This window comes from Neorhizobium sp. 05N33 (assembly GCF_056397445.1).
On record NZ_JBFTNK010000001.1, the window covers coordinates 681,507 to 738,831 of the forward strand.

A 57,325-nucleotide genomic window follows, 5' to 3' on the forward strand; every position below is an offset into this window, starting at 1 on the left:
CCGCGCGTCGGGCAAATGGCCGAAACATCTGATCGAGCGGGTAACCAAAGCTAATCGTGAAGGCGTCGCATTGATCAATGCCGCGCAGGTGGAGCCCCGCGTCGGTTCGCCTTCGCACGGCACGCCACCGGAAACCGTGGCCCGCAGGGTCGGCAACGAATGGCGGATCACCGGCCACAAGACCTATGCGACCGGCATTCCGCTGCTGCGCTGGGTCTCCGTGCTCGCCATCACTGACGAGCCGGAGCCGCGCCTCGGTTCATTCCTGGTGCCGACCAGTGCCGATGGCATCCGAGTGGAAAAGACCTGGAACGCCACCGGCATGCGCGCCACCAACAGCGACGACCTGATCCTCGACGATGTGACGATCCCTCTGGAGGATGTGCTCGACATCGCGCCGGCCAGTGAGGGCATCAAACGTGACGAACGCCTGGGCGCCTGGTATTTCAGCCTCGTCCCGGCGATCTATGACGGGGCCGCCCGAGGCGCCCGCGACTGGCTGATCGAATTCACCACATCAAGGGCGCCGGCAAGCCTTGGCGCTCCCCTCTCGACAGTACCCCGAATTCAGGACGGCCTCGGCCAGATCGAGGTCTGGTTGACGGTGAACCGCCGCCTGCTCCGCTCGATCGCCGAGGATTTCGATGCAGGACGGCCGTTCGGTGCGGATGCGGCGGCGGTCAAACATACCGTCATGGAAAACGCCATCGCCGTCACCACGCTGGCACTGGAACTCGGCGGCAATCCCGGCATCAGCCGCGACAACCCACTGGAGCGGCATCACCGGGATGCGTTGTCCGGCAAGGCACATGCGCCCCAGAACAACCTTATCCGCACCATGCTCGCCAAGGCCACGCTCGGCCGGCACGCCGCTGCACCCGCGGTCGTGCTCGAACCGGTGCCGGTGCGCCCCCACCCGCAACCCCGCCTCGCCGTCGTCGGCCGCGGTTAGGAGCCATCATGTCTTTTCTCTCCTCCGTCTGGTACACGCGCTGCCCGGCGCCGACGCCCCTCTCCATCGCCCACCAGCTCGGCTGGATCGACCGGCAGTTCGAATCCTCCGGGGTCGTTGTCCGCTCGATCCGCGACAGCAAGGATCCCGTCGTTCGTCAGAGCCATTTCACCCATGCGCTCGACTACTCTTTCCGGCAGGGGGGCAACATCCCGCCGATCTGGGCGCGTTCCGGCGGACGCGAGACCCGCGTCATCGGCATCACCAGCACCGACGAATTCCAGGCGATCATCGCGCTCCCCTCCTCCGGCATAAAGACCGGCGCCGACTTGAAGGGCCGTCGCCTCGGCGTGCCGCGCAAGCCGGACGAGAAGATCGTCGATTTCCAGCGAGCCACGGCTCTGAAAGGGATTGTTTCGGCGCTTTCGCTCGATGGCCTGACGCACGATGACGTCAAACTCGTCTATCTCGACAGCACCGAGGCCAACCTGATCGAGCGGGGCAACACCGCCTTTCTCGGCCTGAAGCGCCGTTACCCTTATGGCGACGAACTTCTGGCCCTTGCCCGCGGCGACATCGACGCCTTTTTCGTCAAGGGTGCGGAAGGCATCGTGCTTGCCAACCAGATCGGCGCCGTCGTCGTCTCGGAATTCGGCTTCCATCCCGACGCGAAGATTCGCATTAACAATGGCACGCCGCGGCCCCTGACGGTCGATGCGCGCTTCCTCGACGAGCATTTCGACCTCGTTACCGAGCTTGTCGAAACCATCCGCGGCGTGGCGGCGTGGGCTGAGGCCAATCCGGGAGATGCGGTACGCTTGATCGCCAATGAGATCGGCGTTGGCGAAGATGCGGTCTGGGCGGCAAATGGCCCCAACGTGCACAAGCACTTGACGCTCTCGCTGGATGCAGACCAGATCACCGCTTTCGACCACTTCAAGAATTTCCTGCTCGAATGGGGCTTCATTCCCGCCGACTTCAATGTTTCGACCTGGATCGACAGCAGGCCATTGGAAGCTGCAAACCGGCGGGCCGCCGCATGAGCCGGGTCCTCGTCACAGGCGCGACCGGCAGGCTGGGCCGGCTTATCGTCGAACGGCTCGTCGCGCAGAACCGGCCAGTCAGGATCCTCACCCGCCGACCGGAAACGGCACGCAATCTGTTCGGCGCCATCGTCCAGATCGCCGCCGGCGAATTTGCCGACCGCTACTCGCTCGATGCCGCCCTCCGGGGCGTCGGGCGGCTTCTCCTCCTCTCGCCGATCAGTGAGCGGCTGGCGGCGGACCAGATCGCCGTCGCCAACGCCTCTGAGGCGGCGGGCGTGCAGCGCATCGTCAAGATTTCCGGTTCGGATTGGACAATCGATCCGCCCGGCGTCTCGATTTCCGGTGACGCCCACGCGGCCGTCGAACAACACCTCCGCCGCCTGCCGATCGACTCGATATCCGTTCGTCCGAACGCCTGGATGCAGGTGTCGCTTGCCAACACCATCAAACACGTCCTGGCCGGCAATCCCCTCACCGCCGCGAACCTTGATGCCGGCGTCGGATATATCGATGCCCGCGACATAGCCGATGTCGCCGTCCATCTTCTTCTCGCCGACAGGATCGCCGACGTCGGCGCGCTCAACCTGAGCGGCCCTGATGTGAAGACGCCGCGGCAGATCGCCGGCCTCATCGCGACAGCGCTTGGGCGACGGGTCACGGCGATCGAGAAGCGGCCCGGCATCGGCCCTTCCGATACTGATTTTGAACATCGGGCCGTTGCACAATTCGCCACCCTCATCGCCGCCGGCCGCGCGGCCGTTACGACGGATCTCGTCGCCTCGATCCTGGGGCGACCACCGCTGAGCGTCGAGGCCTTCGTGTCAGATTATCTCGCCGCCGAAGCGGCCCTGGTTGGATAGAACCCATGAGTATTCCCTTCGTCGACATCGCCATCATCGGCGGCGGCCCTGGAGGCCTCGCCCTGGCTCAGGGCCTCAAGAAAAACGGCATCGATACCGCCGTCTTCGAGCGCGATCCGGTCCGCGCCGACTATGTGCAGGGCTTTCGCATGCGTATCCGCCAACGCGGCATCGACGCGCTTCAGGCCAACCTGCCGCCGCATCTGTACGACGCCTTTCTCGATACGCTCGGCCTTGCGCCAACGGAAAATCTTGTACTCGACGAGCAGTTTAATCGGCTGGACGACACGGGGCGTGGCAGCGGGGAGCCGGAAGATACGCATATCGAAAAATCCGTAAGCCGCATCACGCTGCGACAGATCCTGCTTTCCGGCCTCGACGATATCGTTCAAACCGGCAAACGTTTTGAACGATACGCTCTTCAGCCGGATGGCACGGTGATCGCTCATTTTGCCGACGGCTCGGCAGTGCGCGCCAATCTGCTGGTCGGTGCCGACGGGGCGGGATCGGCGGTGCGACGCCAGCTCCTGCCTGATCTCACCAGCATCGATACCGGCGTACGTCGTCTCGCAGGAAAGATCACGCTCAGGGATGCCGAACGCCATGGCATCTCGCCGTTGCTCACCGACTTCAACACCCATATCCGCCCGCGCGACGGCCGCACGCTGATGATCACCAGCCACCGGGTCAATCCGGGGGCTTACGCGCGCCATGGCCTGATTGGCACCGAGGACCCAAGCCATCGGGGTATCCCCGGGTTCCACTTCAACAACACCGCCAGCTATGCCTGGTGGAACACGGCCTACGACACCGGCGAGCTCGGACCGGACGAAGCCTTGGAAAAGCTGGACGGCGCTGCATTGCTCGAGGTGCTTCTCGCGCGTATCGCACATTGGGACGAGCGCATCCTGAAGCTTATCCGGCACACCGATCCCTCGACCGTCGCCTTCCTCAAGGTGAAGAGTTCGACGCCCGGCGCCATTTGGCAGACGGGACCGGTCACCCTGCTTGGCGACGCCATCCACGCCATGACCTATTTTCGCGCGCTGGGCGGCAATACCGCGCTCTACGATACCGGCCTTCTCGTGCCTCAGATCGTCGCCGCCCGCCGCCACGGCAAACCCCAGGCGGCTGCCGTCAACGATTATGAAAATGCCATGCGCGAGCACGGCTACGAGGCCGTGCGCTCCTCTCTTTCGGCAATGTTACGCAATGTCGGTGCCGGCCGGCCGATTTCGGCCGTGGCCGCTCCCCAATAGCTTCAAGAAAATAATCTCATGTCCATCGTCGTCTTCGGCGCCTCCGGAAACATCGGCAGCAATATCCGCAAGGAAGCGTTGTCACGCGGGCATCGCGTCACAGCCGTTACCCGTTCGGCGGATCTCGATCCAGCCGAACGCCTGACTGTCCTCAAGGCGGATATCGCCAATGCCGACGACGTCGCAAAGATTGCCGCCGGCCATGATGCGGTGATCAGTGCCTATAGTCCCGGCCTGCGTCGCCACTCCGCCGAGGACGCGGCCGAACTCATCCGCAAGGCGCATGACGCGCTGTTTGCGGGGATCAAACAAGCAGGCGTCCGCCGCCTTATTATCGTCGGCGGCGTTGGCAGCCTTGAGGCGAGTCCGGGTGTCGATGTGGTCGACAGCGATTTCTACCCGGCCGAACACAAGGCCCATACGCTGCGCAACCGCGAGATCCTGAGGAGCCTCAAGCGCGGTGACCACGATCTCGACTGGACCTATGTCTCGCCGCCGCTTTCGATCAAGGCTGGCGAACGCACCGGCAAGTTCCGGCTCGGCGAAGACCGTCTGCTGCGCGATGAAGCCGGCGAAAGCCGCATCTCGGAGGCCGACTTCGCCATCGCTATTCTTGACGAACTCGACAAGGGCCAGTTCGTCCGCCGGCGCTTCACTGCCGCCTACTGACCGGCCCCGCCCAACCAGGATACCCAGACCCATGGCCAACACCCCGCGCAAGCTCAACCTCAATGTCGGCATCAACACGACCGGTTATCTCGGCAATGCCTGGAAATACCGGACGGGCAACCGGCACGAGATCACCGATCCCGACTATTACCGGCGCCTGACCGAGCTTGCCCACAAGGGCCTGTTCGACGCGGTGTTCTTCTCCGACCATCCGGCGCTGATGACCGATCCGAATGGCCGCCCCTTCCACACAATCGATCCACTGATCCTCTGCACGGCGCTTGCCGCCCAAGTGCCGGATATCGGTTTCGTGGCGACCATGTCCTCGACCTACAATTCGCCCTATAACCTCGCACGCCGCACCCAATCGACGGACATCATTTCGGGCGGCAGACTGATTATCAATATCGTCTCTTCCTTCAATCCGAACGTCGCCGCCAATTTTGGTTCGGAGCCGCTACCGCCGCGCAACCAGCGTTACGCGAAGGCATCGGAATTCCTCGACGTCGCCAAGAAGCTCTGGGCGAGCTGGGACCCCTCTCGCGAAGGCGAAGTGCCGGAAGACCGTTTCTGGGATGCGACCAGCGCCCATGCGATCGATCACCAGGGCACCTATTTTACCGTCAAGGGCCCGCTCAATGTTCCGCGCGGGCCGCAAGGCCACCCGGTCATCGCGCAGGCAGGCGCGTCTGAAGGCGGCATCGACCTCGCCGCGCGCCATGGAGAGATCATCTACTGCAACATCCTCTCGCGTCCCGCCGGCCAAGCCTTCGGTAAGAAGGTCAGGGACCGGGCAATTGCGTTCGGCCGCGACCCCTTGGGCATTCGCATCGTGCCCGGCCTCGTCGTCATTCTCGGCGAGACCCGCGAGGAAGCACTGCRCAAACACGAACTCTTCAGCGGCGCCGGCTCGGAAGACGGCCTGATCGCCCGCTTCGTCAAGGAGAACGGCATTGATCCTGACGGTTTCGATCCGGATGCGGTTCTGGATGCGGAGCGTTTCATTCCCGATCCAAATCGCCTGCAGGCGGTAGGCATGGGACTTGGGCTTGTCGATCTGCTCACCCACGAGAAGCTGACCGCCAGAGAGGTCGTGCGGCGTTCGGAAGGGCATCACCGCCTCCTGCTCGGTACGCCCGAGGAGGTGGCCGACGGGATCATCGATCTTTGGGCGGACGAAACCGTCGACGGCTATACGCTGCAGCCACCCCGCGCGCCGGACGATATCGAGGAATTTGTCGAAAAGGTCGTTCCGATCCTGCAGGATCGCGGCGTCTACCGTACCCGGTACGAGGAAAAGACTGTCCGCGAGCGGTACGGACTGCCCTTTCCCCAAGCAGACGCGGACATCGGCAGAAGCGCCGCCATTTCACGGCTGCGCTGAGCTTCCCTATAATGTCCTGAACCGCCTGTCGCCCGCCTTTGGTTAGGCATTGGTCGAGATAGCGGTTCTAAAATGAGGATTCATCTCGCGTTCCAGCACGGTTCGCACGGCTGTTCTTTCGAGCATCTGGTTTTTGTGCCGGGTGAAATGCCCGAGCGTCTCCATCGGCAAGCCGTTGCTCGTGCCCCAGCCGTAAAAGACGAGCGCATAGGGGTCCACGACCGTATATTGTTCGCCCATGATCCAATGGTGATCGGCAATCAACCTGTCGATTTCTACCATGCTCTCCCAATATCTTGCCGCAGCCTTCGTCCGGATAGCGTCGTGAACCTCTTCCTCATCGGCGAAATGATAGGGCCGGAATTTGGCTTTCTGAAATATATGCGGCGTGTTCGAAAACCACGCCATCTGGGCGATACATTGCATCTGCTCGACAACATCTGTCGGAAACATGCGCAGTTCGGGATTGATGAGGCCGATATAGGCCAGTATCGCGGTGTTTTCCGTGATCACCTGGCCATCCGGCGTCACAAGGGATGGGACTTTCCCCCGGGGATTGATCGCCAGATAATCGGGAGTGAGGTGCTGTTGCTTCCCCAGCAATGTCTCGATCGGTCGAAACGGCCGGCCGGTCTCCTCGAGAGCGATATGGGGAGCAAGCGAACAGGCTCCCGGACTATAGAAGAGGATCGTTTCACCCTTCCGAGCCGAGAGCCCGCCCGATAGCAGCTCAACATTCTCCATATCCCGCTCCTCCCTATTGTTCTCCAAGCCGTCTGCCGGATGCCTAAGCTCTCAAAGCGGCGGTCATGATCCGTTCCCGCGTCATCGGCATGTCGTGGATGCGCATGCCCAACGCATGGGCGACGGCATTGCCAATGGCTGCAGCGGTCGGCCCACCGGCGCATTCGCCCACTCCAAGCGCTTCATGCTGGTCCGCTTCGATAAGTTCGACACGAATTTCCGGTATGTCCGAAAACCGGATGACGGGATAGCTATGCCAATCAACGGTCGAGATCCCTTGCGGGCCGAAGCCAACTTCTTCGATCAGGGCCCAGCTGATGGCCTGAACGATATTGCCTTCGATCTGGTTGACGACGCCATCGGGATTGATGACGAGCCCCGCATCCACGGCGCACCAGATATCGGTGACGCGCACCGCCTCGTCGACCTCGACGGCTGCAACGACCGCGGCATAGGCCGACGCGTTTTTATAGCGGGCGATGCCGATACCCAAGCCCTTCCCGGCGCCGCCAGCGTCACGTGACGACCAGCCGGCCATCGCCGCGGCCTTTTCAAGGGTTCTGCGGGCCCGCGGGTCGGAAAGGCTGGACAGGCGGTATCTCACCGGATCCTCGCCGGCCCGGGCGGCAAGTTCGTCGATCAGGGCTTCGATGGCAAAGACATTCAAAGTCGCCCCGAGCCCGCGCAACGACGAGGTGCGCACCGGCACGTCGTGTATCAGGTGGTAGCTGATCCGCTTGGCGGCCATGTCGTAGAGCGGAATTCCGTTACGCACCGCACCTCCTCCCCGCTCGAGCGGAATGTCGAAGGGCTTGCGTTCGGGCGGTGGCTCCTTCATCGCCTCGGCGGCCAGAAGATAGGCGCCCCCAACTCCGGGACGCTGGCCATGCGTAGCGCTCCATATCTCGGTCGTCCAATCGGCAGGTCGCCCGGCGGCGTCGAGTGCCGCGTGGACGGTGACGGTCATTGCCGAGGAGAGCGGTTCGTAGCCGAACTCCTCTTCCCGCCGCCACATCAGCCGGATGGGTTTACCCGGTAGTGCCAATGCCACAAGAGCGGCATCCAACGCGGCATCATCGGCGCCGTTATGGCCATAACAGCCAGCGCCTTGCACGTGATGGCATGCGACCTTTTCGAGGGGCAGGCCGACCGTTTTTGCAATGTTTTCCCGCAACGGATGCATGCCCTGGCCGTGGGACCAGACGGTCAGCATGCCATCGCGGTAAACTGCGACCGCGCAGGACGGAGCTAGCGAGCCATGAGACAGAAATGGGCGGGAAAAGGTTGCCGATATACAATCGGATAAGGGGTCAGCAGGAGGATCGCCGATCACTCGGTCAATAGAAGGCTGTGCGGCCACCCATTCAGCCGTGGCCTGTTCGGGATGCAGCGTCCGAGCGTTGGTCCAGACGGAATATTCCGCCGCAGCGACGGCCGCCGCGCGAACGGCGGTCTCGTCGGCCCCCACGAACGCCAGGAAGTTGTCGATGCGGATGACGTTGATATCGGCGACGGCCTTGCGCCGCACGGCCGCCTCGTCGAGCAGGGTAAGCGTAGCACCGCGGCCAGGCTGGCGCAGGGTGCGGGCATGCAGCATGCCAGGCAGCGTCATGTCGTGGATGAAGCCCGATCCGGTCAGCTTTGCAGGAAGATCGAGCCGCGAAACGGAAGTGCCGACGAGACGATAGGCATCCACAGGCTTCGGTGAAACCATGCCTGTCGCCTCGGCAGAAAGATCGAGCTCGCCTGCGATTGCCCAATAGTCGATCCCGCTCGGAATGCCGTTTCTGAAGAAGGCACCTTCGACAATAGTGAGCTCATCCGGCGAGGCGTTCAGACGCAGGGCAGCATGCATCAAGGCAAGCGCGCGGACTTCCGCTGCGACGAGGCGAATTGCAGCGCCAGAATGCTCGATCGACCAGCTGGACGCGGTATAACCTTCCCCCGGTCCCTCCACGCTGTTGCCGGACATCATGCTGATCTGGCCGATGCCCAGATCCAGCTCTTCCGCAGCGATTTGGGCGAGCGCCGTCAGAACCCCCTGGCCAAGCTCGACCTTGCCAGTGCCGATCCGTACCGTGCGGTCGCTGAGGAAGCGAAGCCAGCGGTCCAGACGCGGGTTGTCCTTCAGACTGTGGACAAGCCCGGTCATCAAGCAGCCTCATGGCGCAACACGGCTGCTGCCTTGAGCACAGCGCGCAGAATGCGAGGATGCGATCCGCAGCGACAGAGGTTCGCATCAAGCGCCGCAGCGACTTCGGCGCGCGTGGGGTCCGGATTACGATCCAGGAAAGCCTTGGCCGAAATGAGAATACCCGACAGGCAATATCCGCACTGTCCTGCCTGCTCATCGAGAAAAGCTTGCTGAAGCGGATGCAGCGCTTCGGCCGAGCCCAAACCTTCAACGGTGGTGATGCTGCGACCGCCAAGCGTACCGACCTCGCGACTGCAGGAATATTCTGCAGAACCGTCGATCAGCACCATGCACGCGCCGCATTGCTCAAGCCCGCAGCCAAATCGGCTGCCCTTCAGCCCCAGATGATTACGCAGCACGTCCAGCAGTGGCATAGTGGGAGGAACATCCAGGTCGTGATCCCGACCATTGACGGTCAGAGTAAAGGGCTTGCTCATGCAATGCAGTCTCTTCTTTGCCTGCTAACGAGATATCCGGTCGCTGAGGATCGTAGCGGGCGGGACCGCCCGGCCTGCTCTCTAAAAAATGCTGGGCGTTGAACTTCAGCACCCGGCAGTCCCTTTGGCCGCCCGCGTTCAGATCGAAATCAGCTCGGCTGCACGAGGCCCGCCTTAACCAAGGGTTTGAGGGATTCAATCTCGCGCTCGATCGAACCGCGCATTTCGTCTGGCGTATTGACCACGGCCGTCAGACCGAGCGATGCCAGCTTGGCTTTGGCGGCGGGCGTGTCGCTCCACTCCTTGATGGCCTTATGGATGGCACTGACGATCTCGGGAGACATTCCCTTCGGGCCGACCGCGCCAAACCAAAGGGTCTGATTATAGTCCTTGAGCCCCTGCTCGGCGACCGTCTTTACATCTGGCAATTCGCCGATGCGCTGTGCTGACGTCACGGCAACGCCGTGGATTTTCCCATCCTTGATATGCGGCAGGTAATTGGACGGCGCGTCGAGAGCGAAATCGATATGCCCGCCGAGCAAATCGGCGAGCAGAGGTGGCGAGCCCTTGTAAGGGATGTGGTTTATCTCAATGCCGGTCTGCAGGCTGATGATGGCAGCACAGATATGGCCTTTCGTTCCGGCGCCCGGGTTTCCGATATTTATCTTTCCGGGATTGGCTTTCGCGTAGGCAATCAGTTCCTGAAGCGATTTCGCCGGCGCCTTGGCGCTTGCGGTCAGCAGTGCCGGGCTTTCTGCAACCACGGTGATGGGCGTGAAGTCAACCTGAGGATCATAGGCGAGATTGGTCTGCACCACCTTGTTGGCGGCGATCGGTGCGCTGCCGCTGATGAGGATCGTGTAGCCATCCGGCGCCGAGCGGGCGAGCTTTCCGCCTGCGAGTGCACCGGCCGCGCCGGCCAGGTTTTCGATCACGAACTGCTGGCCGAATTTCGCCGTCAGCAGGTCTGCCACGAGACGGGCGATAATGTCGCTCGTGCCGCCCGGAGGGTAAGCCGAGATCACCACCACCGACTTGCTTGGCCAGTTGGCGGCAATTGCTATTCTGCCTGAAGCCAGCGCGACAGCTGATCCTCCCAGCACGATGAATTCTCGTCTGTTCATTCTGTTCCTCCTCCCACTCGTTAAATCGAGTTCCTTGGCTAAAGCCCTACCCTGTCTGCTCTTCAGGGCGAACTGCTGACTATCGCCGTTCCGCCCTTTGGAACGGCCGGCACGGCCTTCCTGCGCCGGCAGTCATTCATTGCCGGCAAGCCAGCGTTCTTCGCCGGCGTGAAAAGCACTGAGTCCATCGGGCCGATCGTCCCCCAAAAGGTCTGGATTGACCGTCACACCCCGCTTGTGCTGGATATAGGTGAGGAACTTGTAGGACGGCCGCATCGTCGCCAGAAGCGACCAGTCGACGGGCAGCACATCCGACGGATTGACCGGTTTCATGATGTCCCTCTCGAAAAGCACCTCGAAACTCATCAGCTTCCACGTCCCCGCTTCCCGGACCGCCCGAGAAAAGAAGCGGCAGAAGACGTGAACGTCGACTTCGATATCGTCCGGGCGTGCGCGGTTGAAAATCATCGCTGGACTTTCAACGGTTGCCCGATCGCCGTTGACCTGCGCGAAAGCCGGAAACACCCAGTGCTTGCTGTTGCCGGTCGCGCCCATCCATTTGCGGGTCGCCTCCACATAGGCCTCTCCGCCGCGGGCGTCATACCAGCTTGTGCGAATGTAAGCGTCCTTGTGGAAACATGCGCTCATGGTGTCGAAACGACGTTGGTCACGGGCAAATCGCTCGCGGCGCACGAGATCGAATAATTCTTCACGATCGAGAAGAGCTCGAAGGCGTTTGTCATCGTCCAGCTGCATCATAACCCCCTGAAGGTTGATCGATTGGTTCGGTCAGAGTCAGGCGCTTCCGGCAGAAGGCGCCGGACGCTTTCATTTCTTGCCATCAGTCGGCCTCCTGCAGCCCCTCCTCACGCACCTTGCGGAAGCGCGGCGATACAATCGACAGGAGGAGCAGGAAGGCAACGATCAGCGTGCCGAGACTGAGCGGGCTCGTGAAGAAGACCGTCGCGTCGCCATGGGAGATCAGAAGCGCCCGTCGCAGATACTCTTCGGCCATCGGGCCGAGGATCATCGCGAGAATGAGAGGCGCAGGTTCTGCCCCAATTTTCTTGAAGAAATATCCGAGCACGCCGAACAGGGCCATCATGTAAACATCGAAGACGTTGTTGTTGATGCTGTAGACGCCGATCGCGATGAAGACGCAGATCACCGGGAACAGAAAATGATAAGGCACCGAGATCAGCCTGGCCCACATGCCGACAAGCGGAAGGTTGAGAAACAGCAGCATGAGGTTACCGAGCCACATGGAAACGACAAGGCCCCAGAACAGGGCTGGCTGTTGCGTCAGGATTTCAGGCCCCGGCTGGACACCCTGAACCACCAGCGCACCGATCATCAGCGCCATGGTCGCGGTTCCGGGAAGGCCGAGCGTCAGCATCGGGATGAAACAGGTTTGCGCCGCGGCATTGTTGGCGGCCTCGGGTGCCGCAACGCCTTCGATCGCTCCCTTGCCGAATTGCTCGGGATGCCGGGAAATCTTCTTCTCCAGCGCATAGGCTGAAAAGGAGGCGAGCAATACCCCTGCGCCCGGCAGCACGCCGAGCAATACGCCGATGCCGGTGCCGCGCAGGATCGGCGCGGACATTCGGCGCCAATCGTCCGCAGTCGGAAACAGGCTGCTGACCGTCGCCACGCTGGCGACCCGGTTCCGCTCGTTCTCCAGATTTGCAAGAACATCGCCCAGACCGAATATGCCGGTCGCGACGACCACGAAATCCAGCCCGTCCAGGAGGTTGGCGGAATCGAATGTGTAGCGCGCGGCCCCGGAATTGACGTCGGTTCCGATCATGCCGAGAAGAACGCCGAACAGCGCCATGCCAAAAGCCGTGAGCAGGGAACCGCTCGTCAGCACCATCGACGTGATCAGGCCGAGCACGATCAGCGAGAAGTATTCCGCAGGTCCGAACGTCAGGGCGAAACTTGCAAGAAGCGGCGCCGATATCGCGATGAAAAGCGTGCCGACCGTACCGGCGAAGAAGCTGCCGATCGCCGCCGCCGCCAATGCCCGTCCGGCCTTTCCCTGCTTGGCCATTTCATGGCCATCCAGCGTCGTGACGACGGACGAAGCCTCGCCGGGAATGTTCATCAGGATGGCCGTGGTCGAGCCGCCATACTGGGAACCATAAAAAATGCCCGCCAGCATGATCAGCGCCGTGTCGATCGGCAGTCCGAACGTGAAGGGCAGCAGCATAGAAATGGTGGCAATGGGCCCAAGGCCAGGCAGCACACCGACGGCCGTGCCGAGAAACACGCCGAAAAAACAGTAGAGGAAGTTCTCCGGCGTGGTCGCCGTCGAAAATCCAAGCAGAAGTCCGTTGAATATATCCATGTCAAACTCCTGCGATGTCTATAGGCCAAGGCCCTGCAGCCAGTTTCCGACAATCGGAACAGGCAGGCCGAGCAGTTCCACGAAAAGGACCGAACAGAACGCGGCAAAAGCAGCCGCCCCTGCGAAGGCTCTCCAGTCGAGCCGGAATTTTTCGCTCGTCGTGGCGCTGACGACCGTCAGCAGGAAGACGGCGATCGGCAGACCGAGCGGTTCGACGACCAGGCCAAAGATCAGGATCGCGAGGGAAACCACGACGATCGGCTTCCAGCCGATTTCCGGTATCGCTCCAAGGGTCAGCCGCGATCGGAACAGAACCAGAATGCCCGTGAGAACGAGCAGGCTCGATACGATGACAGGAAAATAACCCGGCCCCATCCGACTGGATGTCCCGAACGGATAGCTTGCCGCCATCACTGCCGACCCGACACCGATGGTGGTAAAAAACAGTCCCAGTAAAACGTCCTGGCTAAGCTTCATCCGAGCTCCTCACCTCAGAAGAAGTGGCACGCTATCGTAAGATACCCGATGCATGGTCCATCTCTTGAGAATGGACCATGATCATCAACGCACCACGAAACGTGCTCACATGGTTGATCAATACAAAGCTGGTGAAGGCTGGCAACGCGGCAATGACGATGTTTCACCAGACGAAGACGGCCGAAGCGGCGTGTCGCAGAATAGCGCGCGACGTTTCGGGCAATTTGCATGCTTGCGTTATAGATGGCGCCCCTCGTCGACAGGAACGACGATGCCGGTCGAACTGGTGAGATGGACGATACAGGCGATAACTGCTCGCGCAACATCATCCGGGGCAGTGATCCTCGCAAGAGGCAGCCTTTCCGCAACCTTCTGCAGCTGGTCTCGGGAACGATTGGGAACGAAATCCGTGTCCACGCCGGCAGGTGAAACGGAAAAGACGCGAATCTTGGGCGCCAGAACCTTGGCAAGCGCAATGGTGAGCGCATCCAGCCCCCCCTTGGCGGCCAGGTATGCAAGACTGCTTCCCACCCCCGTCCGCGCCGCAATGGAAGAGATGTTGACGATCGTCGCGCTGTCGACCTGTTCCAACAAAGGCCGAAATGCCCGGATCATGGCAAATGGTCCTCTCAGATTTATCGTCAACGCTCGATCGAAGATATCATCCGTCAACGCGTCGAAATCGTTTGCCGCAACGGGTGTGGTGGCGCCTCCGCAATTCACCAGGGCATCGAGGCTGCCGAATTTCTCGCCGACGGCGGCGGCTGCCCCGGTGACCGAGGCCGGATCGTCGATCGCGATACGAATTGCAACGTGGCCGCTGCCCTGGAGGCCGTTCACGACCTCCTCCGCCATCTCGCGTCGGCTGTTGTAGCCGACGATGACGGTGCTGCCCATGCTGGCGAGACGTGCCGCTGTCGCCCGCCCGATCCCGCTGTTTCCACCGGTGACGAGCGCGACTTTCGGAATTTTCAGCTCCGGAATTTCGAAGGCAGTCATTTCCCCTCCCGGCAAGACCTCTGCGGTTCCTGCCCATTATCGAAAGCTTGATGAAAATGCGTATCCATCCAGCCATCCCCACTGGTCGAACCCGATCAAGCAGGGACGTCGCCAATCTGCCCGGTCGACGCCCCCACGAAAAGCCCCTCGCCCCAAAGCGGCCGGTGTCGGGATCGCGATCCACAACGGTTTCGCCGGGGTTTCGCCGGCGGCAGCCAATTAGTCGCAATAGTCCTTCAGCGCCGCGGTGGCCGCCGATCGGATAAAGCCATGGTCGCTCGACACCAACATGGCGCTGGCGCCGAGCTCCTTGGCAAAGGTCAGATCTGCCTTACCATTCGGCAACAGCATCAGGGGAACGCCGGCCTCCCGAGCGGCCGCGGCCACCGTGGTGGTGATTTCGGCCACCTTGGCGCCGGCATCGGGATCGTCGCCGAATGATGCGGTAAGATCGCCTCGTCCCACGAACAATGCGTCAATGCCATCAACCCTGGCAATATCGCCTGCATGTTCGACTGCTTCGGCATCCTCGATCATCGCAATGCATGTCACCTGTCGATCCTGCATCGCCATATGCTGCACACCGCCGACCACGCCCCAACCGCTGGCGCGCGTGAGCCCCGCAAACCCGCGGCTGCCGCCTCTATACCGGCAGGCTCTGGCAATCGCCTGGGCCTTCTCAACCGTCGTCACATGCGGGACCATGATGCCGGAGGCACCGCAATCCAGTGCGGAGAGGATATTCGCGTCGCTGAAGTCGCCGACGCGCACGATCGGCGCGATATTCGATGCCCTCGCCGCAAAGATCATCATATCCGTAATGGTGCGATCAAGCGGCGCATGCTCCTGATCGATGACCACGAAGTCGTAGCCAACCGCCCCCAGGATCTCGACCACCTGGGTGGTCGGAAGCTTGAGGAACGTGCCGAGCATCCGATCTCGCGCCAGCAAACGATCGCGGAAGGAACTGAAGTGAGGACGTTGGTTGGTCATTGAGCCTGCCTTTCGATAGCTGCTGCCTATACGCTGCGGACGCAACTACGAAGCCAATAGCCGTACCGTTTCTCGCTGCGGAACGCCGCCTGCGGCCGCCTGTACGTTTCTAGGCGCGAAACGGCCGCCGATAAGAATTGTGATCGGCGGCTTCCGGTGCGAGCGAATACGCGAACCCTCATGGTCGATAGACGACCGCACTCAGCAAGGAAGGCGACGCTTGGCCGATCCCACAATCATCACCTGTGCCGTTACCGGCAATATAACGAGCCCTTCGCAGACGCCCTATCTGCCGATCACGCCGGAACAAATCGCCAATGCCTGCCTGGAGGCTACCCGCGCCGGCGCGGCCATCGTCCATATCCATGTCAGGCATCCCGACGGCAGACCGAGCATGGAACTTTCCCACTACCGGGAGGTCGTCGAGCGCCTTCGGGCGGCCGACGATGACGTCATCATCAACCTCACCACCGGTCCTGGCGGTCGCTTCATCCCGAGCGAAGACGACCCGAAGACTGCCGCGCCGGGGACGACCCTGCTGCGGCCGGAACTTCGCGTCGAACATATCGCCTCGTTGCGACCGGAGATCTGCAGCCTCGACTTCAACACGATGTATTCCGGGACATCGGTGGTCATCAACACGCCGCGCAACCTGGCGATCATGGCCGATATCATTCGAAATGCCGGCGTCCTCCCCGAACTCGAAGTGTTCGATACGGGCGACATACAGCTTGCCAATCATTTCCTGCAGGAGGGGCGGCTCGATGGCCCGGCGCTTTTCCAGATCGTGCTCGGCGTTCGTTACGGCGCGATCGCCACGCCCGAAACCCTTCTCTATATGAAATCGCTTCTCCCGACGGGATCGCATTGGGCCGCTTTCGGCGTGGGGCGCTTCGAGTTCCCGATGCTGGCGCAGGCCTGGCTGGCGGGTGGACATGTCCGCGTCGGCCTGGAGGACAACATCTATCTCGAAAAAGGCGTGCTGGCCGAGAGCAACACGGTCCTTGTCCAAAAGGCCGTGCGAATCGTGAAGGAGCTCGGAGGCACGATCGCCACGGTGGGTGAGACGCGCGAAATCCTGAAGCTGAAAAAACAGCTTCCAATGGCGAGCTGAAACACATCCGAAGCAAGGGAGATAAAGATGTACGTCCAAAGCGACCCGCGGTCGAGCCTGCAGGGCAGTGCCGCGCAGAAGGATGCCGTGGCGCATACCAGCTACTTCGGCTCTCAGACCGGCCTTTTCTATCAGCAAGACCCACAGGTCAGCGATGCCAACGGCGACACCTGGATCAGTCGCGGGCAGAACTTCGTCGTCGTCTATAGCAACGGCAAGGAAGGCGGCACCTTTTCAAGAGAAACCCAGCCTGACGAATATGCGCTGATCATCCCGGACAGGGAGACCTCGGTCGAGATTACGACGGCGCGAGGAAGCACGATCGTTCCGGGTTATTCCGTGGCCTTTGTGCCGCCTGGGGCAAGCTCGATCCGACTGCTGACCTCCGGCACGATCGTCCGGTTATTCACTCCGAAATCGGAGGACCTGGCAAAGGCGGCATCCAACGCCGATGCCTTTAACGGGCCGCACCCCAACGTGCCGCCGTTCGAAGCCTGGCCCGAACCGCCCGGCGGCCTCAAGTTGAAGTGGTATACCCTGGACGTGCCCGAAGATCCCTCCCGATTCGGGCGGATCTATCGCTGCACGACCTTCATGATTAACTATCTCACCCCGCGGATCGGCCCCCGCGAGCGCGACAAGGTCTCGCCCCATCATCACGATGATTTCGAACAATGCTCGCTGGCGCTCAGCGGCAGCTTTACCCATCATCTACGTTGGCCGTGGGCGACCAACATGAATATCTGGCGTGAAGACGAACATCTCTACTGCGAGTCGCCTTCGATCTGCGTCATTCCGCCACCCGCCATCCATACGACGACGGCGGAATCTGCCGGCGTCAATCAGCTGGTGGATATCTTTGCACCGCCGCGGGCGGATTTCTCGGCAAAACCGGGCTGGGTTCTGAACGAAGAAGACTATCCGCTGCCCGAAAGCTGAAGATTGGTCGGGCGGCGGCATCCACTGCCGCCCGACCGATCTCGGGAGTATCATGATCCGGGGCGGGGCACAGGAACGGTCTCGGCAAGCGCCGGATCGACCGCCAGCACAACCTTGCCGATCTGCCGGTTTTCGTCGAGGATGGTATGGGCGGCCTGAACCTGCGAGAACGGGACGATCTCGTGGATACGGGTCACGATAAGCCCGCTCTCGAGCAACGGCCAGACCTGATCGACCAACTCCCTGGCGATTTGCCCCTTGTAGGAAGCAGGTCTTGGCCGCAGCGTCGAACCGGTGATCGTCAGCCTACGACGCACAAGCGCACGAATGTCCACCTCCGCGGTCGGCCCCTGATGGCTCGCGATGAAAACCAGACGTCCGTCGTTTTTCAGCAGGTCCAACTGGCGTTGCGTGTCAGGTCCGGCCTGACCATCGAGGATCACATCGACCCCGTCGCCGCCTGTCAACGCACGGATTTCCTCGTCCCACCGGCCACGGTAATCCAATGTCGCCCGCGCACCGAGAGCGCCGCAGACGGCTCGTTTCTCGTCGCTGCCGGCCGTAGCGAAAAGCGTGGCATTGCGCAGGTGTCGAGCAATCTGGATGCCAGCCATTCCCACTCCGCTCGTCCCGCCGTGGACCAGCAGCGTCTCCCCGTTCCCGAGCCGGGCAAGCCATATCAAGTTGTTCCAGGCGGTAAAAAAGGCCTCCGGCAGCGATGCCGCTTCGACGTAGCTGAAGCCACGCGGAATCGGCATGCACTGAACCGCCGGAGCAACGCAGTATTGCGCATAGCCTCCGCCGTTGACCAGTGCGCAGACCGCGTCTCCAATCTGGAGCGCGTCAACGCCGTCGCCCACGTCTTCGACCATGCCGGAGACGTCGAGGCCGATGATCGGGGAGGCGTCCGGCGGGGCTGGATAAAGCCCCCGCCGTTGCTGCACGTCGGGACGATTAACCCCGGCGGCGAAGACCCGTATCAAAACCTCTCCCGACCTTGGCCGCGGACGCGGCTGTTCGGCGATCTGAAGAACTTCCGGCCCGCCGGTCTTCTCGATCAGGACAGCCTGCATGGTTTCGACCGCGGCACCCACGTTCAGCCGGTCAATCCAAGCAGGCGGGCGGGATTGTCTGCGACCATGATCCGCACCTCCGCCTCGCTGAAACCGAGCGCCAGGCAAAGCTTGATGGCCTGACGCATGCCTTCCACCGGCGTCGGATTGTCCACCTGTCCGAGGTCGGACCCGATCGAGGAATGTTCGACGCCGGCCGCAAGAATATGCTCCCTGAACTCCTCGGGCGTGTAGGTGTTGAAGCGGGAATCCACATAAAGCCCAGCGGACTGCTCGATCAATGCGCCTAGCCTGGCCAGGTCGCGGACGTCTTCATACGTAAAATGCAGGCCGTACATGGGATGGTTGACGAGCAACCGCTTGACACCACGTGACCGCGCCTCGTCGAAGAGTTTCCAGATTTCCCATACATGCAGGTGGCCCGACGAGAGGATCACATCGAATTCGGCGATGAGGTCGAGAATCTGCTTCACCTCGTCGAGGATCTTTCCATAGGGGTCGACAACGGTGAGCGCCGGAGAGGGCCGGAGCTCAACATTGGTTGCCAGCCGCGTCTTGCGATGCGCGCTGCGGATATGGTTGCCCGCCTGCGCCGTCGGCATCCAGATCAGCTTGGCACCCATCTTCAACTGAGCGTCGACGACGAACGGGTTCAGCCCTCCTGTCGAATTGTTGAGAACCAGGCCGCTGAACATCGACAGCCCGCGGTCTCCGAACAAACGCTCCATCATCGGAATGACGGGCGCCACCGAATAGTGGTGATCCTTAAACAACACGGCGCGCATCCCGGCCGCCGCCGCCTCGTCGGCCGCCTCCATGTGGTCGAGCTTCCGCGGCATGGTCGACGGGCCGGAATGGACGTGAAGGTCGATGGCGCCCTTCAACAGACCATTGGCCACGCCGTCGTCTATGCCAGCGATAAGCTGCCGGACTTGTTCCCTATTGCGGTTTGCATCGTCTGCCGAAGCCATGGTCTTCCCCTGTAATCAACTAGGCTCTGGTAAAGCGTGACCCCGGGAAACGACAACTTGTCTTGGCTGTCGTTCCGCGTTACGAAACGGTCGCCAAGATGCTACGGGAGGAGGATCCATGGGCATTCGAGCTGTCGAACGCGCGATGACCGTTCTGCAGGAACTCAACCTGCAGCCCATCAACACGATCGCGCAACTGCACGCCCGGACGAAACTTCCCAAGCCCACTCTCGTGCGCATCCTGCGCACTCTCGAAGATGCGGGATATGTCGAGAACGATCCCCGGCAGGGCGGCTATCACGTCAGCGCGCTAGTAACCTCCTTAAGTTCCGGTTTTCACAAGGATCCTCTGGTCGTGGAAGCCGGGCGCGCATGGGCGATCGCAATGACCCGGCAGCACAAGTGGCCGGTGGCGATTGCGTTGCCGGACTATGACAGGATGGTGGTACGTTTCAGCACCGTGCCGGACAGTTTCATTTCGCCGTTCCACAGCACGGTCAACAAGCGGTTGAACCTTCTCACCCGCGGCCTCGGCCTTGCCTATCTGGCTTTTCTGGACAAGGAAGAATTCGAACTGATCATCGGTGTCCTGAAGCGCTCGGACGATCCGGAGAACGCCCTTAGCCATCATCCCGACGAGCTGAAGAGGCTCGTGGGAAGGGTGCACGAAAATGGATATGCCGTCAGGTCATCGCTGGTGGAGCCGAAAAACTCCAACACGATTGCCGTACCCATCATCGGTCAAGGCGATCGGGTGCTGGCGAGCATCGGTTTGACCTACTTCAAATCGGCATTCAAGTCGGAGCAGGAAGCTTGCGAGCGGTATGCCCCCATCCTGAAATCCGCGGCAAAAGCAATTTCGGAGGATCTGGATCGCCTCTCGAACCAACTTGCAGTCTGATTGCTTCGATCTTTCGCTCTGCTCTTAAACGCGGCATCGCAATCAGCCGCCCCGAACCGATCCGCGCCAAACCAGTTCGGCGTGCATCTTCTGAGAGTTGCCAAGTTCCGCGGGCAGGCGGTCAAGCCAGGCTACGGCTTCGGTCGCTATTCGATCGATCGGCTGGGCAAATGTGGTGAGGTTGTAGGAAGACCAGGACGACTGCTCGATGTCGTCGAAGCCGATGACGCAGACATCCGAGGGGATGACGAGGTTGAACTGGTGGCGGGCCGCATCCATCAGCCCACAGGCCAGCAGGTCGTTGACGCAGAAGATCGCATCCGGCCGCTTTTCGCGGGTGAGAAGCCGCTGCGCCAGCACAGCGCCGCTCTGGTAGGTCGTCGGGCCGAAACGCTCCACCGTAACCTCGAACCCATGTTCGCGGCCGGCGGCGCAGAACCCCTCCTCGCGCGCCATCAGGCTTGGTGTCATCGCCTCTGAATTGGCAAAGGCGAAACTGCGACAACCGGCGCGCAACAGCGCGATGAAGGCGCGTCGCGCCGCCTGCCGGTCATTGAGGTTGATCATCAGCGCGCCCTCCCGATCCTCGTCACGGTTGATGAGCACGAGGCGCTGGCCGCTCTTCAGGCAGAGGTCGGTGATCGATTTGTCGGGCATCCCGGAGAGAATGATTGAGGCATCGGCGCGATAACTAATCGCCTGCCGCAATGCCTGATCGACGCTATCGTCCGAACGGTCGGTATTGATCAGCATGGCGATCTTCGACGTGACCTGAAGCTGCTGGGTCAGCGCGCGGACGAGCCTGGCGCGATAGGGCGTGTCCATTTCCGACACGATCAGGCAGACGATACCGCTTTCATTGCGCATCAGCCCGCGCGCGAGGTGGTTGACGTGATAACCAAGTTCTTCGGCGGCCTCCGTAACGCGGCGGCGCGTCTCGTCCGACACGCTGGCGCCGGGCGTAAAGGTGCGCGACACAGCGGACCGGGACACCCCTGCCCGATCGGCGACCTCCTTGGCGCTGACGAAAATCTTGCGGCTCATCGCCACCCCTCCCTTGCCCATCTCATGCCTATTTTTGCAAACGAGTGCAACAAATATATGATGGGGGCAACCAATGCTGCTGGAATTCTTCAGCGATAGGTTATTGACAAGCGATGCAAGTACGTGGAACCATTGCACACGCTTGCAAAGCGGGTGATGTGGAGGCGTCACCAAATCTGGGAGGATAAATCATGCGCCTTGCTCTTATGGCTGCGACTGCGCTCGCGGCTGGCCTTATGACGAATGCCACGGCATCCCGTGCGGCTGAAGAACTCAATCTCATCTGTTCCGCGGATGTCGTCATCTGCGAAATGATGCAGCAGATGTTCCAGAAAGAAACCGGCATCCAGGTGAACATGGTCCGCCTGTCGTCCGGCGAAACCTATGCCAAGATACGCGCCGAAGCGCGCAACCCGAAAACCGATATCTGGTGGGCCGGCACGGGCGACCCGCATCTGCAGGCGGCCGCCGAGGGACTGACCCAGGAGTACAAATCGCCGCTGCTCGGAGAGCTCAACGACTGGGCGAAAAAGCAGGCGGAGGCCTCGGGCTTCCGCACGGTCGGCGTTTACGCCGGCGCGCTCGGCTGGGGCTACAATACCGACCGCTTCAAGCAGAAGAACTACAAAGAGCCGAAGTGCTGGGCCGACCTGCTGGATCCTTCCTTCAAGGGTGAGATCCAGATGGCAAATCCGAATTCGTCCGGCACCGCCTATACCGCGCTGGCGACGCTCGTACAGATCATGGGCGAGGACAAGGCCTATGACTACCTGAAGAAGCTTAACGCCAACATCTCGCAATACACCAAGTCCGGCTCGGCTCCGGTCAAGGCCGCGGGCCGCGGCGAAACCGCGATCGGTATCGTTTTCATGCACGATGCCGTGGCTGTGGCCGTGGAAGGCTTCCCCGTAAAGTCGGTCGCGCCATGCGAAGGCACCGGCTACGAAATCGGCTCCATGTCGATCGTCAAGGGCGCCCGCAACATGGAAAACGCCAAGAAGTGGTACGACTGGGCGCTGAAGGCCGATGTGCAGTCGCATATGAAGGAAGCCAAGTCGTTCCAGCTGCCGTCGAATTCCAAGGCAGAAGTCCCGAAGGAATCGCCGAAGTTCTCCGACATCAAGCTGATCGACTATGACTTCACCAAATACGGCGATCCGAACACCCGCAAGAAGCTCCTGGAGCGCTGGGACAAGGAAATCGGCGCGAACGCCAACTGACGTCAATCGTTCCGCCGCGCCAGGGCTCGTCCCGGTGCGGCGGACCTGTTCTCCTGTTAAGCAAGGTCACTGTCGGCCATGGACAATCGCAACCGCAGACTGGACATCGTGCTGGCCATTGCCATCGCGGCCACGATTGTCCTGCCATGGTACCGGATCGAGAAGGGGTTCTTTTCCTTCTCGTGGCTGCCTGACTTTCCCCGCACGGATGCGGTCGCGCCGGGCATTCTGCAGATGACCATCTACGGCCGCTGGTGGTTGCTGGCCGTGCTTTTCGCCCTCGCCGTGGCGCTCGTCGCACGTTTCGTTGCCGATCCCATGGGGCGCGGCGCAATTCTCGCCTGGGCCGGCGGATTCGGCGTGCTGTTTCTCTCCTTGCAGGGCCTTGCGATCGGCGCCACCGGATGGACCTGGACCATAAGCGAAACGTTGTTCGGCCAGATTGTGGGTGGCCAGTCCTCAATGGGCGCCGGTGCGGTTCTTGCTTCGATTTCCTTCGTGCTGATCTTCTCCTTCGGCCTTGCGGAACGCGGCGCCATGCGTGGCGATGCATTCGTCGTTTCGACCATTTCCATGCTTGTCTTCCTCGTCGCCGTCTTCGTCTTCTACCCGATCGGCAGCATGTTCATCGGCGCTTTCCAGGATTTCAACGGTTCGGCGAACTTCGACGGCTTCAGCCGCAATATCGCGGACTCGTCGATCTGGAGCCTCGATTGCCTGATTGGCGGGGCACGCTGCGGGATTGCCTGGCGTACGCTGTTTCTGGCGATCCTGACCGCGGCCGGCTCGACCACCCTCGGGCTCGCCTTTGCGCTGGTTGCGACGCGTACCCGCTTTCCGTTCAAGAAAGGCTTGCGGCTCCTGACCGTATTGCCGATCATCACGCCGCCCTTCGTGATCGGCCTCGCACTCACCCTGCTCTTCGGGCGCGCCGGCGTGGTCACTCAGGAGCTTTCGTCGCTCCTCGGCGTCGAACCGAGCCGCTGGCTCTATGGGCTTACCGGCATCTGGATCGCCCAGGTCCTCTCCTTCACGCCGATCTCCTTCCTGGTGCTGATTGGCGTCGTCGAGGGTGTCAGCCCGTCGATGGAGGAAGCCTCGCAGACCTTGCGTGCCAACCGCTGGCGCACCTTCTGGCGGGTCTCGCTGCCGCTGATGAAGCCGGGCCTCGCCAATGCATTCCTGATCGGTTTCATCGAAAGCATGGCCGATTTCGGCAACCCGCTGGTCCTCGGCGGCAGCCACGGCGTGCTTTCGACCGAAATCTTTTTCGCTGTCGTCGGCTCGCAGAACGATCCGTCCCGCGCCGCCGTGCTTGCCATGATCCTGCTCTGCTTCACGCTGTCGGCTTTCCTTGCCCAACGTGTCTGGCTTTCCGGCAAGAATTTCGCGACCGTCACCGGCAAGGGCGATAGCGGCTCGCACATTGCGCTACCCCGCGGCCTTTCCATCGGCGTCCATGCGATCGTCATTCCGTGGATGATCTTCACGCTGGTCGTCTACGGCATGATCATCTTCGGCGGCTTCGTGAAGACCTGGGGTCTCGACAACACGCTGACGCTCGCCCACTACACCAAGGCCTTCTCCGTCACCATGCGCGACGGATCGATTGCCTGGACGGGCGTCGCCTGGAATTCGTTCTGGACGACGATGGAAATCGCTCTCATCTCGGCTCCGCTCACCGCCGCCGTGGGACTTGCGACTGCCTACGTCATCGTCCGGCAGAAATTCGCCGGCCGTGAATTGTTCGAATTCGCGCTGATGATGAGTTTTGCCATTCCCGGCACGGTTATCGGCATCAGCTACATCATGGCGTTCAACCTGCCGCCGCTCGAAATGACCGGCACGGCGCTGGTTCTCGTGGCCTGCTTCGTGTTCCGCAACATGCCGGTCGGCGTGCGCGGCGGCATCGCTGCCATGAGCCAGCTGGACAAGAGCCTGGACGAGGCCTCGATGACGTTGGGCGCCAACAGCTTTCGTACCATTCGCAAGGTCATCCTGCCGCTCTTGCGGCCGGCTATCACCGCGGCACTGGTTTATTCTTTCGTGCGCGCCATCACCTCGATCAGCGCCGTCGTCTTCCTCGTCAGCGCCCAATACAACATGGCGACGTCCTATATCGTCGGCCTGGTCGAGAACGGCGAATATGGTGTGGCGATCGCCTATTCCTCGATGCTGATCGTGGTGATGATCGGCGTCATCGCCGGCTTCCAGCTGATCGTCGGTGAACGGCGGCTGAGGCGCGAAAACCGCGTCGCCGGCATTGCCAGCCAAACAATCCCCGCCTTTTCCGAGGAGAAAGCCGCATGATGCAAAGTCCTGGTTCGGTCGTCTTTCAAAATGTCCGCAAGACCTTCGGCGCTTTTACCGCCATCCACGACCTGTCGCTGACCGTCGAGCCCGGCACGCTGGTGACGTTGCTCGGACCTTCCGGTTGCGGCAAGACGACGACGTTGCGCATGCTGGCGGGCCTCGAACATCCGACCTCCGGTCGCATCCTGATCGGCGGCAAGGACGTGACCATGTTGCCGGCCAACGAGCGCGACGTCTCCATGGTCTTCCAGTCCTATGCCCTGTTTCCGCATATGACCTCGCTCGACAACGTCGCCTACGGGCTGGAATCCTCCGGGTTGAACAAGAAGGAAGCACGCCAGAAGGCCGAGCACGGGCTCGAGCTCGTCGGCCTTGCCGGCATGGGTCGCCGCCTCCCGGCCGAGCTCTCCGGCGGCCAGCAACAGCGCGTCGCCGTTGCCCGCGCGCTGGTGCTCGAACCGCAGGTGTTATTGCTCGACGAGCCGCTGTCCAATCTCGACGCTCGCCTTCGCCGGCGCGTCCGCACGGAAATCCGCGAGCTGCAGCAGCGGCTGCAGTTCACCGCCGTCTACGTGACCCACGATCAGGACGAGGCGCTGGCCGTCTCCGACAAGATCATCGTCATGAAAGACGGAGAAATTGCCCAGGCCGGCAGCCCGCGCGAACTTTACGAAGCACCGGCTTCGACCTTCATCGCCGACTTCATTGGCGAGGCGAATGTCCTGCCGTGCGAGATCATCGACATTTCGGGCGCGCACGCGACGGTCAGCATCGAGGGCTTGCGGCATGTCGTGCCGGCGCGCGGCGCAAAGACAGGTCGCGGCAAGCTCGCCGTGCGACCGAGCGCGATCACCCTGGAGCCGGCCGAGAGCGCTGCCTTTTCCGGGCGGATCAGCCATGCGGCCTATCTCGGTGATCATATCGAATACGAGGCGGAAACGAGCGGCGGGACGTTGTTCATCGTCGACCCGTCGGTCGACCGTCCCCTTGCCCCCGGGACTCAAGTCGCGATCGGCTTGAAGAACCGGGGGATCGCCATCATCGCGGAATGACGACAAGGATATTGTCATGAATATACATGAACGGGAAATCAGGGACCGACACGCGTTGGCCGAAGAGATCGCATTGGCGGCCGGCAAGGTCGCCTTCGACTATTTCAGCAAGCGCGAGACCCTGGTCATCGAAACCAAGGGCGATCCCCAGGATGTCGTCTCGATCGCCGACCGGGAAGTCGAGAACCTCATTCGCGATCGCGTTTCCCAAAACTTCGCCGAAGACGGATTTCTGGGGGAGGAATATGGTCTGGTCGGGGGAAGCTCCGGTTATACCTGGGTGGTCGATCCGATCGACGGCACAAGCCCCTTCGTCAGCGGCATGCCGAACTGGTGCGTCTCGATCGCCGTGGTGCACGACAAGGTGCCGGTGGTGGGCGTGATCTACGTACCCTGTCACAACGAACTCTATTCTGCCTCTACCGGACAGGGCGCCACGCTCAATGGCAAGCCGCTGTCGCTCGATCCGAAAAAGACCATCCGCAACGCGCTGACAGGGATCGGCGCCAACCATCACGTCACCCCCGCTTCGGTTGCCAAGATCGTCTCCGATCTGCTTGGAGCCGGCGGCAACTTTGTGCGGCTCGGCTCCGGCGCGCTGATGCTCGCCTATGTCGCCGCCGGTCGTCTCGTCGGTTATTACGAACCGTACATGCACGCCTGGGACTGCCTCGGCGGCTACTGCATCGTCAAGGAAGCGGGCGGCTGGTACCTGCCGTTTCCGGCCGAAGGCGAACGGCTGACCAAGGGCGCTCCGGTTCTTGCAGCCGGTCCCGGCGCAATCGAAGACCTGCAACGGATCGCCGGCATCGGCGCGCGAGACATTGCCGCCGCGTAGCCGCACATTCATGACTGACGCCGATAACGAGGTCGTCGAACCAAATTCCGATTCGAGTGCCTTCGGCCGCCCGGCCGGTCGGTGCGAAAGCAACGGCAAGCCGGCGTTCCAATGACCACCAGTTTTGCAAGATCGGCATCCCTTCATCCACAATCGTGTTGTCGGTCTTCGTGGTGCCGACGGGCGGCGGCTACCTATAGGCGAATAAGCGGGAAAACATCTATTCCGCGAATCGACGAATTGTCCTAACCAAGGCGGGCTTTTTGAAGAGGTACTATAACAAGCAGATTGCTTCACCGATGCGACACTAGAGATCAGTCCGATCAACCGTCGAACGACATAGTTGAAAGCCGCCATTATGCCCGCTCTCATTTTGCCGAACCGCCCGCTCTCAATCGCCCGCGACGTTATCTCGACACCTGGAGCTTACTTCTGGTTGGCCCCCATCATTCTCGCACTGGCTGTTTTCCTGGTCCTCTGGCAAGCGCCGGGGGTCCTGCGCGATTTCCAGATCAGCCGGAACCCCTTGGTGATGGACGATGGGGATGTGCAAAACGGGCGATGCACGACCCGCAGGGCCATCTTCACCGATTGCGAGGCGCGGCTCGTCTACAGCTACAACGGACGAAACTACAGCTCTGATGTGGAGATCATGTTCGTAGACTTTCATACGGGAGACTACGAGACGGATCTTGTGATCTCCATCGATCACCCGGAACTGGCGACCATGAGCCTTGGCCTGGACAAGCTCTGGAATCGGATCATCACCCTTGGCCTGTTCACCGCGCTGGTCGGCGGCATGAGCCTGGGAATGCTGTTTCTGGCTCTGCGGATCTGGCATGTCAAACGTCAGCTGCGGCGGCCAGCGCTCCTAAAGCCTGTGCCGGTCGAAATCACCGCTTTCGACCGGAAGCGAAACCTTCTCAATATCACCTACAACGACAAGCTCGCCGGCGATAAGACGGGGCGCTCGGTCTACACGCGGATGAGGGACGGCGAAGAGCCGCTGATTGTCGGCGAAGCGAATGGAAAGGCCGTCGGGCTGGCCGTCAGGCACGGTAATACCGCCTTGCCGGTACTTCTGGATGATCGTCTGCAGCGTATCGGGCTGACTGGAGACGAGCGTGACGCTGCGCTTGCCCCATTCGTGCAGTTTAACGACGGCCAGAGCAGACCGGTGTTGCTCGACGAGGCAAAAAACACCATTTCTGTCGGGAAGCGGCTGCAAATGTTTTTCGGCACCCTGCTGGTGATCGTGGTCGGCGTGTTCGGTTTCTGGCTTTGGTATGTGACCAGTTCGAGCACGCAGTTTCAAAGCCCGGGGATGGACATCAACAACCTGATGCCGGCGCCGTTGAACGAATGGGGATGCGGCCAGCTGAAAAAACGGTTCGGCCATGATCGAGCGCCGTTTGGCTGCGTCGCAAGTGATTATACAAGCTGGAAATAGCAGCCTGGCCGGCGAACGTCTGCTCAGGCAGCATCTTTTGCACACTTAAACCTGGCAATGGCTGCCAGTTATTCAAGTCTGCCGCCCAAGTGGGCATTCGTCTCAGTCCCGTCCGGCTCCATACGGAGCCGGTTAGATTGCCGGCATGGAAGTCCAAGCTCTGTTGCAAGACGGGCTGAGCCCGAAGAGCCGCCGAGCTCGGCAGCTTCGATCAACGTTCGTGGCGCATAGGTGGCCATCGAAGTCGCTATTTCATCGCTTCGAGCAGGGCAGCGATATAACCGTAGCAAAAAGCAAAGGCCACGCCCGTGGGATCGCGGCCGCTTATCGTGGGAACGTGATCCGGCATGATCATGTAGCGATAGCCGACCTCTTTATAAACCTTGAGGGAGCGCACCATGTCCATGTCGCCCTCGTCCGGGAAGGTTTCCATGAAGGAAAGTTTTCCGCCCGCGATGTTACGGAAGTGGACATTGAAGATCTTGCCGCGTGTCCCGAACCAACGAATAATATCGTCGATTTCCTGCCCGGGATTGTCCAGCATTTCGCCGATCGAGCCTTGGCAAAAATTGAGACCGTGATAGGGGCTCTCGCGCATCAGCACGAACTTTTTCAAACCCTCGACGGTGCCGAGCACGCGAGTAACGCCCTTGTAACCGGGCGGGGTGTAAGGATCATGCGGATGGCAGGCAAGCCGCACCTTGTTGCTCTCCGCGACAGGCACCACCCGTTCCAGGAAATAGTCGATCCGCTCCCAGTTTTCGTCTTCGGACAGCACACCCGCCAGGCCTGGTTCGGCCTGCTGGTCAGCTTTGTCCCATCGAAATGCTTCGTTGAGTGACCCGCCTCGCCCCGGTTCCATCTGGGTACGTGGGATGCCGATCAGGTTGAGATTGTATTTCACAGACGGGATTCCGGCCTTCGCCGTTTCCTCGATCAACCTGCACACGGCGTCGATCTGCCGGTCGCGATCGGGGCCTTTGAGGAGGATATCCGGATAGGACGCCTTCTCGATGGGCTGCGAGGGAAGCGGAAGCTGGATCATGTCGAGGATCAGCCCGAAGCTCTCGATCTTGTCGCGATGACGCTCGAGATCTTCCAGCTTCCAGCTCGAAGGCGCGCCGGGCGGGTCTGCGCAGATGTGTTTCAACCCCAATTGAGCGAAAACACGGTAGTCGTCATCATCTCTCGCGCCAACTTGTGTGCCAACATACATTTTAACGTCCTCCCGAGCCTCTCACATATCATACGACCTATTATGATTTTTATCGACTGTCGAGCATCTTCGTGCGGTCCGGCGTTCAGACGGGCGGACGGACATATTACGGGGCCACTTCTCGCCACCGGCAGATAGTCTTTCAGGCTTTTCGCGAGAGATCGCGTGATCACGCGCATTATCAAACGGTTATCCTTGGATAGCTTGCCCTGAAGATCTTCGGGGAGGCTCGCCGAAGGTCCGGAAGTCAGCCTGATGGGCTATTTCGGCAATGCTTGCCATCCCCCATAAAGTCCGCTAAGTCATCATACAACGCTTAAAACAAGCGGCGATGCCCTTGGTCAGCTCTGGGAGGAGTTACAATGAAATATCTTTGCACTCGATTGCTCGTCGGCGCCGCTTTCGCTGTCATGTCGTTCGGCACGCCAGCAGCTTTTGCCGAGACGCCGGCCAATCAGCTTGTTATTGCGACTTCGCTTGCCCAGGTTCTCTCGCTGGATCCGCATCAGGCGACGGAAGCCAAAGCCAACGAGATCATGGCAAACCTCTACGATCGCCTGGTTTCCACCGACGGTTCTGGAAAGATTTCCCCGCAGCTTGCCGAAAAATGGGAGATCGACGACAAGGGCATCACGTTCCATCTGCGCAAGGCGGAATTCGCCTCGGGCAACCCGGTCACCTCCGCGGACGTGGTCTACTCGATTACCCGCCTCCTGAAACTCGACCAGGCCGCCGCCGCCAATCTCAAGCGCGTCGGCTACAACGGCGGCAATGTCGAAAAGCTGGTAACGGCGCCGGACGAGAAGACCGTCCGCATTGACCTTTCCGGCGAGGTCACCTCCGAGCTCCTGCTCTATCGCCTGGCAATGGTCATCGCGAGCGTTGTCGACAGCAAGGAACTGAAGAGCCACGTCGTCAACGACGACTGGGGTAATGCATGGTTGCGCACCAATTCGGCAGGCTCGGGCCCTTTCACGCTGAACAAGTGGACGCCGAACGAGATCGTCATCCTCGATGCGAACAAGAATTACGTCGCAGGGCCGCCCAAGATGCGCCGCGTCATCGTGCGCCATGTGCCTGAGAGCCAGGTCGAGCGGCTGATGCTCGAGCGTGGCGATATCGACATCGCAAGTGCGCTGACCGCGACCGACCTTGCAACCTTCACCGGCAAGCAGGGTTATGAAATCCAGCGCGTCCCAACAGGGGGCTTTTACGTCCTGTCGATGAACGCCAGCAAGGAGCCGCTTTCCAACCCCAAGGTCCGCGAAGCGATTGCCTACGGCATCGACTACAAGGGCATGGAAAAGGCCATCATGGGGCCGTACGGCCGGGCACGCACGGTTCCCGTTCCGGAAAACTTCGAATTTGCCATTCCGAGCCCGGATTGGAAGCTGGACGTGGCAAAGGCAAAGGCGCTGTTGGCCGAAGCCGGATACAAAGACGGCTTCACGGTGAACCTGAAGACGATTGCCCAGACGCCGCGCATCGATCTTGCGACCGCGATCCAGGCGTCGCTCGGCCAGATCGGCGTCAAGGTCAATATCATGCAGGGTAATGGTGCGGATATCATCGCCGCGCACCGGGCGCGCGATTTCGATCTGCTGATCCCGCAGACGGGTGCCTATATGCCGAACGTCCTGGGCGCGATGGAGCAATTCTCGAGCAACCCGGATAATTCGCTGAAGGCCAACAATGCCGGCAACTTCGTATGGCGCTCCGGCTGGGACATTCCCGAACTGACGGCCATCACCGCCAAGGCTGCGCTGGAACCGGATGCGAAGAAGCGCGGCGCCCTTTACGTTCAGATGCAGGAAATGTTCGTTGCCCAGAAGCCTGCTGTTCTGCCGCTCTTCGAACGATATGAGCCGATCGTTCTGACGAGCCGTGTGCAGGGTTATATCGGGCATCCGAGCCAGACGACACGTCTCGAAGGCGTCACGAAGACCGATAAGTAACTTAGCGTCAGATCAGGCAGCCGATCATGAAGGAACTTTCGTTAGCCGAGCTGGGACGACGACTTATCCATCTGATCGTCAGCCTGTTCATCCTGTTGTGCGTCACCTTCGTGATCGGTCGCGTCATGCCGACCGATCCGGTCGGGGCCATTGTCGGCGAACTCGCCGATCCGAAAGCCTACGAGGCCATGCGCGTCAGGCTTGGCCTCGATTTGCCGCTCTACCAGCAATTCTTCGTCTATGTCTGGGGACTGCTGCACGGCGATATGGGCACAGCCATCCTCACCGGTAACGCGGTCACCAAGGACCTGTCCCAGGCATTCCCGGCAACGCTGGAACTTGCAACGCTCGCGGTGTTGATTTCCACTCTGATCGGCGTTCCCCTCGGCCTGGCCGCCGGTCTTTTCAGGGATAGCGCGATCGACAAGTTTGCCCGTGTCTTTGCGCTGGTCGGGCATTCGATCCCGGTCTTCTGGTTCGGTATCGTGGGGTTGGTCATCTTCTATGCCGGCCTCAACCTGGTCGGCGGCCCCGGTCGCGTCGATGTCTTCTATGAAGGCCTGATCGAACCGACCACGGGACTGATGCTCGTCGATAGCCTGCTCGAAGGCGAGACGGACATATTCTGGAACGCCCTGTCGCATATCATCCTGCCGGCCTGCATCCTTGCCTATATGGCCATGGCTTATATCACGCGCATGACCCGGGCATTCACGCTGGAGCAGCTCAATCAGGATTATGTCATCGCCGCGCGCGCCAAGGGCGTCGGTCCGGTCCGCACCGTCATCAGCCACGTCCTGCCCAATATCGCGGTTCAATTGATCACGGTCCTCGCGATTTCTTACGGCAACCTGCTGGAAGGCGCCGTGGTCACCGAGATCGTGTTTTCATGGCCCGGCATCGGTCAGTACATGACCAATGCGCTCATGATCGGCGACATGAACGCAATTCTCGCGGCGACGATCATTGTTGGTTTCATCTTCATGCTCCTGAATTTCATTGCAGACATCGCCTACGCGCTTCTTGATCCGCGCACCCGGGAGGCCGCACGATGAGCAATATCGTTCAGGACGACGCCATCATTCAGCCGCCGGCAATCGGCACCCGGATATGGAACTCGACCTCCCGCATTCTGCGCAAACTCGCCGACGAACCACTTGGCATGGTGGGCTTCATCATCCTCGCCATTCTGGTCGTGGTCGCAATCTTTGCGCCGTGGATCGCACCTTACGATCCCGCGGCCCAGACATTGGGCGACGCGCTTCAGCCTCCGAGCCTCGCGCATCTCGCCGGCACGGACGAATTCGGACGTGATATCTTCAGCCGTCTCGTCTACGGCACGCGCATCACCATCCAGACCGTCTTGTCCGTCTCGGTGATTGTCGGCCCGATCGGCCTCGTCATCGGCGTCGTCGCGGGCTTTTTCGGCGGACGCACCGATGCCATTCTGATGCGGGCCACGGATATAGTCCTGTCGTTTCCGTCACTGATCCTGGCGCTTGCCTTCGCCGCGGCTCTCGGGGCAGGCTTGGGAACCGCGATCGTTGCCATTTCGCTGACGGCCTGGCCGCCGATCGCCCGACTTGCACGCGCGGAAGCACTCGTCGTGCGCAATGCGGATTACGTGGCGGCCGCAAGGCTTTATGGCGCTTCGCCATTGCGCATCCTGTTTCTCTACATCGCCCCGATGTGTATCCCCTCGGTGATCGTGCGGCTGACGCTCAACATGGCAGGCATCATCCTGACGGCCGCGTCCCTTGGCTTCCTCGGTCTCGGCGCGCAGCCGCCGCTGCCGGAATGGGGTGCGATGATTTCCAGCGGGCGAAAATTCATGCTCGATTATTGGTGGGTCGCGGTGATGCCCGGCGTCGCCATTCTGTTGACCAGCCTTGCCTTCAACATCGCCGGAGACACGCTTCGCGATCTATTGGACCCGCGCCATGCCAGATCTTGAGGAAATGCCCGTCCTGTCCGTTCGCGGCCTGAACGTCCGCTTCGGCCGAAACTCCATTCCGGCGGTCTCCAATGTCAGCTTTGATGTGGGGCGGGAGCGCATCGGCATCGTTGGTGAATCCGGTTCGGGCAAATCGACCACCGGCCGCGCCATCATGCGGCTCTTGCCGCAGCGCGCCGGCGTGACCGCCGAGCGAATGGATTTCCTCGGCAGCCCGTTGCTGGAAAAGACCGAACGGCAGATGGGCGCTCTTCGCGGCAAGGATATCGCCCTGATCATGCAGGATCCGCGTTATTCGTTGAACCCTGTCCTAACCATCGGAAAACAGGTTGCCGAGGCTGCAAAGCTGCATCTTGGCGTCGGTGGCAAGGCTGCCGTTGCGCACGCCCGCGACATGCTGGCGAGGGTGCGCATCAACGATCCCGATCGTGTCCTGTCTCTTTACCCGCACCAGATATCCGGCGGCATGGGCCAGCGCGTGATGATCGCGATGATGCTTCTGGCGCGCCCCAAGCTCGTGATCGCCGATGAACCGACGTCTGCGCTCGACGTCAGCGTACGCAAGGACGTTCTGACGCTGCTCGATGAACTGGTGCGGGAGAACAATTCCGGCCTGATCCTCATCAGCCACGACATCCGTATGGTCGCTGCTTTTTGCGAGCGCATTCTGGTCATGTATTCTGGCCGCGTCGTCGAAACGCTGAGCAAGCTCGAAGATGCAGCGCATCCCTACACCCGGGGCCTGATCGCTGCGATGCCTGATCCCAAACATCCCGTCAGACGCCTGAAAGTCCTCGATCGCAAATCGATCGAAGTGGAGACCAATCCATGATCAAGGTCGAAAACCTCGATGTCGTCTATGGCTCCAAGGATAAAAGCAATCATGTCGTTCGCGGTGTCAGTTTCGCCGTGAGCCGCGGCGAAGCGCTCGGCATCGTCGGTGAATCCGGTTGCGGCAAATCGACGGTGCTGCGCTCGCTTGCCGGCCTCGAGGGCGCATGGACTGGATCGATATCGTTTGACGGCAAACCGGTCGGCAAGGTGCGGACACGCGACGAGCTGAAGCTTGCCCAGATGGTGTTTCAGGACCCCTACGGCTCGCTGCATCCACGCCACCGCATCGGCACCGCACTCGCCGAACCCATCAGGTCGATGGGCGCTGGCGACGGTTGGACAAGGGTCGCGGAGGCACTGCAACAGGTCGGCCTGCCGGCGCATTTCGCCGGCCGTTTCCCGCATGAACTCTCCGGCGGCCAGCGTCAGCGCGTAGCGATTGCACGGGCGCTGATCCTGTCACCGCCGATCCTGCTTCTCGACGAACCGACTTCGGCGCTCGATGTCTCGATCCAGGCGGAAGTGCTCAATCTGCTGGCGGACCAGCGGGAGGAGCGCAATCTGACGTTCATTCTCGTCAGTCACGATCTCTCCGTCATCTCCCATATGTGCGATCGGGTCCTCGTCATGCAGAATGGCGTGTTCGTCGACGAACTCACCAAGGCGGATCTGCAGGCGGGCGTGACCCACGCGAGCTATTCCCACGAATTGTTCGACGCAAGTTTTTTGTAGCACCGTGCACTCCGAGCCGACGACGTCTCCGCCGTAGCGAAAGACGCTGTCTATCCGGATCAGGGTGCGAGCTGTGTTTCAGGAGAGGTGTCCACCTGTCCGCGATATTGTCGCGGCGAGCACCCGACCACTCGCTTGAACGCCTTGCTGAAGGCGCTCTCGGACTGGTAGCCGAGCGCCGGCGCGACAACGGAGATGGGATCATTTCCCTTTTCGAGCCGGTCGCAGGCAAGAAGCATGCGCCATCGCGATAGATAGTCGATCGGTGTCTCTCCGACAGTTGCCCTGAAGCGTTCCGCAAATACCGAGCGTGACATGCCAGCTGTCTCGCCAAGCTCCGTCAACGTCCAATGTCTTGCAGGGTCAGCGTGAATGGCCCGAATTGCGCCGCTCAGGCGTTTGTCCGACAAGGCAAAGAACCATCCCGTGCCCTGATGACCGTTTGCGAGATGCATGCGAAGCGCCTGGAGCAGCATCATATGCGCAAGATGTTGCGCCATGAGGTAGCCGCCAGGCTGGTTTAAACGAACTTCCTGCATCATGCGTTCGATCGACCAGCGCAAGGCGTCCCGCTCCGCTTCCTGGCTGAGGTGCACGATGGGCGGCAACATTTCCAGCAGCAGTTCGGCATGATGACCACCGACCGCAAAGCGGGATCCCGTCAGGGAAAACCCACCCCCTCCGTTGATGGTCACCATTCCGCCGGCACGGGCTGGCGGAAAGATCGTGGAGGCACCGATCGAGGGCAGATTGAGGTCGCTTGCAAGCCGGAACGGCAATCCGCGCGGAAGCACAAAGCAGTCACCCTGCTCGAGGCGTACCGGATCGCGGACGCCATCCACGGCCAACCAGCACCCGCCCGACTGGATCACATAACATTTGATCTGGCGTTGCTGGTCGCCGAACCGGACCGACCAATCCCCGCCGGCATCGAAGCCGGACGAAATGGTGCTGCTGGGTTTTAGCAGGGTGAGAAGCTCGGACAGGGGATCCATACGTTTTCCGGACGATCGCGACGATAATCAAGACCATGGAGCATGGATCGTCTGCGAGCAACGCCTTATTTGTTTCGGCGAGCTACGGCGTTGGTCCCGGACCAGGAACGATGTCGACCCCACGAGGACATAAGGAGCCTGCCATGATTGTAGTCACGACCCCTACGGGCGATATCGGCCATCAGCTCGTTGAGAATCTGCTTGAGAACGGCGCCGCCGTACGCGTCATCGTCCGCGATCCATCCAGGCTATCCGATGCCATTCGCAACCGGGTTGAGATCGTTTCGGGTTCCCATGCCGATGCCAATGTCGTGAACCAGGCATTCGAGGGCGCCGACGCAGTCTTTTGGCTGGTGCCTGCCGACTCGAAGGCAGACAGCGTCACGGCCGCCTATGTCGATTTTAGTAAGCCGGCTGCCGAAGCGTTGAAGGCCTGCGGCGTCAAACGCGTCGTCAGCGTCAGTGCGCTCGGTCGAACGACCCCGCTCGCCAACCAGGCCGGCTATGTCACGGCCTCGCTTGCGATGGACGACCTGATCGCTGCCACTGGTGTGAATTTTAGGGCGCTGACCATGCCGTCGTTCATGGACAACACCCTCATGCAGGCTGCGGTGATTAAGGCCCAAGGAGCGTTCTTTTCGCCGATCGACGGCGACCTGAAATTGCCGAGCTGCGCTACCCGCGACATCGCGACCGTCGCAACGCGACTGCTGCTCGACGAGACCTGGACAGGTCAAGAAGAAGTCGCGGTCCTCGGTCCAGAGAACATCTCCTTCAATGACATGGCGGACATCATGTCCGATGTGCTCGGCAGGCCGATACGGTTCCAGCAGATTCCGCTCGACGCCTATAAAGCCCGGTTCTTGCAGTTCGGGTATTCCGAAGCAATGGCCCAGGGAATGACAGACATGGCAGACGCGAAGAACCGCGGCCTCGACCTCGGCGTCGCGCGAAGTGCTGACAACACCACACCCACGAGCTTCCGCCAATGGTGCGAAACGACGCTTCGCCCGGCGATCCTCGATTGAAAGCCGGGCGTCCAATTTAAGGAGACGACCACATGCAGACGACAGGCAACGCTATCCTTCACCGGCAGCACAAGCGGCATCGGTAGAGGTTTCGCCGAAATCTTTCACAGATCCCAAACCGTCGGGCGGGGAAATTCTCGTCGTGCCGGCCGCGTCAGATCAAAGTGCCAGTTCGCGCCGCATCGTTTCCAGCCGCTCCATGGCGATGACGCCTTCGGCGATCGTCGGGGCGGGCGTCGAAGCTCCCCCCAGGGCCGGGACGACGTCGGCCAGCAATGCGTGATATCCTTTCGGGTCCTCGTTGGCGGCCGCCGTAAAATTCGGCTTCCAGGTCAGCGTATCGCAATCCTCCTTCAGCGTCGCGCCGAGGTCGTCGATCTTGAAGGGCGGGTTGCGGTGCCAGCGGATCTCGATCACGTCGTCCACCTCGATGCGCTGATGGTCGCCCATCAGCTCGATCCGCTCGACCGGAGTGCCCCGCGACTGGACTGTACCCATGGCGATATTGCCGATCGCGCCGCATTCGAATTCGAAAGCCACATGGAAAAGCAGGCGTCCCGGGGTCTTTTCGACCTTGCGGGTGGAGATCGAACGAACCGGTGAAACCAGGAAGGACACAAGGTCCATGTAGTGGACGCAGTGGTGCAGGAAGAAGCCGGTGTAATCGACGTTGCCGACGAAATAGCCGGGGGCTGTCATGTAGTAGCCGGTCAGGCCCAGCACGTCCCCGAAGCGTCCGGATTTCACGATGTTCGCCGCCATGCGGTTGCCGATCGAATATCGTTTCATGAACCCGACGAGCAGCGGCTTCTTTGCCTTTTCCGAGGCGGCCAGAAGCTCCCGCGCACCGGCGGCAGAACCCGACGGCGGCTTTTCCATGAAGACCGACAGGCCCCTTTCGAGCGCCGCCTTGCCGAAGGCAAGATGCTGATCCGGCCCGACAGCCATTCCGACCGCATCGATTCCGGGTGTCGAAAGCAGCGTCTGGGCATCTGTCGTCAGATTGGCGACGCCGAATTGCCGGCCGGCATCCTTCAGACGCTTGCCGTCGATATCGCACATCGCCACGAGCTCGACATCATGGCGCACGAGCTGGGGAAGCAGCATCTGGGTTGCGTGGATACCACAACCGATCCAACCGATTTTCAAAGTCATCGACGATATTCCGTAAGCAGGAGATGAGATTTCATGAATGCGCTGGAGGCTGCGAGGCGATTGCTTTCGTCCTCGTGCGGCGGGCGCCACTGGGCAAACGGCACGCCGAAACGGTCGTCACTGCGCCGGAACGGCTCGAGCGATACCGGTCCCTTGTAACCGACCTCGTGAAGCGCGCGGCAGACCTCGACCCAGTTGGTCATTCCCGTTCCCGGGAAGCCGCGGTGGTTCTCATTGGCCTGGAAATGCACGAGACGGTCACCGGCAAGGAGGATCGCCTCGGCGATCGAGCTTTCTTCCATGTGCATGTGGAAGGTATCGAGCATCAGTTTGACGGCCGGGTTATCGACCGCGTCCAGCAATTCCATCGCTTGCTGCGTTGTGCAGAGCACATCGCTTTCGAAACGGTTCAGCGGTTCGACGGCCAATAGCACGCCGGCCTTGCCCGCATAATCGCCAGTCTCCTTCAGACCCCTGACGCAGCGTTCCTTCCGGGCCAGCCTTTCGGTTTCGTCGACCGGCTGAGGGGGGCGTCCGGCGAAAACCAGCGGATTTCCGGTCAGCGGGCCTCCGACGATCTTCGCACCCAGGCCGGCGGCGCAATCGACCGTGTATTTCAGGTAGTCAATACCGGCGCGATGGGCCTCGGCATCCGCCGATGCGAGATTGCGCTGCAGGTTAACGCGGGCGGCGAGCACCACGCCGAGGCCGGCATCGTCGAGCGCCCTTTTTGTTTCCCCGATGTCGAGTTCGCCGATCTCCGGAACCAGAAGCTCCACAAAATCAAAACCGTGCTCACGCATCTTCTCAAACAGCGGGAAATGCTCGGCCGTAAAAGGCCTCGCATATTGCATGGAAATCAACCCGATGGGGTTCATTGTCATTTCCTTTTCAAATTCCTCGATAGTTCTGTTGTTCTTTCTGGCGAATGTTTGCTTCCCTCATCTCTGTGACGAGCACAGGAATGAGGGCAGAACTCTTTCAGCGCCGGCCATTTCTCACCCTTTCACTGCACCCTGGGTCAGGCCGCCGACGAGGCGGCGCTGAACGAGAAGGAACAGGATGGTTGCAGGCATGGCGCCGACGACGGCGCCGGCCGCCAGCAGGCCCCATTCGATCTGGTACTCGCCGATCAGCGTCTGGATCGCCACCGTGACCGGCCGTACGTTTCGCCCGCCGAGCGTCAGGGCGTAGAGATATTCGTTCCAGGCGGTGATGAAGATGTAGATGCCGGTGGAGATGATGCCCGGCATGGTCAGCGGCAGGACTATCTTGCGCAGCGCCGTCAGCCGCGAGCACCCATCCGTCATGGCTGCTTCGTCGAGGCTCTTCGGGATGGCGCCGATATAGCTTGTCAGCATCCACACTGCGAACGGGATCGCCACCGTTGCATTGGCAAGGATCAGGCCGAAATGGGTGTCGAGAATGTTGAAGCGCCGCATCAGCACGAAGAGCGGCAGGATGAGCAGCACGATCGGGAACATGTTGATCAGCAGGAACTGCAGCATCAACAGCTTGCGGCCCGGGAAGCGGAACCGCGAGAAGGCGTAGGCGGCCGTAACCGAGACGATCAGTCCGACGACGACCGTGCCGCCGGCGATGATCAGGCTGTCGAGCATGTTCTTGAGGAAGGACGTCTGCTCGACCAGCCGCACATAGTTGTCGAGGCTCCAGCCACGCGGCGAGAGCGATACTCCGGTCGCAGAAAGCGCGGCGGTCGGCGTCAGCGACGTCAGGATCATCCAGGCGAACGGCGCCATGGCGAAGAGGACGATCACCAGGACGGGCAGGTCCGTTGTGAGGATCCGGCGAAGGGTGCTCTGCTGTCTCATCGTTCCACCTCGCGCATGGTGCGGGCGAGATAGAGAGCCACGAACGCACCCAGAAGAATGGTGAAGGTGACGGCGATCGACGTGCCATATCCGAAATCGAGATTCTGGCGCGCCTTGACGAAGGCGTAGAGCGGCAGCGTGTGCGTCGCATAACCCGGACCGCCGCCGGTCATGACGAAGATGACATCCATGGAATTGGCGACCCAGATCACCCGGAGCAGCCCGGCCGTTGCCAGCACCGGCGCGATCCCCGGCAAGGTGATATGCACGAATTGCCGCCACGTAGAGGCGCCGTCGATCGAGGCCGCCTCATACTGGCTGCGCGGAATGCCCTGCAGGCCGGCAAGGATCATAACCGCGAAGAAAGGAAAACCCTGCCAGGTCAGCGTCGCGATGATCGCGTAGAGCGCGACATTCGGGTCGGCCAGCCACGGCACGGCCGAGCGAACGATCGAAAGATAGATGAGGATATCGTTGAGCACGCCGGTATTCGGATCATAGATCCAGCGCCACATCAGCGCGATCACGACGCTCGGCAGTGCCCAGGGAATGATGATGAGGGCGCGCGCAAGACCGCGCCAGGGAAATTCGCGGTTGAGAAGCAGCGCTGCGACAAGCCCCAACCCCATCTGCAGCGGCACGGTCAGGCCGATCCAGATGATCGTGTTCCAGAGCGCCGTCCAGAAGACCGGATCGTTGAACAGCTTCACGTAGTTTCCAAAACCGACGAACTTGCTGGCGTTCGGCCGAAACAGGATGAGATCGTAGAAGCTGGTGAACACCGCCTGCACCATCGGCATGAAGACGATGACGACGGTGACCACGACGGCGGGGGCAAGCAGCAGGTAGGGAAGCAGCCGCTCGGAACGCCATATAGACGCTCCGCGGCGCTGGGTGGGGGAAGAGATCGATAGGGACATGCTTATCCTGCCTGTGGACCGCGGCGGAGAAGGAGGTCCCGACACATCACTGCCGGGACCGGGAGATTTTACTGAGCAAACAGCGTCTGCAGCTGTTCCATCATTTTCTTCGCCGTGATCTGGCCGGTCAGCGCCTGCTGCATGTTCGTCTGCCAGGCCGTGTTGACGAATTCCGAGACCGCCGAGGTCTGCGGCAGCACTTTTGCGAATGGCAAGGACTGGACCGTCGCTTCGACGAAACGGCGTTCATGGAGTTTCCAGTCGGCGGAACCACTCTTCGTGACCGTCAGCTGACCCGTCGCGCTGTTGAAGGCGACGTTGTTCTGGCCCTCTGCGAGGAAGGAAATCCACTTCCAGGCCGCATCCTTCACCGAGGACGAAGAGAAGATCGCGAGCGACTCGTCGCCGTAGGAAGTCCACTGGCCATTGCCACATTTCGGAACCGGCACGGCCGAGACCTTGTCGCCGAGTGCGGCGACGAGATCCTTGGACGAACCGATATGGTGGATGGTCATCGCCGTCTTGCCGGACTTGAAGGCAGCGACGATTTCCTGGAAACCGTCATTCGGTGCGGACGGCGGAATGACCTTGTCCTTCTGGAAGAGATCCACCAGCCACTGGTTTGCGGCGATCGCCTCCGGCTTGGTCAAGCCGCCCGGCTTCAGCTCGGCGCCCTGGGAGAGCACGAATGCACCCCACTGGTCCCAGCCGCCCTTGCCGCCGCGCAAGCCGAAACCATAGGTCTGCGGCGCATTGGTCAGCTTGATGGCCGCGTTGCGGAATTCTTCACAGGTCTTCGGCGGCTGCAGGCCGGCTGCCTGGAAGAGGTCGGTTCGATAGTATAGATAGAGGACGACATATTGGATCGGCAGATAATACTGCTTGCCGTCAGGCCCCTTGTTCAGCTCGAGCAGGTTATCCAGAAGGTCCGCTTTGCCTTTCCAGCTGTCGATCTGCTTGCCGATCGGTTCCAGCGCGCCCATTTCGGCGAGCCGCGGCTGGGCAAAGAGCTTCACCATGGCCGCGTCAGGCGCGTTGCCGCCGACCAGCGCGGTGTAGAGGTTGTCGTAGTAGCTGTTCCACGGCACGTTCTCGGCTTCGATCTTGATGCCGGGATTGGCTGTCTCGAATTTCTTGACCAGATCCGACATCGGGTTCGCCGGATTGTCGAAATGGTACCAGAAGCGGACGGTTTCCGCCTTGGCCTGGCTGAAAGCGGCCGAAGCCGCGAGAGCGGCCCCGAGCGCGAGTGTCTTCAGAAATTTCATAGTCTCCTCCTCCTGATTGTTTACGTCATGGACGTCTTGTTAGTCGCCTTGCTGCATTGCCCGCGGCCGCCAGAGCCTCCCTTGCGGCCGAAAGTTCGTTGGTGTTCTGCAGGAAACCGTGGATGACGCCCGGCACGATGTGCAACTCGTCATCACGGCCAAGAGCCTTGAGGCGCTGGCTCAGGCCCAATGTGTCGGAAAGCAGCGGATCCACGGCGGCCACCATCAGATAAAGCGGCGGCAGCGCGGCCAGGGCCGCATCGGAAGCCACAAGAGGACAGGCGAGCGGATCCTCCTCGATCGCGCACTCGCCGGAATAGAACGACCAGTAGCGCTGCATCTTGCCACGCGTCAGCCCAGGGCCTTCGGAGAAGCGAACATAGGACTGCGACGCGAAGCTCCGCGCGTAACAGCCGTAGAAGAGCAGCGCTGCATCCGGCAATGCGCGGCCTTCCGCTTGCTCATGCAGCATTGCCGCAAGAGCAAGGTTCGCGCCCGCGGAGTCGCCCGAAATCAGCAACGGGCCGCGGCGAATACCGGCATCGGCCGTCACTTCGAAGAAGTTGCGCAGGCTGGCAACGACATCCTTGAGGCCCGCCGGATAGGGATTTTCCGGCGCCAGCCGATAATCAGGCATGACGACCGGCAGGCCGCTTTCAAGTGCCAGAACCCGGGCGCAGCGCTCGTGGGTTTCCGGCGAGCAGAAGGCAAAACCGCCGCCGTGTACGAAAAGGATGGCGCCTGCCCCGCCGCCGGGAGGGACGAGCACCTTGAGGCGACAACGTGCCGAACCAAGGCTTGGGTCTTCCGCCACCATGACCTCGGTCACACTTTCCATCGCCGGCAGATTGACGTTGCAGCGAACATTGGCGGCAAGCGATTGCGCCCGACCTTGCGCAGGCGGCAGCATTGTCGGATCCGGTAACGGTCCCAGTTCGGCAAGGACCCGCTCGATGAGCGCCGCCATCTCGTCCGACAAGACACCCGACAATTCGATATCGTTGCTCACTGGATCACCTCCGGGAAGACTTCCGGCCCAAAGTCGACGATGGTCGCGATATGATGATGCATGGCGGCGGTGGCGCGCCTTGCATCGCCGCCCTCGATCGCGTCAATGATGCTGCGATGGCGTAGCGCCGTCGCCTCGAGATCCCGCGCCATCGGGCTGCGGGAAATCTTGAAGCGGTGATTGTGAACGAGGCAGCGATGCAGGATCGGGTCGAGTGCCGGCAGATTGGCATCCTCGAAAATTCGGCGATGGAAGTCGCGGTCGAACGAAGCGAGTTCCAGTTCATCTCCCGCTCCGGCCGCGACAAGCATCTTCTCAAGAAGGCCGTTGAGCTCCTTGACCAGCGTCCGGCTCGGCGCACGCATCACACGCGCCATGCCGCTGCCTTCGATCTGCTGGCGCAGCCTAAACATTTCGATCGCCTCGTCTTCGGTGCATTCCGAAACCTGCGTGCCTCGATGCCCCTGCCGACGAACAAGCCCCTCCTCCTGGAGCTGAAGCAGCGCTTCACGCACCGTTCCCTGGCTGCACTGGAAATGTGCCGCCAGCTCCAGTTCGGTCAGCCCGGTTCCGGGCGCCAGCGTTCCGAGCATGATGTCGCGCTTCAAGGCGTTGAAGGCGGCGCCTGCCTTGGGGGGTTTGGTCGATGTCGGTCGAGACGAAAAATACGCCATGTAGTCGATCCAGCCGGTTGCGCATTTCTAAACTTATCATTATTGATATTGATATCGATAATTGGCGTCAAGCGCCAAAGTCGTGTGGAGGAGGAAAAACGTGGCCGGCATTGCATTGAAGAAAATCCAGAAATCCTATGGTGCTCTGCGGGTCATCCACGACATCGACATCGAGATAGAAAGCGGCGAATTCCTGGTCCTCGTCGGTCCTTCCGGCTGCGGAAAATCGACCCTGCTGCGCATGATTGCCGGGCTGGAGGAGATCTCCGGCGGTGAACTCGATATCGGAGGCCGGACTGTGAACCTGCTACCGCCGGCCGAGCGCAACATCGCCATGGTATTTCAGGACTACGCGCTCTATCCCCACATGAGCGTGCGGGAAAATATGTCTTTCGGCCTGAAGATGCGCGGCGGCGATCAGCCTGATATCGACAATCGCGTCAACCAGGCCGCGGACATCCTGAAGATCCAGGACTACCTCGATCGGCGCCCTGCGCAACTGTCTGGCGGACAACGCCAGCGCGTCGCGATGGGACGCGCGATTGTCCGCGAGCCCGCGGCATTTCTCTTCGACGAGCCTCTTTCCAACCTCGACGCAGCGCTGCGCGTGGAGATGCGCCTCGAAATTGCAAAGCTCCATCGCCGCATGAAGGCGACCACCGTTTACGTGACCCATGACCAGGTGGAGGCCATGACGCTTGCGGACCGCATCGTGGTGATGAACGGAGGCGTGGTCGAGCAGGTCGGCAAGCCGCTCGACCTCTATCACAAGCCGTCGAGCCTGTTCGTCGCCCGCTTCATCGGCAGTCCGACCATGAACACCATCCCGGCCAAGCTCTCCAGATCGGGAGGCGAGGCTCAAGTGCTTGGAAGAACCGTGAAGCTGGACGGGCTTGAATTGTCAGGCCATGGCGCCGAGGACATCGTCCTCGGGATAAGGCCGGAAGACCTGACGCAATGTCCGGCCGAGCAGGCCTGGTTCAGCGGCGAATTGATGGTGGCCGAGAAGCTCGGCAGTCAGACCTATGGTTATATTGAAGTCGGGCACACGAGGATGCTGGCCGTGGAGTTTCCTCGAGACCAGGAAATGAGTGTGGGCGATGTCATGCATGTCCGAGGCAACACGTCTGCGCTGCATCTTTTCGACGCTGGAAGCGGTAAGCGCCTGAGCATGTGAGCCGGAATGATCCTTGATCCATGATGGGTTCGAGAATGATCGAAGCCGGATGCAGGGCCGGCCTGAGATGCCGGCCCCTTTTCTGCGTCGAAAACGTCGCTTCAGGATCGTGCTGCCGGAGCCGCCGTTTCGGAACGGACCTTGTCCAGCAGCTTCGAGAACACGCCCTTTCGAGCGTCCTTCGTCTTGATGCTTCGACGTTTTTTGATCTGGACCGTGAACGGCTTTGTCGGGAACTTCATCGAGACGTTCTCCTTAAGCCACCTGGCGCTCGGCCTCGATCTGAAGAGGCGCCTGCTGAAAGGAACTGTCTCCTATCGCAATCCTGCGCGGCTTCATGGCCTCGGGCACTTCACGTTTCAGGGCGATCGAGAGAAGGCCGTTCATCAACGAGGCGTTCTCAACCCTGACGTGGTCGGCAAGCTCGAAGCGGCGTTCGAATGTCCGTCCGGCAATGCCGCGGTGCAAGTATTCACCGTCCTTCTCCTCGGCTTTCTGCCCCTTTACCACGAGAACGTTGCGCTCCTGGGTGATGTCGAGGTCGCCCTTGGCAAAACCCGCGACGGCCATCTGGATGCGATAGTCGTCCTCTCCGGTTTTGACGATGTCGTAGGGCGGCCAAGTATCGATAGCCTGCAGGCGCTGCGCATTGTTCAGGAGATTGAAGATGCGGTCGAAGCCGATGCTGGACCGGTAGAGTGGTGCGAAATCAAGTTCGTTTCTCATAACCATATCCTCCGTAAAGCAACATGGAATGGAGACGCGTCGGAAACCTGCGCCTCCGGTTCGATCGGCCCCTTTTAGGCTGCCGACGAAAATGATCTGGTTTTGAGCGATTTTCGATTCAAGAGGGAATCCGAAAAAAATTTAAGCAGGCCCGCCACGAAAAACTAAAGCCTCTTGATTGCCGATTTCGTGGGGCGCGCGTCCTTAAAAAGGCAGGCCCACATAGTTCTCCGCAAGCGCCGTCGAGGCCGCCCGCGAATGGGTCAGATAGTCCAGCTCGGCTTCCTGGATCCTCTGATCGAATTCGCCCGTATCGGGGAAACGATGCATCATCGTCGTCATCCACCAGGAGAAGCGCACCGCCTTCCAGACGCGGGCCAATGCCCTTTCGGAATAGGCGTCGATGCCGGCATCGGAATGGTCCAAATAGTGTTCCCGCAGCCCGTCGAAGAGGTAATGCACGTCGCTTGCGGCAAGGTTCAGCCCCTTGGCTCCGGTCGGCGGCACGATATGGGCTGCGTCGCCGACGAGGAACAGGTTGCCGAACCGCATCGGCTCGGCAACGAACGACCGCAGCGGTGCGATCGACTTCTCGAAGGACGGCGCGGTGATCAGCGCTTCCGCGTGGTGCACCGGCAAGCGGCGGCGAAGCTCGTCCCAGAACCGGTCGTCGCTCCAGTCCTCGATCTTCTCATCGAGCGCGCACTGGAGATAATAACGGCTGCGGGTCGCAGAGCGCATCGAACAGAGCGCGAAACCGCGTGGGTGATTGGCATAGATCAGTTCATGGTTGACCGGAGCGACCTCCGCTAGGATGCCGAGCCAGCCGAACGGATAGATCTTCTCGAAAACGCGGATTGCGCTTTTCGGCACGGCGTTGCGGCTGGGGCCGTGAGAACCATCGCAGCCGGCGATGAAATCGCAGTCGATGCGATGCGTGCTGCCGTCCTTTTCGTAGGTGACGAAGGGTAAGCGGGTGTCAAAATCATGGGGCGTGACATTGCCGGCTTCATAGATCGTCTGGGCTCCGCCTGCCTCGCGACGTTCCATCAGGTCGCGGGTCACTTCGGTCTGGCCATAGACCATGACGCGCTTGCCGCCGGTCAGCCCATGGAGATCGATCCGGTGGTCGCGCCCGTCGAAGGCGAGCGAAAAACCTTCGTGCGGCAGACCTTCGGCATGCAGCCGGGCACCGGCCCCGGCCTGGTCGATCAGCTCGACCGTGCCTTCCTCCAACACGCCGGCGCGGACGCGGCCGAGGATGTACTCCTTGCCGACACGATCGAGGATGATGTTGTCGACACCCGCTTCCGTCAGAAGCTGGCCGAGCAGGAGACCCGACGGTCCAGAGCCGATAATGGCGACCTGCGTTCTCATGCGTCTCCTCCCGAATGTTTTTGTTTTGGTAAATTGTGCTCGGCTTCCGCGTTGGCGGCAATGGACATTCAAGCCAAAAAATTGGACAAACCGAACATTGCGACCGGAGGCATCCGATGAACAGGCACATACCGACCTACCAGCTATATGGAGAGGATCCGGGCAAGCGGCATGATTTCTGGCTGCATTGCGAAACCATCAAGGCGAGAAGCAGCCGCCACCAATGGGAAATCCGCCTGCATCGGCATGAGTCATTCTTTCAGATACTGTACATCGAGGCGGGATCGGGCGACGCGACCTTCGACACCGAGACGCATGCCATCCGCCCGCCGTCGATCGTCACTGTTCCCCCTGCCCTCAACCATGGCTTCCGGTTCTCCCGCGATATCGAGGGGTTGGTCGTCACGATCCTGAGCTCTCATCTGGACCATCCGCCGGGGGAGCGCAGCCGCTTCGGCGAATGGCTCGCCACACCGCACCTCACCCCGCTCGACCCGTCGAACGCCGATGCTGCCTACGTGATGCAAACAGTGAAACGAATTGGCGAGGAATTCGACCACCGCAACAGCGGGCGCAATGAGCTTCTGGCTACCTATGTAAAGCTCGCGCTGAGGCTGACGGCGCGCATCTCTCGCGCCGACGACCTCAACCAGCTCCCGGCGAACGAAGGCGAACGGCGGATGGAGATGCTGGGCGGCCTGATCCGGCAGCACTTCCGCTCGCATAAGCCGATATCCTTTTACGCGGACGAACTCGGCATCTCGCTGACCCATCTCAACCGCATCGTCCGGTCGATGGCGGGCTGTACGGCGCACGATCTGATCGCCGCCAAGCTGATCGAGGAGTCGAAGCGCGAGCTCGTCTTCTCGCTCGCATCCGTACAGGAAGTCGGTCATCGCCTCGGCTTTGCCGATCCCGCCTATTTCTCGCGTTTTTTCCTGAAGCAGACCGGGGAGACACCGCGCGCCTGGCGCCTGCGAGAAATCCAGTCGCTACACGGGACTTCTTCCTGAAGAGCGCGAACTGCCGCGCGGCACAAAGCCTGGCCTCATCGTGGCGGCCGCAATCGGGGGCCGGAACCATCGGGCTTGCGCTCGGGGCAGGCTTGGACATCGTCCTTCAGGTGATCAGAAGAAGCAGGACGTATGAAACTACCGTGAAGAGCATCCCGCGGAATGCATAGGAGACACATCGGTACTTCTGCCGGGCGATGAGGGACAACACGTCGGCATTGTCCAGGTATTCCTTGAAAAGATAACCGACGTCGCTGCGCTGCGCCGCGTGCTCGAATATTGCCCGGTGCTGCGGCCATGTCCCCCAAAAAAGCGAGGTGGATTTCGCCACCCGCCGAGGCAACACAACGAGGATGGCTGAAAGAATTGAGGAAACTGACGCGATGGCGAGCAATGCGGAAACAACCACCGCAAGCCACGTGCCCCCGGTATACCGCGCCAAGGTGAAGACGCCGCGCCCCTCGCTCGAAGAGATCAAAAATGCCAGCATGAAGGTAAAAATATAGGCAGCCTTCTGATCGGATATTTTGATCTGGTCATAAAACACGTCGTTTATCTTACGGACGTGATTGAAATACTCTTCAGTGATCTCACCGGACGCCATCGGCATTTCGAGCATCTCGATCGGCGCGCTGTCGAAGTCGCTCAACTTGCTTTTCCTCAGTTCCGAACTGTTTCCCTGTTAATACACTCTGGCCGAAAAGCAATGCCGTTTCTAAAGGCTATCTTGACACTTGCCAGGTTTAAAAGCAGTGGTGAAGCATGTCGGGGGCGATCAATCGTTTTTATCTTGCAGCGGTCGCGCTGCCTATACTTGCTGGCGGACTAGCGTCGCCGGCAGCGGCAGAGCCTGTGCAACGATCGGGGCAGCCTGCCGGGGCAGTCATTGCGCGCAAGGCAGGCGAGGAAGTCCGCTTTATCGACGTGTCCAGCTGGCAGTTCGTCGACCTGAAGCAAGACCTCGTCACCGGCGACGTGCTGCGTACCAATGCGACCGGCCAGCTGGCGATCCTCTTTTCCGATCGGACGCAGGTCCGGCTCGGCCGCAATTCCTCGTTGGTTGTCAAGCAGATCACCGCCAGCACCAGCGCCGACACCATATTGGAGCTTCAGTCCGGTACCATCTGGGCACGCGCGGAACGCGGCGGGCCTGGTGTCCGGGTCGAGACGCCGGCGGCGGCCGCGGCGATCCGTGGCACCGACTGGACGATGACGGTCAAGGGCGACCAAACCTCGCTCAACGTCCTCGAGGGCATCGTGCAGCTCAGCAATCCGCAGGGCAGCGTCGAAGTGCGCCAGGGCGAGGGAGCCGTCGCCTCGATCGGCCAGGCGCCGCACAAGGTCGTCATCGTCGATTCCGACGACCGCGAGCAGATGCTGTTCTTCCTGCCGCCGCGCCAGGCATTCGAGCGGATGCCGCCGTCAGCCCAACCGGTTGCCGAAATGCGCCGCAATGCCGATCGCATCACGGCGATCCCCGCCGAACGGCGCAGCGCGGAGGATTGGGTCTCGCTTGCCGAGGCCCAGCTTTCGCTCGAGGGTCGCCAGCGGGCGCGGCAGACGCTTGCCAAGGCCAAGGGCCAGCGGCTTTCCGCCTCGCAGAAGGCCCGAGTGACATTGATCGAGGCAGTCCTCGCCGCAAGCGAAACCCGCTATGCGGAAGCCGCGAAGCTGTTCGAGAAGGCGCAGCGCGGCCTGGATTCCAAACGACGGGGCATCGCACTTTACGGCGGCTATTATGCCCGGGCGCTTGCCGATCCCAACCGGGTCGAAGCACTGCCGCCGCAGGTGGGGGGACCGGACGGCGCATTTCTGCGCGCCTACGCGCTCGGCTTCCTGCAGGACCTGGGGGCGGCAATCAAGGTCCTCAAGGAGGCTGAGCGCCAGTATCCGGACGATCCGGAACTGCCTGCCTATCGCGGCTGGCTTGCGGTCTTGCTGAACGATCGCGCCCAGGCGGAGGAGGCGCTCAACCGGTCGCTTGCGATCGATCCCGCTGAGCCGACGGCGCTCGAGGCTCGTTCGCATTTCCGCGCGGGCTTCAAGGGCGATTATCAGGGCGCGCTCGCCGACCTCGAAGCGGCCATCAAGGTCGCACCCGGGGGCTCGACGACCTGGAACGCGATCGGCAACATCCAGGCCGCACGAAACGCCAACCGCGAGGCCGAAGCCGCCTTCAAGAAGTCGATCGAGCTCGATCCGCAGGACCCGCTCGCCCATTCCAACCTGGCGATCTTCTATCTTGATATCGGCCGGATCGAGGATGCCAAGCGCGAGATCGACACAGCGCTCGCCATCGATCCGGCCTTCGACATCACGCTCGTGGCGCGCGGTCGCTACTATCTGCAGACCGGAGAGCTGGACAAGGCCGTCGACGACCTGCTCGCGGCAAGCGTGGCCAATCCGGCCTATTCGCAAGCGCAATTGCTGCTTGCGGCCGCGAATTACGAAAAAGGCGACCGGGTGCCGGCCGAGCAGGCGACGGAAAATGCCGAACGGCTCGACGATAACGATCCGATAATATCCGCCCTGCGCACGGCAATCGCGATCGACAATTACGATTCGGAAGGCGCCATCCGCAACGCGCAGGAATATCTCAAGCGCTCCAAAGCCCGCGGCGGCGATTTCACCTCGCTCGGCGCCAACCAGCAGGCCGGGTCGACGCTGAACGATGCGTTCCGACTGCAGGGCATGAACGCCTGGGGCGAATATTACAGCGACGCCGCCTTCGATCCGTTCGCCGGCACCGCCTATATCGACCAGAGCATCCACGGCAGCGCCAACCCCTTCGTCAACAACTACTTCTACGGCGACAACGTCATCACCAACGCGCCGAACGGGCAGGCGTTCTCGTCCTTCCTGCAGGGCCTGATGCTCGAGCCGCATATCATTTCCGGCCGCTCGCGCTCCGCCAACATCATGAGACGGCCGTTCTTCGAAGGTTCGATCGGCGGAGGGATCAACACTGCCGGCGGAGAACTCGGATATATCGGTGAGGGGGAGATCCAGGGATACAGCAACCTGCCGTTCCCGATCAGCTTCTATGGGAATTTGCAATGGCAGAAGGTGCCGGACAGCCGGGATTTCTTAGGCCCATCGGACCTCGACACCGAGAATAAGGTCATCGGCGGCAACGGCTATCTCACCGCCAGCCCGACCCCATACGATCGGATAGTGGCTTATTTCAACCACTCAAAAGCCGACTTGAATATCGAGTTCCCGGATATCGATCCCTTTTTCGGTCTCCCGGCCATCGACAGGCAGGATTTTAACGCAAGGGGGACGAACGCCGGAATTGGTTGGAGCCATACGCTTGGCTACCGGGATGTGGTGAATTTGGCGATCATGTACAGCGGTTTCCGCCGGGATTCGGAATTCTATCAGGAGGCCGATGTCTTCGGCCTCCCTCTGCCTATTCGACGTTCGACAGGCGAACTGGAGCAAAACAGCTACATTGCGGCAGCAAACCACAATGTTGCGGTTGGCGATTTCACTTGGCGATATGGGATCGAGGGGGGATGGGTGGACGCGCGCCAGTTCCAACGAGATGAAGATCTTTTGTTCGGAGGATTTGCGGAGGGTGAAGCGTCGAACCGCAGTACTATCGGCCGCGTCTATGTTGATCTTCTTCATGAGGTTGGTCCCGACCTGAAGTTGGAGTATGCTCTATTTGGAACATATCTCGATAACGACGCGACGAGCGAATTCCGGTTGGGGCCACGTATAGGTGCCGCTTGGTCGCCCAGCGAAGGCCAATGGCTCCGCGGGGGCTTCATGCGCAACAGTTTGGATACGACAACTCCGACGCTGTCGCCGATCGGAGTTGTGGGGTTGCAACAGAACCAGGCCAGCATCAATCCGACGGGGTATTCCGATGTCTACGCGGTCCGTTGGGATGCAGAATGGACGCCAAATGTTTTCACTGCAGCAGAATTCCAGCATCAAGAGGTTCGTGATGCGAGCATTTCCATACCTCTGCTGGCTACCACAGCGGATATAGATAGAGGGACAATCAATCGCACCAGCTTGAGCGCCAACTTTCTGCTTGGTCATGGTTTTGGATTGTCTTCAACCATCGCCTATTCTGAGACCGACGACCGAAGCAGCGTGCCCCTTGCCGGCGGGCAAATACCTTATATTCCCGAATGGGCTGGTCAGGTTGCGCTCACCTGGGTGAACGAAGCGAACGTCAAGGCGACAATCGCGGCAAACTATGTGGGGGAACGCGTCAACGAGGCCGGCCTCAATCTTGATGATTTCTGGACGCTCGATGCAAGCCTTACCTGGGAGCCGTTTGACAAGCTGTTTGAACTAGAACTCGCCGCCTATAACCTTCTGGATGAGAACATTCAGCTCAACGGCAACACACCCGGTTGGGGCCGGTCCTTCCGGGGCACGCTCAAAGTTCGGTTCTAATGGCCGGCCGGCGCGGTTTCTCCTTTTCAACGCTGCGCTTCTTCTCGTCGCGCAGCGTGCAGGTTGCCATTCTGGCGGCATTCTTCTTCGCTGCGGCAGCGCTCCTCACGCGCCTGCCGGGATGGCCGCTGATCGACTATCGGGCATTCGACTATCTTTCGACCGTCCCGGCTGAGCCGATTGCGCAGGGAGGGCCGATCGTCGTGGCGATCGACGAGCCGTCGCTCGCGGAGGTCAACGTGCAGTGGCCGTGGCCACGCGGCCTGCATGCAAAGCTGGTCTCCCGGCTGCGCGCCGCCGGCGCCAAAGTGATCGGCCTCGACATCATTTTTTCCGAACCGTCTGCGCCGGCCGAGGACGAGGCGCTTGCCGCCACGCTCGGGCCGGATGTCGTGCTGGCGGGCGACGAGACGCTCGTAACCTCTAACCAGGCCGACCAGTTCATCCGGGTCATGCCGCTGCAGATGTTCTCCGACAGGCAAGCGCCAACAGGCATCGCCTCGGTCGGCCTGCATCGAGACGGCGTGCTGCGGGACATGCCGGACTTTGTCGACGGCTTTGCCGCCGTGGTCGCGACGGCCGCGGGCATCGAGGTGGATCAGCCGGAGCCTGGAAGCCTTATTCAGGTGTTCGGCGGTCCCCGCGCCTATCCGACGGTGTCCTATTATCAGGCTCTGGATCCTGAAAATTTCCTGCCGCCGGGGCTGTTCAAGGACCGGATCGCCATCGTCGGGCTGAGCCTGCAGAATGCACCGTCGATCGACAATGGCGGAGCCGACGCCTTCCCGACCTCCCATACGATTCACGACGGCAAGCTGTTGGCCGGCGCCGAAGTTCAGGCGACCATTTTCGACAACCTGCGGCTCAAGAAATCAATCACCGAAGCCAGTCGCCCGATGAGACAATTGCTGCTTCTGGTCGCGGTCGTGGCGGCGGCGGTGCTCATCTGGAAGGGTACGGGCTGGCACACGGTGGCGGGCGGCGCGGTGGTGATCGTCGTGCTGTTCATCGGCAGCTACGTCACCCTGCGTTTCGGCCGCGTCTTCCTGTCACCTATAGCGGCGTCCCTCGCCTTTGCCGGCATGACCGCGGCACAGGCAGCGCTCGACTACGCCCAGGAGCGGAAGAGCCGCCGGCAGATCATCCGAGCTTTCTCGCAATATCTGGCGCCTGCCCTGGTCGATCAACTCGCTCGCGATCCATCCAAGCTGAAGCTCGGCGGCGAGAAGCGCGAGCTTTCGATCCTGTTCTGCGATGTACGGGGCTTCACCACCATTGCCGAGCAACTCAAGGACGATCCGCAACAGTTGACGATGCTGATTAACCGGCTGCTGACGCCGCTGTCCGATATTGCGCTTTCGCATGGCGGCACGATCGACAAATATATCGGCGACTGCCTGATGGCCTTCTGGAATGCGCCGCTCGACGACGCTGCACATGCGGCCCATGCGGTAGCCGCCGCGCTTGATATGCTCGACTCGATGCAGGCGCTGAACGACGATCTGGAGGCCGAAGCGGAGGCGGCAGGACGGACTTATTATCCGCTGGCGATCGGAATCGGCATCAATACTGGCGAATGCGTGGTCGGTAACATGGGCTCGACGAGCCGTTTCGACTATTCCGCGCTTGGAGACGCCGTCAATCTGGCAGCTCGACTTGAATCCGCATCAAAGGCTTATGGCGTGCCACTGCTGCTAGGTGAGAGGACCGCACAGGCAGTGGACGATATTTTCGCAGTCTTCGAACTCGACCGCATCACGGTTAAAGGCAAGACGGAAGAGGTTCCCGTCTGCACCGTGCTTCGTGAAACTTCCGAGGCGGCACGGAACGTCCATCGCGAATTTCTTGAGGCACGTTATCGCGGCGACGTCGCCACGCAGCAGACCCTGGCGCAGAGGCTTATAGATGATGTGCCGGCGCTTTCGGCGTATCATGGGCAGGCCCTGTAGCGTCCAAGCAAGAAAACGAAATGCCGCACCGGGTCGCCGGTTCTCGTGTCCTCGGTCGACATGTTGGGATGATATTTCACTATCCGCCGCATTCTTAAATTAAATAGTCTATTTCTTTTATAGAAAATATCCCACCCTTCCGTGCATCGACTTTCGTGTCCTGCAACCGATGAGGGGAAGATCAACGATGACATTGGTAAAAACTGTGAGAACGGTCCTGCTCGGCCTGCTTGCCTTCGGCACCATGAGCGGGGTGGTCGCGGCCCAGACGAACGCGCCCCTTCTTCCGAAGGTGCCGCCCGGAACGGTCCTGACGGTCGGCGATCCGGTGACGCAGAAGGCGCTGGAGGTCTCCGGATTGATCAAGGAACTGTCGTTTGAAGTCAAATGGGCCAATATCAGTGGCGGCCCGCAGACCTCGGAAGCATTCCGTGCCAAGGCGCTCGACGTCGGGTCGGTGGCCGAAATCCCTTCGATCTTCGCCAACTGGAACAACCTGCCGGTTCGCAACATCGCCTATCGCGAACGCCGCGACCCGATTGCCAATCCCATCTACCGCTTCGGAGTGGCGCCCGGCGCTGGCATCAAGACGCTGGCCGATTTCCGCGGCAAGCGCATCGCCTTCAGCCCCGGCCAGGCCCAGGGAGCACTCGTTCTGCGCGCCCTCCATGCCGCAGGCCTCAAGAAAAGCGACGTCACCCTGGTCGAACTGCCGAGCACCGGCGATGTCTATCCGAAGGCGCTGGCCAGCAAGCAGGTCGATGTCGCGCCGCTCGGGGGCGTCTATATAAGGCGTTATATCGCCCAGTACGGCGGCGATGGCGCGACGCTCGTCGAACACGGACTGCGTGATGATCCGGGCCATCTCTATGCACCGCAATGGGTGCTCGACGATCCGGCGAAGGCCGCGGCTCTCGCCGAATATGTCGGGCTTTGGGCACGCGCCACCGAGTGGGTGAACAAGAATCCGGAGATCTGGATCAAGGAATATTATGTCGGCCAGCAGGGTCTGAGCCAGGATGACGGCGAATATCTGGTCAAGCTGACCGGGGAGCAGGTTGTTTCGGGAGATTGGAACGAGGTGAAAAAGCGGCACCAGGAGACGATCAACCTGCTGGCGGCGGAGCTCGGCTACAAGCCCTTCGACGTGGAAAAGATCTTCGACAACCGGTTCGAAAAGACCGCCTCCGCCGCCTTGGCGAAGAGCCAGTAATCCCCCTGCATCATCCAAGAGGAGATCCGAAGCATGGCAACCATTTGGGATGCGGATGAGGTGAAATCATCCCGGCAGTCCAGCCGTGAAAGTGCACATACCGTTCCAGCCGTGGCAAGGCCTCGCACCGCCCGGAGCCGCCGGAGACTGGGGCCGGGACCAGCGATACCATTCGGGCTTCAAATCGGGCCGGCATTGCTGGTGCTGCTGTGGGTAGGCGGCTCCGCTCTCGGGTGGATCGACCCGCGCATACTCTCTGCGCCCTGGACGGTCGTCGAGGCTTTTGGAAGGCTCATCGAGCAAGGCCGGCTGCAGGATAACTTCGTGACATCGGCGACGCGTGCCCTGTTTGGCCTCAGCATCGGTCTGGTCATCGGCACGATCCTTGCCGTCACCGCCGGTCTTTCCCGGATCGGCGAAGCACTGATCGACGGCCCCGTTCAGATCAAGCGCGCCATCCCGACGCTGGCTCTGATCCCTCTGCTGATCCTGTGGTTCGGCATCGGCGAAGGCATGAAGGTCACCACGATCGCCCTTGCGGTCATCATACCCATCTACATCCACACCCATAATGCGCTGCGCGGCATCGACAGCCGCTACGTCGAACTGGCCGAGACCCTGCGCATGAGCCAGAAGGATTTTATCTTTCAGGTGGTGCTGCCCGGCGCATTGCCCGGCTTTCTCCTGGGCCTGCGGTTTGCCGTCACTCTCTGCTGGGTTTCGCTTGTCGTGGTCGAGCAGATCAACGCCACCAGCGGGCTCGGTTACATGATCGACCTCGCCCGCAACTATGGGCAAACCGATGTCATCCTCGTCGGCCTGGTCGTCTATGTACTGCTCGGCCTCGTCTCGGACGGTCTCGTCCGCCTGCTCGAACGGAGGGTCCTCTCATGGCGCCGCACTCTAGCCAACTGAAGTCTGCATCCAGAGCCGTGCATGTCCGCAACCTCATGCGCCGGTTCGCCACCAAGACGATCCTGGATCGCGTCGATCTCGATATCGCCGAAGGGGAGTTCGTTGCCCTGCTCGGCAGGAGCGGCTCCGGCAAAAGCACCTTCCTCAAGGCGCTCGCCGGCCTCGATCACGACGTCCAGGGAACCGGCACGCTTGAAACTCCGGAAAACCTTTCCGTGGTTTTCCAGGATGCACGTCTTCTGCCCTGGCGCACCGTGATCCAGAACGTCACTCTCGGTCTGCCGGGGGCTGCCGGGCAGGAAGCAGGCAGAAAAGCCTTGGCCGAAGTCGGGCTCGAGGGGCGCGAAGCGGCCTGGCCAAACCAGCTCTCGGGCGGCGAGCAGCAGAGGGTAGCTCTTGCCCGCTCGCTGGTCCGCCAGCCGTCCCTGCTTCTGGCCGACGAGCCGTTCGGCGCCCTCGACGCACTGACGCGGCTGAAGATGCACGACCTGCTGCGGGAATTGTGCGCAAGGCACCGGCCGGCCGTGTTGCTCGTCACCCACGACGTCGACGAGGCAATCTCGCTCG

General features: G+C 61.0%; 52 protein-coding genes (2 of these 52 only partly in view). 27 read left to right on the top strand and 25 right to left on the bottom strand.

What is annotated here, in order from left to right:
• The 6 genes in view from AC1DLT_RS03215 to AC1DLT_RS03240 are tightly spaced (at most 31 nt apart) and all read left to right on the top strand, a layout consistent with a single transcriptional unit that may run on beyond the window.
• Positions 1 to 952, top strand: the 3' portion of a protein-coding gene (locus tag AC1DLT_RS03215; RefSeq protein WP_477485844.1) for an acyl-CoA dehydrogenase family protein. 281 nt of this gene lie to the left of the window's left edge; only the last 952 of its 1,233 coding nucleotides appear in the window; its start codon lies off the left edge, out of view; its stop codon occupies positions 950 to 952.
• A gap of 8 nt (positions 953 to 960) precedes the next feature.
• Positions 961 to 1,995, top strand: coding sequence for an ABC transporter substrate-binding protein (locus tag AC1DLT_RS03220; RefSeq protein ID WP_477485845.1), 1,035 nt, complete (start codon positions 961 to 963; stop codon positions 1,993 to 1,995).
• The gene (locus tag AC1DLT_RS03225; protein WP_477485846.1) at positions 1,992 to 2,858 is read left to right on the top strand and encodes an NmrA family NAD(P)-binding protein; all 867 of its coding nucleotides are present in this window, start codon (positions 1,992 to 1,994) and stop codon (positions 2,856 to 2,858) included. Before AC1DLT_RS03220 ends, AC1DLT_RS03225 begins: the two co-directional genes overlap by 4 nt.
• A gap of 5 nt (positions 2,859 to 2,863) precedes the next feature.
• The gene (locus AC1DLT_RS03230) at positions 2,864 to 4,117 is read left to right on the top strand and encodes an FAD-dependent oxidoreductase (RefSeq protein WP_477485847.1); all 1,254 of its coding nucleotides are present in this window, start codon (positions 2,864 to 2,866) and stop codon (positions 4,115 to 4,117) included.
• Between the two features lie 18 nt (positions 4,118 to 4,135).
• Entirely contained in the window at positions 4,136 to 4,786 is a 651-nt protein-coding gene (locus AC1DLT_RS03235; protein ID WP_477485848.1) for an NAD(P)-dependent oxidoreductase, read from the top strand.
• A gap of 31 nt (positions 4,787 to 4,817) precedes the next feature.
• Entirely contained in the window at positions 4,818 to 6,170 is a 1,353-nt protein-coding gene (locus AC1DLT_RS03240; RefSeq protein ID WP_477485849.1) for an NtaA/DmoA family FMN-dependent monooxygenase, read from the top strand.
• 42 nt (positions 6,171 to 6,212) lie between these two features.
• Here AC1DLT_RS03240 and AC1DLT_RS03245 read toward each other — a convergent pair whose 3' ends face one another.
• The 9 genes from AC1DLT_RS03245 to AC1DLT_RS03285 form a co-directional block, all read right to left on the bottom strand.
• On the bottom strand, positions 6,213 to 6,914 hold the full coding sequence (locus tag AC1DLT_RS03245; RefSeq protein ID WP_477485850.1) for a glutathione S-transferase family protein: 702 nt from the start codon (positions 6,912 to 6,914) through the stop codon (positions 6,213 to 6,215).
• Positions 6,915 to 6,957: 43 nt separating this feature from the next.
• A complete protein-coding gene (locus tag AC1DLT_RS03250) occupies positions 6,958 to 9,066 on the bottom strand; it encodes a molybdopterin cofactor-binding domain-containing protein (RefSeq protein ID WP_477485851.1) in 2,109 nt (702 codons plus the stop codon).
• Positions 9,066 to 9,545, bottom strand: coding sequence for a (2Fe-2S)-binding protein (locus AC1DLT_RS03255; protein ID WP_477485852.1), 480 nt, complete (start codon positions 9,543 to 9,545; stop codon positions 9,066 to 9,068). The genes AC1DLT_RS03250 and AC1DLT_RS03255 overlap by 1 nt, the downstream gene beginning before the upstream one ends.
• A 149-nt stretch (positions 9,546 to 9,694) precedes the next feature.
• Entirely contained in the window at positions 9,695 to 10,669 is a 975-nt protein-coding gene (locus tag AC1DLT_RS03260; RefSeq protein ID WP_051900653.1) for a Bug family tripartite tricarboxylate transporter substrate binding protein, read from the bottom strand.
• A 132-nt stretch (positions 10,670 to 10,801) separates the two neighbouring features.
• Positions 10,802 to 11,425, bottom strand: coding sequence for a nuclear transport factor 2 family protein (locus AC1DLT_RS03265; protein WP_477485853.1), 624 nt, complete (start codon positions 11,423 to 11,425; stop codon positions 10,802 to 10,804).
• 85 nt (positions 11,426 to 11,510) lie between these two features.
• Entirely contained in the window at positions 11,511 to 13,016 is a 1,506-nt protein-coding gene (locus AC1DLT_RS03270; protein WP_477481583.1) for a tripartite tricarboxylate transporter permease, read from the bottom strand.
• An 18-nt stretch (positions 13,017 to 13,034) separates the two neighbouring features.
• Positions 13,035 to 13,493: a tripartite tricarboxylate transporter TctB family protein gene (locus tag AC1DLT_RS03275; protein ID WP_040125555.1), complete on the bottom strand. Its 459-nt coding sequence runs from the start codon at positions 13,491 to 13,493 to the stop codon at positions 13,035 to 13,037.
• A 237-nt stretch (positions 13,494 to 13,730) separates the two neighbouring features.
• Entirely contained in the window at positions 13,731 to 14,492 is a 762-nt protein-coding gene (locus AC1DLT_RS03280) for an SDR family NAD(P)-dependent oxidoreductase (protein WP_477485854.1), read from the bottom strand.
• 219 nt (positions 14,493 to 14,711) lie between these two features.
• A complete protein-coding gene (locus AC1DLT_RS03285) occupies positions 14,712 to 15,530 on the bottom strand; it encodes an HpcH/HpaI aldolase family protein (protein WP_477485855.1) in 819 nt (272 codons plus the stop codon).
• Between the two features lie 175 nt (positions 15,531 to 15,705).
• On the opposite strand from AC1DLT_RS03285, the gene AC1DLT_RS03290 reads away from it, so the two are divergent.
• Entirely contained in the window at positions 15,706 to 16,599 is an 894-nt protein-coding gene (locus AC1DLT_RS03290; protein WP_477485856.1) for a beta-keto acid cleavage family enzyme, read from the top strand.
• A gap of 27 nt (positions 16,600 to 16,626) precedes the next feature.
• Positions 16,627 to 17,538 carry a cupin domain-containing protein gene (locus AC1DLT_RS03295; protein ID WP_477485857.1) on the top strand — a complete coding sequence of 304 codons (912 nt, stop codon included), beginning with the start codon at positions 16,627 to 16,629 and terminating at the stop codon, positions 17,536 to 17,538.
• Positions 17,539 to 17,588: 50 nt separating this feature from the next.
• On the opposite strand, the gene AC1DLT_RS03300 is transcribed toward AC1DLT_RS03295, so the two are convergent.
• Positions 17,589 to 18,632 carry an NAD(P)H-quinone oxidoreductase gene (locus AC1DLT_RS03300; protein ID WP_477485858.1) on the bottom strand — a complete coding sequence of 348 codons (1,044 nt, stop codon included), beginning with the start codon at positions 18,630 to 18,632 and terminating at the stop codon, positions 17,589 to 17,591.
• Positions 18,633 to 18,634: 2 nt separating this feature from the next.
• Positions 18,635 to 19,582, bottom strand: coding sequence for a DUF6282 family protein (locus AC1DLT_RS03305; RefSeq protein WP_247135215.1), 948 nt, complete (start codon positions 19,580 to 19,582; stop codon positions 18,635 to 18,637).
• 118 nt (positions 19,583 to 19,700) lie between these two features.
• On the opposite strand from AC1DLT_RS03305, the gene AC1DLT_RS03310 reads away from it, so the two are divergent.
• Complete coding sequence (locus AC1DLT_RS03310; RefSeq protein ID WP_040125559.1) at positions 19,701 to 20,483, top strand: helix-turn-helix domain-containing protein; 783 nt, start codon at positions 19,701 to 19,703, stop codon at positions 20,481 to 20,483.
• Positions 20,484 to 20,525: 42 nt separating this feature from the next.
• Here AC1DLT_RS03310 and AC1DLT_RS03315 read toward each other — a convergent pair whose 3' ends face one another.
• The gene (locus AC1DLT_RS03315) at positions 20,526 to 21,527 is read right to left on the bottom strand and encodes a LacI family DNA-binding transcriptional regulator (protein WP_040125923.1); all 1,002 of its coding nucleotides are present in this window, start codon (positions 21,525 to 21,527) and stop codon (positions 20,526 to 20,528) included.
• Between the two features lie 191 nt (positions 21,528 to 21,718).
• On the opposite strand from AC1DLT_RS03315, the gene AC1DLT_RS03320 reads away from it, so the two are divergent.
• The 5 genes from AC1DLT_RS03320 to AC1DLT_RS03340 all read left to right on the top strand — a co-directional run bounded on the left by AC1DLT_RS03320 (position 21,719) and on the right by AC1DLT_RS03340 (position 28,400).
• A complete protein-coding gene (locus tag AC1DLT_RS03320) occupies positions 21,719 to 22,747 on the top strand; it encodes an ABC transporter substrate-binding protein (RefSeq protein WP_040125560.1) in 1,029 nt (342 codons plus the stop codon).
• 78 nt (positions 22,748 to 22,825) lie between these two features.
• Complete coding sequence (locus AC1DLT_RS03325) at positions 22,826 to 25,057, top strand: ABC transporter permease (protein WP_040125561.1); 2,232 nt, start codon at positions 22,826 to 22,828, stop codon at positions 25,055 to 25,057.
• On the top strand, positions 25,054 to 26,112 hold the full coding sequence (locus AC1DLT_RS03330; protein WP_040125562.1) for an ABC transporter ATP-binding protein: 1,059 nt from the start codon (positions 25,054 to 25,056) through the stop codon (positions 26,110 to 26,112). The genes AC1DLT_RS03325 and AC1DLT_RS03330 overlap by 4 nt, the downstream gene beginning before the upstream one ends.
• A gap of 16 nt (positions 26,113 to 26,128) precedes the next feature.
• A complete protein-coding gene (locus AC1DLT_RS03335; protein WP_477485859.1) occupies positions 26,129 to 26,950 on the top strand; it encodes an inositol monophosphatase family protein in 822 nt (273 codons plus the stop codon).
• A gap of 358 nt (positions 26,951 to 27,308) precedes the next feature.
• Positions 27,309 to 28,400, top strand: coding sequence for a hypothetical protein (locus AC1DLT_RS03340; RefSeq protein ID WP_247031250.1), 1,092 nt, complete (start codon positions 27,309 to 27,311; stop codon positions 28,398 to 28,400).
• A 247-nt stretch (positions 28,401 to 28,647) separates the two neighbouring features.
• Here the strand turns inward: AC1DLT_RS03340 and AC1DLT_RS03345 are convergent, their stop codons facing one another.
• On the bottom strand, positions 28,648 to 29,616 hold the full coding sequence (locus AC1DLT_RS03345) for a mannonate dehydratase (protein WP_041366123.1): 969 nt from the start codon (positions 29,614 to 29,616) through the stop codon (positions 28,648 to 28,650).
• Between the two features lie 410 nt (positions 29,617 to 30,026).
• Between AC1DLT_RS03345 and AC1DLT_RS03350 the strand changes: the two genes are divergently transcribed.
• The 5 genes from AC1DLT_RS03350 to AC1DLT_RS03370 are packed head-to-tail and all read left to right on the top strand — an operon-like array spanning position 30,027 to position 35,091.
• Positions 30,027 to 31,571 carry an ABC transporter substrate-binding protein gene (locus tag AC1DLT_RS03350; RefSeq protein ID WP_477485990.1) on the top strand — a complete coding sequence of 515 codons (1,545 nt, stop codon included), beginning with the start codon at positions 30,027 to 30,029 and terminating at the stop codon, positions 31,569 to 31,571.
• Positions 31,572 to 31,597: 26 nt separating this feature from the next.
• The gene (locus AC1DLT_RS03355; protein ID WP_040125567.1) at positions 31,598 to 32,626 is read left to right on the top strand and encodes an ABC transporter permease; all 1,029 of its coding nucleotides are present in this window, start codon (positions 31,598 to 31,600) and stop codon (positions 32,624 to 32,626) included.
• Positions 32,623 to 33,525 (top strand): ABC transporter permease, encoded by a 903-nt coding sequence (locus AC1DLT_RS03360; protein ID WP_477485860.1) that lies wholly within the window; start codon positions 32,623 to 32,625, stop codon positions 33,523 to 33,525. Before AC1DLT_RS03355 ends, AC1DLT_RS03360 begins: the two co-directional genes overlap by 4 nt.
• Positions 33,512 to 34,357 (top strand): ABC transporter ATP-binding protein, encoded by an 846-nt coding sequence (locus AC1DLT_RS03365; protein ID WP_040125569.1) that lies wholly within the window; start codon positions 33,512 to 33,514, stop codon positions 34,355 to 34,357. Before AC1DLT_RS03360 ends, AC1DLT_RS03365 begins: the two co-directional genes overlap by 14 nt.
• Complete coding sequence (locus AC1DLT_RS03370) at positions 34,354 to 35,091, top strand: ABC transporter ATP-binding protein (protein WP_247031208.1); 738 nt, start codon at positions 34,354 to 34,356, stop codon at positions 35,089 to 35,091. The genes AC1DLT_RS03365 and AC1DLT_RS03370 overlap by 4 nt, the downstream gene beginning before the upstream one ends.
• Positions 35,092 to 35,150: 59 nt before the next feature.
• Here AC1DLT_RS03370 and AC1DLT_RS03375 read toward each other — a convergent pair whose 3' ends face one another.
• Positions 35,151 to 36,086, bottom strand: a complete 936-nt coding sequence (locus tag AC1DLT_RS03375; RefSeq protein ID WP_477485861.1) for an AraC family transcriptional regulator — start codon at positions 36,084 to 36,086, stop codon at positions 35,151 to 35,153.
• Positions 36,087 to 36,229: 143 nt separating this feature from the next.
• Here AC1DLT_RS03375 and AC1DLT_RS03380 point away from each other — a divergent pair, with 143 nt between their 5' ends.
• The gene (locus AC1DLT_RS03380; protein ID WP_477485862.1) at positions 36,230 to 37,114 is read left to right on the top strand and encodes an NmrA family NAD(P)-binding protein; all 885 of its coding nucleotides are present in this window, start codon (positions 36,230 to 36,232) and stop codon (positions 37,112 to 37,114) included.
• 159 nt (positions 37,115 to 37,273) lie between these two features.
• Here the strand turns inward: AC1DLT_RS03380 and AC1DLT_RS03385 are convergent, their stop codons facing one another.
• The 7 genes from AC1DLT_RS03385 to AC1DLT_RS03415 form a co-directional block, all read right to left on the bottom strand.
• Positions 37,274 to 38,269, bottom strand: coding sequence for a Gfo/Idh/MocA family protein (locus AC1DLT_RS03385; protein ID WP_040125573.1), 996 nt, complete (start codon positions 38,267 to 38,269; stop codon positions 37,274 to 37,276).
• Positions 38,266 to 39,147 carry a sugar phosphate isomerase/epimerase family protein gene (locus tag AC1DLT_RS03390; RefSeq protein ID WP_477485863.1) on the bottom strand — a complete coding sequence of 294 codons (882 nt, stop codon included), beginning with the start codon at positions 39,145 to 39,147 and terminating at the stop codon, positions 38,266 to 38,268. The genes AC1DLT_RS03385 and AC1DLT_RS03390 overlap by 4 nt, the downstream gene beginning before the upstream one ends.
• Positions 39,148 to 39,267: 120 nt before the next feature.
• A complete protein-coding gene (locus AC1DLT_RS03395) occupies positions 39,268 to 40,101 on the bottom strand; it encodes a carbohydrate ABC transporter permease (RefSeq protein ID WP_040125575.1) in 834 nt (277 codons plus the stop codon).
• Positions 40,098 to 41,021 (bottom strand): carbohydrate ABC transporter permease, encoded by a 924-nt coding sequence (locus AC1DLT_RS03400; RefSeq protein WP_477485864.1) that lies wholly within the window; start codon positions 41,019 to 41,021, stop codon positions 40,098 to 40,100. The genes AC1DLT_RS03395 and AC1DLT_RS03400 overlap by 4 nt, the downstream gene beginning before the upstream one ends.
• 68 nt (positions 41,022 to 41,089) lie before the next feature.
• Complete coding sequence (locus tag AC1DLT_RS03405; RefSeq protein ID WP_247031201.1) at positions 41,090 to 42,289, bottom strand: ABC transporter substrate-binding protein; 1,200 nt, start codon at positions 42,287 to 42,289, stop codon at positions 41,090 to 41,092.
• 25 nt (positions 42,290 to 42,314) lie between these two features.
• Positions 42,315 to 43,298: an alpha/beta hydrolase gene (locus tag AC1DLT_RS03410; protein WP_477485865.1), complete on the bottom strand. Its 984-nt coding sequence runs from the start codon at positions 43,296 to 43,298 to the stop codon at positions 42,315 to 42,317.
• Positions 43,295 to 43,972, bottom strand: a complete 678-nt coding sequence (locus AC1DLT_RS03415) for a GntR family transcriptional regulator (protein WP_247031199.1) — start codon at positions 43,970 to 43,972, stop codon at positions 43,295 to 43,297. Before AC1DLT_RS03415 ends, AC1DLT_RS03410 begins: the two co-directional genes overlap by 4 nt.
• Before the next feature lie 100 nt (positions 43,973 to 44,072).
• Here AC1DLT_RS03415 and AC1DLT_RS03420 point away from each other — a divergent pair, with 100 nt between their 5' ends.
• Positions 44,073 to 45,149 carry an ABC transporter ATP-binding protein gene (locus AC1DLT_RS03420; RefSeq protein WP_477485866.1) on the top strand — a complete coding sequence of 359 codons (1,077 nt, stop codon included), beginning with the start codon at positions 44,073 to 44,075 and terminating at the stop codon, positions 45,147 to 45,149.
• Positions 45,150 to 45,250: 101 nt separating this feature from the next.
• On the opposite strand, the gene AC1DLT_RS03425 is transcribed toward AC1DLT_RS03420, so the two are convergent.
• The 3 genes from AC1DLT_RS03425 to pobA all read right to left on the bottom strand — a co-directional run bounded on the left by AC1DLT_RS03425 (position 45,251) and on the right by pobA (position 47,252).
• A complete protein-coding gene (locus tag AC1DLT_RS03425) occupies positions 45,251 to 45,391 on the bottom strand; it encodes a hypothetical protein (protein ID WP_477485867.1) in 141 nt (46 codons plus the stop codon).
• A gap of 13 nt (positions 45,392 to 45,404) precedes the next feature.
• The gene (locus tag AC1DLT_RS03430) at positions 45,405 to 45,875 is read right to left on the bottom strand and encodes an Hsp20 family protein (RefSeq protein WP_477485868.1); all 471 of its coding nucleotides are present in this window, start codon (positions 45,873 to 45,875) and stop codon (positions 45,405 to 45,407) included.
• 204 nt (positions 45,876 to 46,079) lie between these two features.
• Positions 46,080 to 47,252 (bottom strand): 4-hydroxybenzoate 3-monooxygenase, encoded by a 1,173-nt coding sequence (gene pobA / locus AC1DLT_RS03435; protein ID WP_040125580.1) that lies wholly within the window; start codon positions 47,250 to 47,252, stop codon positions 46,080 to 46,082.
• Positions 47,253 to 47,368: 116 nt separating this feature from the next.
• Between pobA and AC1DLT_RS03440 the strand changes: the two genes are divergently transcribed.
• Positions 47,369 to 48,265, top strand: a complete 897-nt coding sequence (locus AC1DLT_RS03440; protein WP_040125581.1) for a helix-turn-helix domain-containing protein — start codon at positions 47,369 to 47,371, stop codon at positions 48,263 to 48,265.
• Between the two features lie 106 nt (positions 48,266 to 48,371).
• Here AC1DLT_RS03440 and AC1DLT_RS03445 read toward each other — a convergent pair whose 3' ends face one another.
• Positions 48,372 to 48,914, bottom strand: coding sequence for a Pycsar system effector family protein (locus AC1DLT_RS03445; protein ID WP_040125582.1), 543 nt, complete (start codon positions 48,912 to 48,914; stop codon positions 48,372 to 48,374).
• Positions 48,915 to 49,027: 113 nt separating this feature from the next.
• On the opposite strand from AC1DLT_RS03445, the gene AC1DLT_RS03450 reads away from it, so the two are divergent.
• The 5 genes from AC1DLT_RS03450 to AC1DLT_RS03470 all read left to right on the top strand — a co-directional run.
• A complete protein-coding gene (locus AC1DLT_RS03450) occupies positions 49,028 to 52,681 on the top strand; it encodes a FecR domain-containing protein (RefSeq protein ID WP_051900661.1) in 3,654 nt (1,217 codons plus the stop codon).
• Entirely contained in the window at positions 52,681 to 54,630 is a 1,950-nt protein-coding gene (locus AC1DLT_RS03455; RefSeq protein ID WP_051900663.1) for an adenylate/guanylate cyclase domain-containing protein, read from the top strand. Before AC1DLT_RS03450 ends, AC1DLT_RS03455 begins: the two co-directional genes overlap by 1 nt.
• A 187-nt stretch (positions 54,631 to 54,817) precedes the next feature.
• On the top strand, positions 54,818 to 55,843 hold the full coding sequence (locus AC1DLT_RS03460) for an ABC transporter substrate-binding protein (RefSeq protein ID WP_040125583.1): 1,026 nt from the start codon (positions 54,818 to 54,820) through the stop codon (positions 55,841 to 55,843).
• 33 nt (positions 55,844 to 55,876) lie between these two features.
• Positions 55,877 to 56,758 (top strand): ABC transporter permease, encoded by an 882-nt coding sequence (locus tag AC1DLT_RS03465; RefSeq protein ID WP_477485869.1) that lies wholly within the window; start codon positions 55,877 to 55,879, stop codon positions 56,756 to 56,758.
• A protein-coding gene (locus tag AC1DLT_RS03470) for an ABC transporter ATP-binding protein (RefSeq protein ID WP_477485870.1) crosses the window boundary here: on the top strand, positions 56,734 to 57,325 show its 5' portion. It continues 158 nt past the right edge of the window; 592 of the gene's 750 nt are visible here — the first part of the coding sequence; the start codon lies at positions 56,734 to 56,736; its stop codon lies off the right edge, out of view. Before AC1DLT_RS03465 ends, AC1DLT_RS03470 begins: the two co-directional genes overlap by 25 nt.

Coding starts and splice junctions, on each gene's coding strand:
- AC1DLT_RS03220 (WP_477485845.1), top strand. CDS start 961: ATGTCTTTTCTCTCCTCCGTCTGGTACACGCGCTGCCCGGCGCCGACG.
- AC1DLT_RS03225 (WP_477485846.1), top strand. CDS start 1,992: ATGAGCCGGGTCCTCGTCACAGGCGCGACCGGCAGGCTGGGCCGGCTT.
- AC1DLT_RS03230 (WP_477485847.1), top strand. CDS start 2,864: ATGAGTATTCCCTTCGTCGACATCGCCATCATCGGCGGCGGCCCTGGA.
- AC1DLT_RS03235 (WP_477485848.1), top strand. CDS start 4,136: ATGTCCATCGTCGTCTTCGGCGCCTCCGGAAACATCGGCAGCAATATC.
- AC1DLT_RS03245 (WP_477485850.1), bottom strand. CDS start 6,914: ATGGAGAATGTTGAGCTGCTATCGGGCGGGCTCTCGGCTCGGAAGGGT.
- AC1DLT_RS03250 (WP_477485851.1), bottom strand. CDS start 9,066: ATGACCGGGCTTGTCCACAGTCTGAAGGACAACCCGCGTCTGGACCGC.
- AC1DLT_RS03255 (WP_477485852.1), bottom strand. CDS start 9,545: ATGAGCAAGCCCTTTACTCTGACCGTCAATGGTCGGGATCACGACCTG.
- AC1DLT_RS03260 (WP_051900653.1), bottom strand. CDS start 10,669: ATGAACAGACGAGAATTCATCGTGCTGGGAGGATCAGCTGTCGCGCTG.
- AC1DLT_RS03265 (WP_477485853.1), bottom strand. CDS start 11,425: ATGCAGCTGGACGATGACAAACGCCTTCGAGCTCTTCTCGATCGTGAA.
- AC1DLT_RS03270 (WP_477481583.1), bottom strand. CDS start 13,016: ATGGATATATTCAACGGACTTCTGCTTGGATTTTCGACGGCGACCACG.
- AC1DLT_RS03275 (WP_040125555.1), bottom strand. CDS start 13,493: ATGAAGCTTAGCCAGGACGTTTTACTGGGACTGTTTTTTACCACCATC.
- AC1DLT_RS03280 (WP_477485854.1), bottom strand. CDS start 14,492: ATGACTGCCTTCGAAATTCCGGAGCTGAAAATTCCGAAAGTCGCGCTC.
- AC1DLT_RS03295 (WP_477485857.1), top strand. CDS start 16,627: ATGTACGTCCAAAGCGACCCGCGGTCGAGCCTGCAGGGCAGTGCCGCG.
- AC1DLT_RS03305 (WP_247135215.1), bottom strand. CDS start 19,582: ATGGCTTCGGCAGACGATGCAAACCGCAATAGGGAACAAGTCCGGCAG.
- AC1DLT_RS03310 (WP_040125559.1), top strand. CDS start 19,701: ATGGGCATTCGAGCTGTCGAACGCGCGATGACCGTTCTGCAGGAACTC.
- AC1DLT_RS03315 (WP_040125923.1), bottom strand. CDS start 21,527: ATGAGCCGCAAGATTTTCGTCAGCGCCAAGGAGGTCGCCGATCGGGCA.
- AC1DLT_RS03320 (WP_040125560.1), top strand. CDS start 21,719: ATGCGCCTTGCTCTTATGGCTGCGACTGCGCTCGCGGCTGGCCTTATG.
- AC1DLT_RS03325 (WP_040125561.1), top strand. CDS start 22,826: ATGGACAATCGCAACCGCAGACTGGACATCGTGCTGGCCATTGCCATC.
- AC1DLT_RS03330 (WP_040125562.1), top strand. CDS start 25,054: ATGATGCAAAGTCCTGGTTCGGTCGTCTTTCAAAATGTCCGCAAGACC.
- AC1DLT_RS03335 (WP_477485859.1), top strand. CDS start 26,129: ATGAATATACATGAACGGGAAATCAGGGACCGACACGCGTTGGCCGAA.
- AC1DLT_RS03340 (WP_247031250.1), top strand. CDS start 27,309: ATGCCCGCTCTCATTTTGCCGAACCGCCCGCTCTCAATCGCCCGCGAC.
- AC1DLT_RS03345 (WP_041366123.1), bottom strand. CDS start 29,616: ATGTATGTTGGCACACAAGTTGGCGCGAGAGATGATGACGACTACCGT.
- AC1DLT_RS03350 (WP_477485990.1), top strand. CDS start 30,027: ATGTCGTTCGGCACGCCAGCAGCTTTTGCCGAGACGCCGGCCAATCAG.
- AC1DLT_RS03355 (WP_040125567.1), top strand. CDS start 31,598: ATGAAGGAACTTTCGTTAGCCGAGCTGGGACGACGACTTATCCATCTG.
- AC1DLT_RS03360 (WP_477485860.1), top strand. CDS start 32,623: ATGAGCAATATCGTTCAGGACGACGCCATCATTCAGCCGCCGGCAATC.
- AC1DLT_RS03365 (WP_040125569.1), top strand. CDS start 33,512: ATGCCAGATCTTGAGGAAATGCCCGTCCTGTCCGTTCGCGGCCTGAAC.
- AC1DLT_RS03370 (WP_247031208.1), top strand. CDS start 34,354: ATGATCAAGGTCGAAAACCTCGATGTCGTCTATGGCTCCAAGGATAAA.
- AC1DLT_RS03375 (WP_477485861.1), bottom strand. CDS start 36,086: ATGGATCCCCTGTCCGAGCTTCTCACCCTGCTAAAACCCAGCAGCACC.
- AC1DLT_RS03380 (WP_477485862.1), top strand. CDS start 36,230: ATGATTGTAGTCACGACCCCTACGGGCGATATCGGCCATCAGCTCGTT.
- AC1DLT_RS03385 (WP_040125573.1), bottom strand. CDS start 38,269: ATGACTTTGAAAATCGGTTGGATCGGTTGTGGTATCCACGCAACCCAG.
- AC1DLT_RS03390 (WP_477485863.1), bottom strand. CDS start 39,147: ATGAACCCCATCGGGTTGATTTCCATGCAATATGCGAGGCCTTTTACG.
- AC1DLT_RS03395 (WP_040125575.1), bottom strand. CDS start 40,101: ATGAGACAGCAGAGCACCCTTCGCCGGATCCTCACAACGGACCTGCCC.
- AC1DLT_RS03400 (WP_477485864.1), bottom strand. CDS start 41,021: ATGTCCCTATCGATCTCTTCCCCCACCCAGCGCCGCGGAGCGTCTATA.
- AC1DLT_RS03405 (WP_247031201.1), bottom strand. CDS start 42,289: ATGAAATTTCTGAAGACACTCGCGCTCGGGGCCGCTCTCGCGGCTTCG.
- AC1DLT_RS03415 (WP_247031199.1), bottom strand. CDS start 43,972: ATGGCGTATTTTTCGTCTCGACCGACATCGACCAAACCCCCCAAGGCA.
- AC1DLT_RS03425 (WP_477485867.1), bottom strand. CDS start 45,391: ATGAAGTTCCCGACAAAGCCGTTCACGGTCCAGATCAAAAAACGTCGA.
- AC1DLT_RS03430 (WP_477485868.1), bottom strand. CDS start 45,875: ATGAGAAACGAACTTGATTTCGCACCACTCTACCGGTCCAGCATCGGC.
- pobA (WP_040125580.1), bottom strand. CDS start 47,252: ATGAGAACGCAGGTCGCCATTATCGGCTCTGGACCGTCGGGTCTCCTG.
- AC1DLT_RS03440 (WP_040125581.1), top strand. CDS start 47,369: ATGAACAGGCACATACCGACCTACCAGCTATATGGAGAGGATCCGGGC.
- AC1DLT_RS03450 (WP_051900661.1), top strand. CDS start 49,028: ATGTCGGGGGCGATCAATCGTTTTTATCTTGCAGCGGTCGCGCTGCCT.
- AC1DLT_RS03455 (WP_051900663.1), top strand. CDS start 52,681: ATGGCCGGCCGGCGCGGTTTCTCCTTTTCAACGCTGCGCTTCTTCTCG.
- AC1DLT_RS03460 (WP_040125583.1), top strand. CDS start 54,818: ATGACATTGGTAAAAACTGTGAGAACGGTCCTGCTCGGCCTGCTTGCC.
- AC1DLT_RS03465 (WP_477485869.1), top strand. CDS start 55,877: ATGGCAACCATTTGGGATGCGGATGAGGTGAAATCATCCCGGCAGTCC.